Source organism: Bdellovibrio svalbardensis, from assembly GCF_029531655.1.
In the GTDB taxonomy this organism is placed as follows: Bacteria; Bdellovibrionota; Bdellovibrionia; order Bdellovibrionales; family Bdellovibrionaceae; genus Bdellovibrio; species Bdellovibrio svalbardensis.
Genome location: NZ_JANRMI010000002.1, coordinates 519,045 through 576,715 on the forward strand (window position 1 = coordinate 519,045; position 57,671 = coordinate 576,715).

Genomic DNA, 57,671 nt, shown 5'->3' on the forward strand with positions numbered 1-57,671 from the left:
CTTGTACCCACGGACAGTCAGGCGCAGGCCGTGCTGGTTTATTATATGGGGATTAATATCACCCGGGTTCTGGGGCCTACCGTTGGCGGAGGAATCCTGAGTGGATTCGGACCGGAAGTGGCTTTCTTTGTAAACAGTCTTTCCTTCTTGGGATTGATTCTGTTTTTCTGGCGTTGGCCGGTGAAGGAATCAATTGAAGAGAAAAAGGAAGTCGTGTGGACCCAGGAAGAATGGAAGTTTTTATTTTCATTTCACAACATGAAGTTGTGGGTTGAGATTTTCATTGTAACCTTCTTTGCAAGCTCACTCTGGGCTTTGTATCCCACACGCGGAAGAGTTGAGTTGGGATTAAGCAGTTTGCAATACGGATCTCTTTTAGGCTTCCTAGGATTGGGGGCCTGTTTCAGTGCAGTCTATTCGGATAAAATCATGCGGCCCAACAAAACCGATCTTTCCTTGGCTGGGGCTTACGTCGTTTATGCCGTGGGTTTGTTTTTGATGGCAGTGGCGCCGAGTTTTATTTTTATGTGTGAAGCGATGTTCTTTGCCGGAATTGGTTGGTTGATTCTTGCGACTCTAATGAACATGAGTTCAAGGCAACTCACTGGGAAGTCGCATCTCAAGGCGACGATGCTCGGAGTTTTTCTGGCAGTATTTTATGCGGGGATGGCCTTCGGTGCCGTCAGTTGGGGAACCTTCGCAAGATTCAGTTCAAGTTCGAAGGCTCTTCTGGTGGCAGCGGTTGGCTTGTCACTTGTCGGATTCTATAAGTTTATGCGGGCAAAAGCTTAGGCAAAGACCTAGTGAACACGGTGATGGGCAAGATCTCTTTCTTTTGCGCAAGCAGGGCACTTGGCTTCTTCCTGTAGGACAGAGCACTCAGTGTCTTGGCGATAGCTGAATTCAACCGGGGCGCAGCAGAGTTCACAATTGTTGACAGCATTTTTAAAGCTCTCTCTTTTGATGAATTCCTCTGTTGAAATGATATTGAATTTGAAGACTTCCATAGGATCCTCCCCGTTGATATCTTACTTATCGGTTAGATTTGTCCCAGCTTGAGACAAATCTGAGGTCATTCAGTCGATTTCGCCAAGCGCCAAAGTTGACGGTTTTGATAGTCTAAGGTCTGGGGCGGGAGTAAACTTCCCGGCATGAAGGACTATATTCAGTATCTGGAAGAGGTTTTAGGCCTGCAAAAGGTCATGATCGCGAAGGATCCGTCAACATCATCAGCCGTTAAAGCTCAGTTTTTTACTGAGCAAGGTTCATTTGCTCCCGCAGGGGCAACTTTACAGACACCCACTGATATTCAGCACTATGAATTGATCTTTCTCAATATTCTGACTCAAGCTAAAGAAAGCATCTTTCTTCCAGAGACCAAAGAGTTGTTTGGCAAGATGAAGGCCGCAATGAAACTGGTGAATCTTCAAGTGCTAGAACTTGATTGCACCGTCGAAGATCGTTCACAGCTTCCTTCAGAACTTGCAAAAATCTGTGAAAGCAAAGTGGTTGTGGTCTTTAGCTCGTTTCCGAAAGATATTGGCGAGCTGATCTTTAAAGGCCCGGGAAAATGGATTGAAACATACAGTCCCGCTTATTTGATAGAAGATGCGGGGGCTAAAAAAGTTGTGTGGAATGATCTGCAAAAAGTCATGAAGGAGCTCAACGTATGAAGTTTTTAATCTCAGTACTTATTTTGCTACTGGGAGTAAAAGCTTCGGCAGCATGCACCTTGGCGGTGACAATCAATGAGGCGATATCCGCTTCGACCTTCGATTATCTTGAGCGCGCAGAGAAACACGCCCTTGATAGCAAATGTGATTCCATTTTAGTGCGAATGAACACTCCAGGTGGAAGCCTGCAGAGTACGCGCATGATTGTTGAAAAGATGCTTGCGTCCTCCGTGCCATATCTTTGCTTGATCACGCCAAGCGGAGGACATGCTGGCAGCGCCGGAGCAATCATTCTTCAAGCTTGCCACGTCAACGGTGGATTGAACGCCACCAATGTGGGCGCGGCCACTCCTATTTTGGGTACCGGTGAAAAGATGCCCGATGATCTTAGAAATAAGATGATCAACGACACCGTGAGCTGGTTGGAGGGCATTACCAAACTGCGCGGTCGTAGTCAGAAGTTTTCAAAAGAGATTGTGACAGAGGCAAAGGCTTTAAGCAGTGAAGAGGCTCAAAAAATTGGCGCCTTGGATATTTTGGCAACGAACGAAACCGAGTTCCTGGATAAATCCCAAGGCAAAAAAGTCTTGCTGGGGGAAGCCAAGGAAATCGAAGTTCAAGTCGGCGACCTTCAGGAGTTCACTCCGGATCTTCGTTACCGAGTTCTTAGTTTTGTTGCCGACCCTGAATTTGCCTACTTGCTGTTTATGGGAAGTTTGGGCTTGTTGTATGTCGAAATCACTCATCCTGGTTTGATTGCTCCGGGGGTGATTGGTGGATTGGGATTGATTCTGTCGATGGTCGCTTTCCATAAGCTCGATGTGATGTGGGGCGGACTGGTGTTGATCATCTTGGGTATTGCCTTCTTGGTTGCTGAATTGTTCCTGCCAAGTTTTGGAATTCTGGGTGTAGGTGGTTTGGTGGCAGTCTTTATGGGAAGTTTGTTTTTGTTTGATCCGGCGGCAGGATATCAATTGCCGTTATCATTAATTATCACTGTAGTTTTAGTCTTAGGGGCCTTCTTCTTGGGAATTGGGTATTTGGCTTTGAGCACCGTGAGATTAAAGCGCAAAGATTGGGACGATGATCTTCAGAGAAATGAAGGCCGTGTTGTCTCTGTTGAGCAAAACGGTCATGGCGGCCAGATTCAAATCATGGGTGAGATCTGGAAGTTTGTCTCTGAAGACTCCCTTGAAGTGAATGATCTCGTCCATGTCACGGCCCGACAGGGGCTGACCTTGAATGTTAAGAAAAAAAATAAAAGGAGTACGTAAATGGAGTTCTTAATAGCATTAGTTGTAGTTGGTGGGATCATCATCTCATCCATGGTGAAGATTCTGAATGATTGGGAACGTGGTGTGGTTTTAAGACTGGGCAGAGCCGTGGGTGTACGTGGGCCGGGCTTGATTCTTTTAATTCCTTTCATCGAACGAATGATCAAAATCGACACACGTACTTTGGCGATGGACGTTCCTCCACAAGACGTCATCACAAAAGACAATGTCAGCATGCAAGTGAATGCCGTGGTTTATTTTAAAGTGGTTTCGCCTCTTGAGGCGATCACGAAAATTGAAGACTATTACTTTGCAACAAGCCAGCTTTCGCAGACCACTTTGCGTTCCGTGATGGGGCAATATCCTTTGGATGATATCCTCGTTCACCGCGATATGATCAATGGGGCTCTTCAAGAGATTCTTGATAAGCACACGGAAGCTTGGGGCGTAAAAGTCTCAATGGTGGAAGTAAAACAGATCGACTTACCAAAAGAGATGCAAAGAGCGATGGCTCGTGAAGCGGAAGCAGAGCGTGAGCGTCGTGCGAAAGTCATCAGTGCGGAGGGTGAGGTGCAGCGTGCTGAAAGATTGGCCAAGGCGTCAAACACATTGGCGGGGTCGCCATCAGCATTACAATTGGCCTATATGCAAACCCTGACTGAAATCGCAGGAGATAAGTCGAATACGATCTTGTTCCCGTTGCCAATGGATTTGCTAAAACCGTTCATGCAGTTGGAAAACAAAAACTAGACTTTCATCAACCTCAAATTCTTAGTCTAATGAGAGAGCGCAGCGCTCTCTCAAAGAGAGCCGGGCAAAGCAAGAAGCTTTGCCCTTTTGTTTTTTTGTGCAATGCAAACTCTACGGACGGAGTCGTTGGTGCGAATCATTTGGGCCTTCATTGGTTTTTTGAGCGTTTTGTTTCTATCCATCCCAGACGCCCAATCTGCGGCATCCCCGCAAAATCAGGAACTTGTCCGTGTTCGCCTGATGACCATCAATAAAAAGATTCAACTCACCGGGATGAGTCTTAAGTTTCAAAACTTGGCCCAACCCTTCCGACCTGTTGCCATTCCTCAAAACGGCCAAGCTGAAGTTCGCCTTTTGGAAAAAAACGGAAAGTATTTTTGGGCCTTAAGATTGAACAATCAAGAGCGTGAGCATCTGTTTACTGAAAAGTATTTGATGGTGCAAGGTGAAGACCTTCGCGTGGGAGCGCAAAGCCTGCCGGCTAGAGTTCTGCTAACACCCAATGGAAATCAAAAAGTCGATGTGATTGGTGTAGTCCCTTTGGATGAATATATCGTGGGAGTACTATCCAGCGAAATGCCCACGTCGTGGCCGATGGAAACCTTAAAGGCCCAAGCCGTGGCGATTCGCTCCTACACATTGGCAGTTATCGAGGAACGCAAAGATCGTCCTTACCATGTTGAAAGCAGTGTGATGGATCAGGTTTTCCGCCATGTTATGGGTGAGGATGAAAACGATGCTAAGGTAAAAAGAGCGATTCAAGCCGTGGCGGATACGCAAGGTATTCGTCTTTATGGGCCGAACGAGAAAGTACTCAAAGCCTTCTATCATGCTGACTGCGGCGGTAAAACCACCACCGCAAAAAATGTTTGGAAGGGGGGCGTGGATGCCGGTGTTGCCGTCGACAGCTCTTGTCCGACGGGGCCCCACGCTCAATGGAATTTGAAAATGACCAAAGAAGATTTGAAAAAGCGTCTTCACCTTGTCGACTTCACTTCGTTGGCGTTGGTAAAAGCAAAAGGGGATTCGCGAGTTCAATCAGTGCAAGTGGCTATGACAGATGGAACTCGCAAGATGATCTCTGCCAATGATTTTCGCCAAGCCATGGGCTATCAAGATTTGCGCAGCACTTCTTTTGATATCAAGGAAGAAGGGGATCAAGTGGTCTTTTCAGGACGTGGCTTTGGTCACGGTGTTGGGCTTTGTCAGTGGGGAAGCCGTGTTCTCGGGCAGCGCGGAGCAAAATTTCAAGAGATTCTAAAACATTACTATCCGCTCGCTAGACTTAAGTAAATTTAGTTTAGTTAAATAAAGCCGATAAGTTTTCATATGAAAAACATGAAAACTACAGTACTTGTCGGCATCATTGTTTTATTATCAACTGCATCACTTCAAGTTCAAGCGACGGAAGCGGATGCTCCCTGCTTGGACTGCGCAGCGACTGATGGAAAGGTTCTTTCAAAGTCCGCCATTGCCATTCAAGAGGCCGTCAAACCGTCAGAGAAAAAATCAGACCAACAATCAGAAATGCATTGGATTGATGCCGCCTTCTTTGTAGATACAAAGCCCGTAGGTAAAGAGCTGGATGTCATTTTCAAAAATCCCAGCGATCTCAATATTAATATTTATAAAATGAAAAACGTAAATTCGATTTTTACGAGTTTCCTAAATCACAAGAGTTTGAAAGAAGCGTTGCAAGACGTCAATAAAAGCGGTGCGAGCTTAGGTCACGAAGAAAAATTATTACTTTTGAGTATGGTGGGTAGTCGCCTCTCAAGTGGATACAGCGCGACCGGAAAAGAAAATCGAGATATCAACTCTGTCTACCTTAATGCTGTGAAGGCAAAAAAAGAAGGTGGGATTTGTGGCGATATTCATCAGCTACTGGGAGATGTGGCAAAAAGCCTGGGCTTCGAAGCAGTGGGACGTCATACCGGACAATGGCAGCAGGATCTGACCAAAGACAATGCTGGTGGCCACGCGATCATGCATTTCCGCGATCCCAAAACCGGTGAGTACTACGTGCAGAACTATTCGCAAATTTACAACACTCGCCAAAAAACTCTGCAATCTGCTGTCGATGTCTCGACAAAAATTTTAGGAGTGATCACGGGGCAATCATACGTTGAATCACGTCCGGGGAAAACCCATGAGTATGTTCCAGCGACGGCGCAATGGGTGCAAGAACAGATTAAGAATGCGGCAACAATTAAAAAAGACTCTTCGGTCATGACGATCAAAGCAGGTCAAAATGAGCAGACTTTTGCAGTGCAATTGGGCAACGAAAATATCAAAGGCTTCTTAATGAGCAGCCGGATCAATACGAACGAGGGTAACTATCAAGTGGATGTTGCCGGATTGTCAACTCGAGGTGAATATTCTCGAGAATTCAAAGATCGTATGGTTGATGAAGTGAAAGTCACAACCGAGGCCTACGGTGGCGCGATGAGAATTTCAGCTCCGGGCTTTGATGCCATTACTGACACCTATAAACAGGGGGAGCGCAATACGTTGTTCTTTGGCGCTAACATGAAAGGCTCCGCTCGTATTAATGATACGACGGGGAAGATTGAAATCAATTCGATCAATCTAGATTTGAAGCCTAAAGGCAGTGAGCAAACCAAGACGACCACCGCAGGAACTCGAACAGAGTTTAAAGTGGGGGCCGAGCAGGAATGGAAAGATTTGAATCTGAAAGCTTCCGCTGATCGCACTTGGGCCTTTATTCCAATGATTGAGCAGCATCAAAAGTCGAAGCCGACGACTGCCTATGATCGGGTGGGTGTTATGTACGATACCAGTAAGCCTGATAAGAAAGAAGCCTACTTGGTTGTGGGTTCTGATGTTTATTTCCTGGAAGGTGTGAATGTCAGTTCAGCAGTGGCCTTGAAGAATTCGATTAAAGCGGTCATTCCAACGGAACAACTGGGAACCTTTACGCTCAGTGCAGATCTGGCTAAGGTTGTTCAGAACAAAAGCAAAGATCCTTTTTATGACACCGTTCCAACTACTTCAGTGGGGATTGATTGGAACAAGCAGCTGAATAAGTTGGTCGATGTGGGTTTCAATGTGAATTACACCAAAGGAAATCAGATACAGCCATTTGCGGTTATCGGACCTGTGACTCCAGTGATGGGGGGAACAGAAAAGAAAGTGCAAGGAATGGTGTATCTGCATGGTCGCTTCTAGTTGGCACTCCGACTTCGTCGGAGTAGAGAAGTCTATTTTAGTTAAAATTCTTTGGACTTGAGGTAGGTAAAATAAAAAAAGGGACTGTGAAAGTCCCTTTTTTAGTTCCAGAGTGTGATTCTATTTTTTAGAATCCCATAAAGACTCGGGCCGCAAACATAAAAACTGCTCCCAAGATCAAGGCATTTGTTGCTGTGACTGTCATATGTCGTTCCTTTAAGTGAAATGGCTAAAATTTGATACAATTCCCATTTCGGTAAAATCCTAGAAATTCTTGAATTTTTCTTTTTTTGACGAAGTATTAGACAGGGTTTTGGTCTGGTGGGTGCCCTTTTTGCGCTCCATCCCCAAGGATTAGACGATGAACAGCCTTTTGTTTCAGGCTGAGAAAGTGCATTTTTTACCAATGGTATCAATATCTTAAGTGGGTTGTGGAGGGTTGGCACAAGCATCGCAATAGCATCCCTATGAGAGGTGGCCACTAAAGGCACACCCCTTAAAAGAGAGAGGCTGTTATGAAAAATCTCAACACTAAGCTTTTGATCCTTCTTGCTGGGTTCTCACTTATGGGAGTCGGCTGCGGAAAGAATCAACTACAAGCAAACTCAACTAATGTAGTGAGTGATGGGACTATTCTTCCAGGCGGAGAAATCCCTGGTGCTCCAGACTCTACAACAACTTCATCGGGTTCATACACGAACACGGCGACATTTGTTCCGGTTTCATTGGCTGAGTTCAACTCTTACGTAGCATCTCATCCATTGAACAACCCATCGAACTTTAAAATCACAGTGGAATTGCAAAAAACAGCATCCAGCCGTTACGGTGGAACGGTTAAGTTGTCTTATACCGACACTGGTTACCAATACGCAGGAACTTTCACGGCGGGCACAGGAACAAACGTATCTATGTCTGGTTTGAAAGATAATGGAACTGAAGAGTCTCAGTTTAACTACTGGTATGCATCTGGCGGTAAAGCGGTGTTCTCTGGCATGTTCCAGGATTCTCAAGGTGCCATCGTGGTTGTTGTCGACAGCATGATCAACCAAGGTGATGCTCAAGGTGGTTCGGTTGTGTCTGGTTCAGTTTACTACAAGAACTTCGCACAGTCTTATGCAACTCAATCACCATATAGAAAGTGCTGGTTCATCTACAACGGACCATATAACTGCCGTGACTCTGCAATCATTAACAAGTCTTCTTTGATCCCTTCTGATGGTGGTTACAGAAAACTTGGAACTTTCACTGGATTGAGCAAGTCACAAGCGTTCGCACAGTAAGTTTGAGATAGATTTTAAAATAAATAGCTAGAATTAATAAGAAGGAAAAAGAGGAGAGAATTATGGAAAACCTTAACAAAAAGACTTTAAGTTTTTCTGCAAGACTTTTCACCCATGCAGTCGCAGCTTTGGCCCTGGTCACTTCGGTGGCCGCTTGCGGAAATAATGGTGGCGATGGCAATGGCGGTGGCGTGGTGGGACCTCAATTGGGAATCACCGGATGTTCAAGTTGCGTAACTTCCATGGCGAATCCCCTTTCTATCGACATTTTTAATGCAAAAAACCCATCAGGCATTGCAAGTCTTCAAGGCATGCAGTTGATCGTGAATGGTGCGAACTTTGTTCCGGGCACAAGTTCGAGTTATAACTTGTACAGTGGGCCGGTTGCGATTCAAGGAAACTTCATTCTTTCGCAAACTGTCGCAGACCCGGCAACGGGGCAATGTGTGATCCCAGCGGGAACTTATGGGATTCAAACAGCGGATGTTGGTCAAATGTCGTTGGGCACATTGCGAGTTCCAAGATTGGTTTCAACGACCGGCAATATCGTTTTGGAATTGTCTGAAGGTGTTCTTTATAAAGATGTTGCCACACAAGCGACTCGTTTGTTCGGAACTTTGATGATTAAAAGCGTGAACGGACAAGTTTGTACAAATGCTTTCTCTGCTGTTTTGAACTAAGTCTTTACTTAACAGTTTGGAACCACCAAACCCCGAGTCACTTCGGGGTTTTTTCTTTTGAAAATAGTGACATAATAATTCTTGCGCTTAGAGGAAAGTCTAGGTCTAATGAGTGTATGGAATTACCTCTTTGGATCGACTTCTTTGATGAGCTTCAGAATGTACGAGGGCGTTCTCAAAACACGGTGATGGCATATCGTCGTGATTTGGAACTCTATATCGAGTACTCAAAAACCAACAAATCCGTGCCGGGCTTTTACGAGTTTATGAAAAAGCATAAACTTTCAACTCGTTCACAAGCACGTGTTGTTTCCTCCCTGCGCACTTATTTTAAGTACTGTGAAACTCGTGGGCAAACTTGTCCTGAGCTTCGCGAATTAAAGCCGCCGAAGGTGAAGGTAGGCCTTCCTAAAGTTCTGACTCCTCAAGAGTTCCAGCAACTTTTTGATGCAGCAGAAACCAATGATCCAGTGAAGACAGCGCGCAATCAACTGACCTTGCTCTTCTTGTATGGTTTGGGTTGTCGTGTGTCTGAGTTGATTTCTTTGAATGTCGCTGACTTTAATGCCACGGATCGTTGGATCAAAGTTTTAGGGAAGGGAAGCAAAGAGCGTTTGGTTCCTTTGACTGAAAAACTGGCAGAAGAATTGACAAAGTATCTTCGTGACTCGCGCCCAGCTTTGATGAAAGAGAATTCTCCGTCAATCTTGATCAATGATCGCGGACATCGCCCTTCACGTGTTGACGTGTGGAGATGGTTGGCGGCTTGGTCATTGCGAGCGGGCTTTGCAGAACCTGTGAATCCACATAGATTCCGCCATGGTTGTGCGACGGCTTTGCTGGAAAGCGGTGCGGATCTTCGTTCGATCCAGATGTTGCTGGGACATGCTAGTATCCAAACCACACAGATCTATACGAATGTAACAACGAATACGATGACTCGCACAATTGAAGAGCATCATCCGTTATCGCAGTTGCAGGAAGTTGATAAATAGTTTTTGAAATAAAAGTCTTATAGTTTGCGGTCCTCATAGCTTACGGCCCTAATAGCATACGGATAGAGGAGTTCTCATGAAATCTGGGATCTATTGTCTTTTCTATGGTCTTTTGACGTTGCTCATGTTCTTCACTGCGGCGTGCACCTCGAAGAAAGACACGTCGCAACCACGTACCATGTTGGTGGGAACGGACGCCGCTTATGCGCCCTTTGAAAGCGAAGGGCCAAACAAAGAGTTAAAAGGTTTCGATATTGAAATCTTGACTGCCATCGCCGCCAAGGAAGGCATCCCTATCAAGTTTATCAATACTCCGTGGGAGGGGCTGTTCACTCAGCTTGTTAACGGGGATCGTGATATTTTGATCTCTGCAATCACAATTAATGAAGCCCGCAAACAGCAGATGGATTTCTCCAGTCCTTATTTTGAAGCTGTTCAGCTTATAGTTGTGCCAATGAAATCCAAAGTTCAGAAAATGGAAGACCTAAAGGGCTTGAAGGTCGGGGTCCAAACAGGGACCACCGGAGACGATGTGGTTAGCGCTCTTTTAGGAAAAACCAATGCCAATATCAAAAGATTTGAAGGCACTCCTCTGGCGATCAAAGAGCTTGAAAACGGCGGAGTTGATGCGGTGGTTGCAGACAATGGCGTGATCAATAACTTCATTGCCAACAACAAAGTCTCTTTCAAAATTGTTTCCGACAAGAGTTTCTCAAAGGAGAATTACGGAATTGCCGTAAAGAAAGGCAATGTCGAACTTCTTGGAAAAATAAATAAGGGTCTTGAAGCGATCAAAGCCGATGGCACTTACCAGCGCATCTACAACGGGTATTTCGAAGGAAAGAAGTAGAACATGTTCAGTTGGTTCCGCACGGATATCATCGTCGAATACTGGCCGCTCTTTATGCAGGGTTTGGTATCTACTTTGGAGCTGACATTGATCGGAGTCACGGGGGGCACCATTCTGGGGTTGCTGCTTGGCTTGGGTAAAATTGCTTTTGTAGAACATGGATTTTGGAAGTGGCCGGTTCGCTGTTTGATTCGTTGGCCTTCGCAGCTTTATGTCACTTTCTTTCGTGGGACGCCGTTATTTGTTCAGATTCTTTTGATCCACTTCGCCTTGGTGCCTTTATTGATTCATCCCGATCAGGGGATTTTGATTCGAGGGGATCTGGCAATTTTTTTGAAGCAGGAATATGGGGCTTTCATTTCAGGGGCCTTGGCTTTGACTCTCAATTCCGCAGCCTATATTGCGGAGATCTTCCGCGCGGGAATTCAGTCCATAGACAATGGGCAGTTCGAAGCCGCGAGGTCTTTGGGACTTAGCTACTATCACATGATGAAAACTATTATTATTCCTCAGGCTGTGCGCAGAATGCTGCCGCCCTTGGGGAATGAAGCGATCACCTTGTTGAAAGATTCCTCATTGGTTTCGGCGATCGGTCTTGCAGAGCTCGCTTATGCAGCCAGAACAGCCGCAGGAGCTTACGCCAGATACTGGGAGCCTTATTTGTTCATTTCGTTCTTGTACCTTGTGATCACGATGATTCTTTCCTACGGAGTCAGCGTCCTTGAGAGAAAGTACAAAACAATATGATTCGCGTAGAAAAACTCAATAAGTACTTTGGCAAGAAGCAAGTTTTGAAAGATGTCTCTTGTGAGATCAAAGACAATGAGGTGATTTGCATCATTGGTCCTTCGGGATCTGGGAAAAGTACTTTCTTGCGTTGTCTCAACGCGCTTGAAAAAGCGCAAGAAGGTGTGATTGAGGTGGATACCTTTCAAGTTCACGATCCGAAGGCGAATCTGAACGAGCTTCGCTCGCATGTGGGCATGGTCTTTCAAAGATTCAATTTATTTCCTCATATGACGGCGCTCGAAAACATCTGCCTTGCTCCTGAAATCGTGAAAGGTCAAAGTAAGGCAGAGGTTGAGGTGAAAGCCAAAGAGCTGTTGAAGCGCGTAGGTCTTGAAGATAAAGCCGGTTCCTATCCCAATGAACTTTCCGGGGGGCAACAACAAAGAGTGGCAATTGCCAGAGCTTTGGCGATGGATCCCCACGTGATTCTTTTTGATGAACCAACATCGGCCTTGGATCCAGAAATGGTCGGCGAAGTGTTGGAAGTGATCAAGTCCCTGGCTCATAGTGGGCGCACCATGGTGGTGGTGACGCATGAGATGGGTTTTGCCCGACAGGTGAGCGATCGGGTGTTCTTTATGGATCAAGGGCAGATCGTTGAGGTAGGATCTCCATCACAAATATTTGATCATCCCAAAACAGACAGAACGAAGTCTTTCTTGAGTAAAATTCTTTAGAGTATTGGTTTCGTTAAGATATCCGGTGTTCGAAAGAGTAAGCTCCTGCTTTTCAAATTAAGCCCGCGGCAAGGCGGGCTTTTTATTGCTCTATGGTCAGAGCATGAAAATTCAATCCCTCATTCGTGAACAAGATCGTTTGGTCCCCGTGGAAGTTGAAATCAATTTCACTGCGGGCCTGCCACAAATTCAATTCCTAGGCCTTCCAGATCAAGGCATTAAAGAAAGTATTCACAGAATTAAAAGTGCAATTCGCTCGCAAGGTTTTGAGTTTCCCAAAGCTCAACAAGTCCTGGTGAATTTGCGCCCGAATCATCTCAAGAAAAGTTCTCGCGGTTTGGAGTTGGCTGTGGCCATGGGGATTTTGTGGGAATCAGCACAAGTTGAAAAACCTTCTGTAGAGTCTGTGTGCATCTATGGGGAGTTGGGATTACTCGGAGAAGTCTTTGAACCCGAAGATCTCACCGCAGATTTTGATCCGGAAGAAGAAACCATGATTTGGACTGGGCAAAGCCGGGGCGGTCCCGCCGTGTTTGCTCGTGCAGTCATGCACACCTTACAAGATATTCAAGAGCCCACTTATATTTCAGCTTTACCAAGAGAGTATGAAGTCGAAAGACCTCAGACGGGGTTGAGCTTGGATTTTCCGGAACGGCAGGCGGAACTTCTAAGTTTGACCGCTCTTGGGGAGCACTCACTGTTGCTGGCAGGACCTGCGGGGTCAGGTAAGAGCACTATTGCGAAAACTCTGTCCTCACTTTTGCGTGCACCCACTCAAGATGAAATGCATGTGATTGCTCGTAATAACCGGGACAGCAAAGAGGCACAACTTCGCTGGCGTCCCGTGGTGCACCCTCATCATTCGACCTCCCCCCTGGGGTTGATTGGTGGGGGTGTTCCCCCTTTTAAAGGGGAGGTCACTCGTGCCCATAAAGGTGTTTTGATTTTAGATGAACTTTTGGAATTCCATCCTCGCGCGCAGGAATCTTTGCGTGAGCCGATGGAGGAATCCTGTATCCGCATTCGCCGAGGCCGATTCATGGAAGAGTATCCCGCGGAAACTTTGGTGATCGCGACCACGAATCTGTGCCCCTGCGGAGATTGGGTGCCCGGTGCCCGCATTGTCTGTGGGCGCTCCCTGAAGAAGTGTCAGTCCTATTCAGAGCGCCTTTCCGGGCCCCTGGTGGATCGGTTCCAGATGACTTTCTTTACGCATAAGAAGGAAGGGGGAAAGAAAATGAAGGGAAGTGAAATTCTGCAAAGGATTGAGGACGCGAGAAACTTTCGCAAACAGTTGGCGGAAAAAGATCTGCGCTTCAAAAAGGTCGCTGGTTTCTGGCGTTTTGAGGAATTGACGACAGATTTGCCAAGTTTCTACATGCGCGAACTCTTTCCCCAAGAGCTGTCATCAAGGCGCCGTGAACTCGCAACGCTTCGTGTCGCAAGAAGCATTGCGGACTTAGATGGCTCTGAAAAGCTTCAGCCTCAACATATAGAGAGCGCTTTAAAGCTCAGCTATCATCCCTTTGAGGCGCTGAAAAGGCTGGGATGCTAAGGGAAGTCTGTTAAATATTGACTTAAAGGCCCCTTGCCCTTAATTTAGACCTTCACTCTGGGGTGATGTGGCCGAGTGGCTAGGCTCAGCTCTGCAAAAGCTGCTACAGCGGTTCAAATCCGCTCGTCACCTCCAACTTAAAACCCGCTCAACGCGGGTTTTTTAGTTTTCAGACCCTTCTTTTTTATTTCTTGCCGACGTGTGATCTACCCAGAGGCGATCTAGTTGAGACTTAGCAGTATTCCAATAGTATACAGATGCCACGGATCCGCATTTCGTGTACCAGAATCCATCATGCTTCAGTGTTACTTTCTTTGGGGCATCTTCAGTGCAATCGAAGTATCCCTTGGCGCAGGCGTTTTCGACAGTCTCATTCGCCTTTGCCAAAGAGATGATTTTGCTTCCGGGAGTAGAGATATGATCAAGCTCTAACGGTTTGTAGCCCTTGGAAGAGAGCCAAACTACCAGAACATCGTGATCTGAGTCTTTCTTGGCGATTCGAGCACGATCGAGTTTGCCGTCGCCATCAAAATCACTCGCAACAGTAGAGTCAGGATATAATCCATATCTGTCTTGGCAGTCAGGATTGTGGGGGTAGGTGATAGCAACGTATTTGTCGCTATCGATGAATGAGGAATCATGGCGCGGTTTGGTTCCTTTGAAGCTCCAAACTGCCATTCCAAGGACGCCTACAAGAATAAGTGCGATGACTGATCTCATGGAAACTAAAGACCGGCTTCTTCGTCTTTACTTTCTTCTTGGGGGTTCCACTCAAGAAGAGACATCTCAGATGTCTTTGTCCAGTCGATATCCAATTTGCTAATTTTGCGAATGGAGACTTCATCGCCATTGATGGTCCAAAGAAGAGTATCGCCCTTGGCGACCCTCAGGGCTCTGCGAACACGGGCGGGAATTGTTGTTTGATTCTTCTTTGAGGCTTTGGAAGTTGCAGCTTGTTTTGACATAGGTTTGTTGTGCTCCAATATCGCTACACATTGAAATCATGTTCCTTTAAGGATAAGGGGCAAACCGGAGGATGTCGACGGGTCTTAAAAGATCCGCTATAAACCGACCTTTGTACCAGCTTTCGGCAGGGGAGTTTAAAAATGAAAATGCCCTGAAAGACGTCAGGGCATTTTGGGTGTCATATCCTGCTATGAAAAACTGGCTGGGCCCTTGAATTCTTCAATGAGCGGATGGGCGAGTGCTGGCAGCTTTGTCTTTTCCTTTTAGCATAGCTGGTGCGCTTTCACTGTGCGCTTCAATCTTTCCCTCCGTGATTTCGGGAGTGCTGAGCTTGAGGCTGCCAAGATTGTTTTTCACAAAGTCAGCGGCAATGCGAGTGGACTCATCGGCGCCTGCTTTATCCACAAATACGCTCACGGAAGCACCTTCTCCGTGTCCGGTATCCAACCAATAATATGAGATAAAGCCAGGGGCCTTTTCTATGAGCGGTACAAAAATGTCGTGAATTTTTTTGTCGAGTTCTTGGGCGTTTTTCTTGTCAAACTTATATCTACGTATAGCGGCATACATAGGGCTCTCCTTATTGTTGTAGTTAGAAGCCTATGTTGTTCGAAGGGGGAATATATGGGAAGGCAGGAGTGATGGATTTTGGGGAAATACAGGGGTGAGTATTGTAGAGCAACATCGCTACCACCTGATGGTGTTGGCGTGAATTGCCCTCGCTAAGTTACGGCTGATTGAGGCACTGTTGAATGTATTGAACCCGGCGCGGGCCTGCTGGATGACTGGCGTCTTCCATCAAGCCTCCAATCATTTGATAAATTTGAGAAACGATCTGCTGGTTCAATAGGTTCTGATTGCGCATTTCTTTGATCGCCAGGCAGTCCGCATCGAATTCAAAAGTGGGTGGATAGTAGTTATTGAAAGTCAAAGACACGATATGTCCCAGGCGATGGTGCGCGCATTCGTGGGCCAAGATAAATTGATTCACTCCGGGAGAGTTGTTTTGCATCAATTGTGGGTTCACTAATATGACTGGGGCGCCATTGATGATTCTGCCTTCGCCAGCTTGCATGATTTGAAAGTTAGATTGGTAGATAACGTTGTATTGGTTGGAGTCGACACATTGGTCGATATTCATCAAAGCATGAGACTGACTGCTAAGTGCAAGAATCGCCAAAAAAAGAAAGTGCCGCATGTTTATCTCCTAAGGCTCGCAAAGGTAGTTTCTTGGGGGCCGGAGGTAAATAGCTTCGGCGGTTTCTTGAAAATGTTTCTTGTTTGGCTAAAGGCAGTGCAGTCGCAAATGGGGGCTTTGTCTTATCATTTTTCAGACCTGCCGGGCTTCTAGGATTGAACATGTTCGGCCTGTAATAAACAGGAAATCTTTACTAATGGGCAAAGGTCGCTCCCGGATTCTGGGGGAGTTCGCTACAACCTCCAAAAATAACTTTTAGTTTATACGGGACGTTTTAATGAAACAATTTAGTTTGTCGCTAGTAATTGCGTTTTTTTCGTCGTTCGCATTCGCACAAATGTCTGTTCCTCCGGTGAATGCACCCACGGCGCCAATAAACGCTGAGGCGGGAGTTTCCGGCACTAAAAGATTTGATATCCTTCATAATATTGATACGTCAGCGTTTCCGGATGTGGGGCCTGTTTCAATCGGCTATGTAAGTGTTAATTTGCCGCAGGGAGTGAAGGCAGATACCTCTGGATGCAGTAATGGTTCAAGTCCGGCTCCTGGCGCTAAGATTCCAGACTGTGTGATTATCTATAGTTGGAGTGGGTTAAAAGAAGGTACCTACACAATCGCCACCGATTTGGTTCTAAATTTGAGTGTTGCTGATATGACAATCCCATTAAAGATTATTATGTCCACACCTCTTATTGTGAGCGCCTCAAGTGAACATCAGCAGCCTTCGACGCCTCCTTCTACAAAGCTTCCGCCAACAAATACTCAGCTTCCGGGGAAATGTAATAAAGGAGTCGGAAATCCCAATATTCCGGGTAACTCTATTGTTAACGTAGACAATCTTTCCTTGGCTGAAACAATTCCTCTAGTTGGAGTACCATTCACATTGAACTATTCGAGTGATCGATTTAGAGAAGATTCCAAGGTAAATACGAAGTTGATTGGGTTCGGTGGGTGGACACCTTCTCTAGTTCATTCTTTTGATAGTAAAAACAACATTGTCTATGAGGGGGCGAATTCTATTCGTAAGCTTTCGGGCGTCAGTAAGACAGCGAATGGTTTCTCTTTAGCGAGCTCTAATGCTGGCGAAATCTATTTATTTAATAGTGATGGGCTTCATTTGCGGACTGTTGATGCGCTTTCCGGGGTCACTAGATGGTCTTTCGGATACGATCAGCTAAAGCGTCTGGTTAGTGTTACTGATCAGTTTGGAAATTTGACGGGGATTCAATATTCTAAGGGAGTAGTTGTTGTTACTTCTCCATATGGTTTGATTTCAACCTTGATTATTAACGACAACGGTTTCCTTTCTCATGTTACAAATCCAAATAATGAAAGCTATAACTTGGTAACAGACTCAAAGGGACTTTTGATTTCATTTCAAAAACCAGGAGGTCAAGCTACTAAGGTAACTTACGATAGTGACGGATTCATGCTTAGAGATGAGGGAGCTGGAGGAAGTTATATTGAACTTGCTAGAAGTTTCAACCAGGAGACCCAAACTCAAGTCGTTGTTGCTTCAAATGCGCTCAATCAAAAGACAACATATCAGACATCTTCTGTTCAAGGTGGATTTGAGCGTACTATAATTGAATCACATGGAGGATACTCTAAGATTTCAACAAGAGATCAAGATTCTGATGGCTATGTTGATATTTATGGATCAGTTTATCAGTCAAAATTGATGGGCGATCCACGTTTTTCATTTCATGCCCCTTATGAATCTCAATCAAATCTGAAATTTGCAAATTCAAATATTAACATTATCAAGACAGTTAGTAAGTCAGCTGAGTTACTTGATGCCAGAGATCCATTAAGTCTAAAGTCTCTTTCGACAGTTGTGATGCTGCAAAATGACCCCAAGCGAGTCTTTACGTCGATTTACGATAGTGCAAAACGTCTGATTACTGTGAAGTCTCCACTCAATCGAATTGTATACCAAGCTTTGAATAATGGCGGTCTTGTCGGCTCTGTTCAAATAGGAAACTTGGTTCCCACAACAATGACTTACGATTCGCGAGGAAGAATAAGCTCGGTTGTTAGGGGAGATCGTGCTCATAACCTATTTTACGATGAGTCTGGAAATTTAAAATCTAGTGTTGATTCCTTAGGTAGAGCAACAGCGTACCAGTACGATAAATCGGGTCGCATTATTGAAACTCATTTGGCGGATGGTGCTTCAGTCTTATTCAGTTACGATTCAAATGGAAATGTTTCAAGTATTACTCCTCCCAATAAACAAGCTCACTCTTTTGGATACAATGTATTTGAGTTAATGGGGAGCTATTTGCCTCCAGCTATAGGGTCTAGAATTTCTGGTTCTACGGTTTACTCGTATAATTTGGCAAAACAACTTTCTCAAATAACACGTCCGGACGGTGTTGTTGTATCTTTCGAGTATGATGCAAAATCTGGGGCTCTTAATAAGGTTTCTTCGCCAGCTGGCAGTTTTCAGTATGTTTACGCTGAAAAGAGCGATTTGCCTCTGAAAATTACTTCCCCTGATAATGTTCAACTATCTTATCAATATACAGGCAACTTGCCCTTGGTGGTGAGTACTGCAGGTTCAGTAAGTGGGACTATTAGCTACTCTTATAATGTCGATGGAACACTTGCGACAATTCGAGCTGCTGGGGTTGACGGAAAATCTGTACAAGTAGGATTGAGTTATGACCTAGATGGTCTTCTTACTGGTGTGGGGACTTTGACAATGACTCGCAATAATGTTGGAGCGGTGTCTGCAACGGCGATGGGGAAAGTTACTGAAGGAGTCGGATTCAACAACTATGGTGAATTAATCTCGTCGGGGTTTTTCTTTGATAAGAAGCCACTTTTCGGAATGAGCTATAACCGCGATAAAGTGGGCCGTATCACAGCTTCACAAGACGTTACGGGTGTCAGCAAAGTCGTTTCAACATATGAATACGACGATCAGGGAAGGCTCACAAAGGTCGCTAGGGGAACAGAGTTGAGAACTTATACCTACGATGCCAATGGCAACCGAGTTGGGTTTAAGAGTGGTTCTAAGTCATATACAGGTATTTATGACGAGCAGGATCGCTTGTTGTCATATGGGGACTCAAAGTTTGAGTATAATGACAATGGTGATCTTCAGACTCGTACGGATGTGAATCCGGAGACAAAAGAGACGAAGATGACTTCATATACATACGACGTTTTCGGAAATCTCCGTAAGGTCGTTCTGCCAGATGGAAGACTGATTGAGTACGTAATCGACGGACAGAATCGCCGCATTGGGAAAAAGATTAACGGGAAAGTCGTTCAAGCTTTCATCTATCAATCACAATATCAAATTGCGGCTGAGATGGACGGCTCAGGGAGGATCGTTAAATCGTTCGTTTATGCATCTAAGTTCAACGTTCCTGATTATGTAAACTACAATGGCAGACAATACCGCATCATCTCTGACCAAGTTGGGACGCCAAAGATGATCGTGGATAGTTCAAACGGTCAGGTAGTTGAAAGTTTCAATTGCGATGAATTTGGTGTTTCTCAAGACGGAAAAGTCAGTAACATAATTCCTTTTGGTTTTGCAGGAGGTCTTTATGATGCGGATACGGGATTGGTGCGTTTTGGTGCGAGAGACTATTCTCCAGTGGCTGGTAAATGGACGACAACAGATCCACTCCGGTTTAATGGGGGAGACACGAACTTGTATGGGTATGTCTTAAATGATCCGATAAATAAAATTGATCCAATGGGACTGCAGGCTCCGGGATTTAATCCTGTTCCTCCAGATCAAGGGCCAGTCGATCCATCGGATTGGTGTGATCTTCATCCAGACATTTGTTCGCCTTCAAAGTATTGTGCGCAACATCCTGATAAATGTAAATCTCCTTATGGAAATGATTCTTCCCCGCCGTTTGGTACTCCAGTGTCGCCGGTAGCACCAAGTGCTTATTGCTTAATACACCCAGGCGCTTTAGGATGTTCGGAAATGCCAGAACCAGAGCTTCCCAATCAATGTCCAGCAAACTAAATGAGGCGTAAGTGAGAAAAGTAGCTGTTCTAAGTTTCTTTATTGCAGTATGCATTTGCCTTGTAAGCCAAGCTGAAAATGCGAATTCACCTGGCTTTGTTCAAACCTTAAAATTGAGCGACTTTGTCTGCAGCGGAGATTTTGAGTCTCTTGTCCGGGAGGGCAAAAAGGTATCATCTGAAGACAATCTTTATGTCCTTACAAAATTAACTTTGTTATCGGCGCCAAGCGAATTGGCCAGCACACTTGAAAAAGGTAGTGTGGGTAAAGTCATTGTAAAGGAATTGTCAGATATTGATCGGTTGATTTTTGCGAGTGCTTTGATGAGGTCAAATTCAATAGACCATTTGCGGATGATGGAATTGTTGAGTTTTCACTCTTCAAATTCAATAATAGAGGCCTACCGAAAATATCATGTGGCTAAGCTGGAGTACAATATTTCTCCGACTCAATCATTTGACAAAGTAATACAGGCTTTTTACGATCTTCCTTATTTAGATGCTTCACTCTTGCATCAAATTTTCTTACTAGGTTTAAGGGATAAACATCCTGAGCTTGTTCTTAAACAATTTTTTCCCTACATTGATCAATTACCTGAAAAATCAGCTGCTCATTATTTGTTACAAGCAGATAAAGACTTTTTGCTGTCTAGGGTTAACCGTAATGAGATCGATATTTCTGCAATCCAAGCAGCTTATGGTCTATGCAAATATGACATGGACGTCGCGATTTTCTATGCGTCGTTGTTGGTTAATAAAAAAATGAACGACGAGGCCGAGCGGGTTCTTTTGGCGTTGGTGGAGAAGTATCCGAAGTACCCAGTTTATGTTGATCTCACTTTGGCAAAGATATTTTTCATTAAGAATGATTTGAAAAATGGAAAAAAATATTTTGATAGAGCAAATCAAAAGAAAGAATTGCTAGAAAAAGACAACCAAAAAGAGTTGGAAGGTCTTTCTGTGGCTACCCGTAATCGAGATTCATACCTTATATGGATTTTGGCTGGGGCGGCATTTTTGGTTGGATGCGCATTTTTGATATATAGAAAACTGAAAATTAAAAAATATATTTAGTCTTTCAAGAGAATATTCTGTATTCAAAATGGGCTCTGTCAATTTGGGTGTACTTAACCGTAAAGCGTGATTTTCGAAAGTCGGAATTTAAGTCACACAACTGTATGATCAGTCTCGCGGGTATTTGTGCATTGATTGTTGCTTTGTCTGGTGTAGCAAGAGTGGTTCAGTAAAGTGACTCGATCCGTGATTGCCGTCAGGGGTTGGTCGCAACTTTGGAATCTAATTCAGAGTTTTGAGGTCACCCAATGAAGTATTTCTTTAGCACACATAAAAAGAGACGATTTATGCTTTGGATTTGCGTCTTAAGCATAATGTTCTTTGGTGGTTTGTTGGGTAGTTTCTTTTGGGTGGCAGCGTCAGCAACAGATAAACCGCAAATCATCTTTTTGCTGATCATTTTGGTGTTGGCATTGATTGAGCTATATAGAGTAGTTGGTGACATTCAAACGGTGAAACTCACCGATGATTCCATCGAACTCAGTATTAAAAAATCTCAGGGTATTGAAGAGAGAAGGTGCTCTTATTGCGATATTCAAGCGCTCGAGAAGAGATCGCAGGGGCTGCATCTAGTTATTGTTTTTAAGGATGGATATAGATTTCCTCTAAGCAGTAGGTTAGAGCTTGATTTAGCGAGTGCGGGTGACCGTGAAAAAGAAGTCTTCTTGAAGATTCCTGGATCGGGAGAACAGAAGCATGCGCGCTTATTGAAAATGCTCATTCAGCAGAAAATTAATGATCCATCGTAAACAATCCTAAAGGTGTGATCGGGTGCCGCAGGCTGATCCGTTCATTCGCACCACGTAAGCTTTAACTCTAGGCATTTAGGCAAAGCTTACTAACCATTTTTCTAAGTTAAATATTTAACGATCCCCTCGATGTGTGTGAGGGCTGGAGTTATTATTCAGTGGCAAGCATCTCATTGAGCTTCATGACAGTTTTCCAGTTTCTCATTGTAACAGGGGATCCAGCGGCCTTGTTGATCCATGTTGGTGTCAGTTTTGATCTTGCAACGCCATCTGCAAAATCTATCCAAATGGCATCATTGATGATTTTGATACGTTCGTTTGCTGCTGCACGTTCGCTCAATATACTGTCGATATTCGCAGGTAGCGGTAGTTTAGAAAGGCCGATCATAAGTAAGTTCGGTCGACTTTTGGCAGCATCAGTAAATGGTTCCTTTGAGGCATAGGTTTTCCATTGCTTTTCCGTTCGGACGACGACGTCAACCGCGAAACCAAAATGCTTCTGAATCGCCTTTTCTAATAAAACCGTTGTATCTGCAGCACTTAACTTGTCGACCTCAAATATGAGATTGCCGCTATTGATATAGGTTTTGACTTGTTGAAGTCCGGCTTTGACAGCAATTGAATGCAGTTCCTTCATCGGAACCTTGCGGTTCCCACCAACGTTAATTCCCCGTAAAAGTGCTACCATCTTCATTCAGTGTCTCAATTTTCAAATGCTACGAATTCAAAGGCATAGTTGTTGTTTAATTCTCAAAGAACTTGACAGGCATGCAGCTGAACCCTTTTGACTCATCCTGTATCAAGCTCCTAAGTAATGCAAATTCAAATCTATCGTAAAACCGCGGACGCGGGGAGTGCCGTAGAGCACTGCTCGTAAACTGAACCAGCGTTCTTGTTAAAAAGTCTGAGCCGATGGGGTTGAGTGTCGGTGATCTGCATAGAGCGATGCTATGCCGACGCGTCGCTCGAACTACACCGGCATAGCATGGATGCTATCTCCGGCGCGCAAGTCCGCAGGGTTGAGGACAGGAGTCCGAGACATCTAAAGCACGGTAGCTGGTTCAACTGTCATTCTCCTCAGCTACCGCTGCCATCGCCAACCATTTTCCTTGCATGTCTTTGGCTGTTAACTACAATTAGTTTATGAGTGAAAATAACAGACCATTCAGTGATAAATGGATGCTTTTGATTCCAATTGGTCTTAGCTTTCCGCTTTACGACTATTTCACGAAGGGGTGTTTTAGGATACCTCGAACGACTGAAATTTGTGGAGATCAGGCGACTTTGGCAATTGTTGTAGTATGCGTTTTTTGGCTTTCATTTCCAGCTTTGTATTTATACCGACGATTTAAAGGTAAATCTAATGCATGAAAAAAATGATCGAGACTCCCTTAGATCTGATTGTTGAAAAGAATCCATCTTCTTCGTTATCGCTGAATTGACTGTGTTGATGGTTCCTGCCTTCATCCCTTCGGGCTTCGCTTAGAAGTAGCATCCTGCTACTTCTATCCTCGAGTATTCTTAAATACGCCTGTGGGAATCAATCCAGGTTCGCCTCAAATCTGAATGCTTTTGATTAATCCCTGGATTCACACCGAGAGACAAAGAAACTTATCCATCGTAAATAATCCGGAAGGTCTGAACGGGTGCTAAAAGCTCATCCGTGAACCTGCTCTACAGATATTCATTCTCAAGTCCTAAAAGCGAATTGAAAACCTACCAGGGAGACTGACGCTATATAATTCTAGTTAAATATTTAATCGGAGGGGGTTAATAACTACTTTCGTTGTTTTGTGGTAGGTTTCTTTCCATTTCCCCTTACTGACGGAAGCTTAAAAGGTGGAACATCAATCCAGCGTTTTGAGATTGCTCGCACTGGTATAGGATTTGTTTTAATTGGAAATTTCTTTATTAAATAGCGATCCATCTGACTCACAATGTTGACGTGTTTTTCTAGCTCTTCTTTGGCGTCATTGAAAGTAAAGTTGATGTATTCGAGGTCTTTATATTTTTCCGGAGCTGATATTCTTTTTCTAAACAGGTCATTAATTTTTCCCGAATTGTGAACGATGATATTTCGTATCTGATTGCAGTCGCTGATATATTTTATTTTTTCCTCATCTAGAGGTTTAATCCCCCATTTGTCGCCTAGTTCTATAAAAATAGCGTTCGTATTTTTATAGAAAAGTGATTGAATCTTTTGGTGAACAATATGGTTATGTAATTTCTTTAAATCCGGAAAACTTAATACTGTCTCAAGAGAGATTTGGCTTTTGTCTTTCAACATTATTGGATTTGATTGAAATACTTCTGTCAGTATCGCGCTTAAGTAGTAATTGAGGCTATCAATTGATTTGACGTACATCGTTCCTGCAAAGTTCGGTTCGTGCTGCTGAAGGTGATCTTTATAAATGCTGGTGGAGTCGTCATACGCATATTTTTCAGGCTCTATCTTTGCCAAGGTTTTTGCAGCGCGATTTCGATCTCCATCAATTTTCGAAGCCATTATTTGAACAAAGTCTATAAGCATAAGGGATTTGATCGTTTCTTCTATGTTATAAATTGCTGCTTTTGATGCTTTCGCTGTTTTGGCCATTTTTAGTTCCATTTTTTCTTAATTAGAATCGCTCGTATTCTATCGGAAAATGATTTGCCGTTGCTCGTTCTAAATTGAGAAATGTAACATAAACCTTGAACAATTTATTTTGATTAAACTTAGGCCTGTATATGGCCGTTGAGTGATCTCAAAAGAGGGGATCATGACTTATCAAGATAAAGTGGCCGCCTGGAATGAGTTCGTTAAATCTAAAAAAATGCAACGAGGCTATGCGCAGTTTCCAACACTTACGTATGTTAAGTTCGGTCATGAACCAGCTCCACTATTATTTTGGGGCTTCTGGGAAATTACTGCACTTCTTGGAATTAACTATGGAGTAGGCTGGGGTATTGCAATGCATTTCCTATCCTGGAAACAAATGAATGCTCCTCTTTGGCTTCAAGTTGGAGCAGCCGTTTTTGCAGGCCTTTCTTTTGGAGCTGTAATGGCTTGGATGATGAAGCGACAACTCAAAAAGTATAATTTAAGTACCTGGGAAAAGTTCGTCGCTGAAATTCAAAACAAAATGAAGTCGGCCTAGTATGAAGTTATCATTTTTCTTTGCGCTTCTATTCGCGATCTTCTTATTGGATGACATTTCCTATGCGCGAGGTGGTGGACGATCTCATGGTGGATCTCACTCGTCCAGGTCTTATCACACTTCATCTTCTCGGTCCTATCATTCATCGCCTCGCTCAAGCAGTGTCCGAGTTCACGGATATACTAAGAGGAATGGCACTCATGTGCAGGCTCATCATCGTACCCATGCAAATGGGACTAAGAGGAATAATTGGAGTACTAGGGGGAATGTGAATCCGTATACGGGAAAAGTTGGTACGAAAGATCCCTAGAATTAGGATGCTTTGTACTGATTAGAATTATTGTGTCTGCTATTGGTGGGACAGTCTATTATGGAATTCTAACCATGAGGCCAACTACCGTTTGGAAATACTTTTTAAGTCTTGGTTTGTTGATATTAGCGCTATTAGTAATTGAGCTGATTGAATCTGCTTTCTGGAAACCCACGAATATTCATGATGAAAATAGTAAGCCTAAATAGATCTAGGAGTTCCATTTGCTGAATTTTGAAAGAGAAATTATCTTTTGTGCCTTGTCCACCAGGGTTGACATAATTGCATAACCTACGATCTGTTAGTTCTGTCTCCCACCTGTTTCGATTTTCAGTATATTCTGTCCGGGATAGTGTGGACCCCGCCGGGTGATTCTATGTCTTGCTTTCGGCGCTCGAGTCAGTATTCAAGGAAACCTTTCCAATAGAGACGATGTTTCCCGATTGATCGAAGATAGGGAAAATAGTTGAAAGATGTCTTACCTCTAAGCCTTGAATTGATAAAACTTCGTCAAAGGTCAATGGCTGCCGAGTTCTTATAACTTGCTGTTCTTTTTCAAGACTTGAGAATTTGAGTTCGGTTGACTGAAGGCGTTTTGCTTTCTGTCCCAATAGTGAATCTCGTGAGGTCCCGATGGAGCGGGCAAAGGCAGCATTGCAATTGGTGATTGTGCCATCACAGTCTGTCACCAATAGCAGAAAGGGGGCGGAATCCAATATCTGCTGATTGCGAATTTGGTAATTGCGTTCTTCGGTAATATCGCGGGCAGAGGCGAATCTTACACCGAGTTCGGCATCGGCGGCGGCGCTCCAGCTTAAGGTTCTATAGGTCTTATCGGCTGCGCGATATCGGTTCTCAAAACCGACGGAGCGTATACCCAGATTCAAGGCTTCGATGTTCTTTAATGTCGACTCTTGATCGTCGGGGTGAATGAAGTCAACAAACGGGGTGCTGAGCAATACTTTCTCGTTGTATCCCAAAGTGTTAATAAGTGACGCGCTGACTTTCTTTAAAAGACCATCATTTCCTGCGACGGCCATGAGGTCGGTGGAGATGGAGAAAAATCGATCTAAGGTGATTTGGGAGTGTTCGGCTTCGGACAGGCGCGATTGCAGCTTCTTATACTCATGCTGTGCTTTGGCGGATTCAAGGCTGGAGGAGTGGCAGGCCGCAATCCCAAAACATGCCAGAGTTGGGGTTAGTACGATAAAGGCGATAAACTGATTTGTGCTGATCGTTGGAAGCACAACGGCGCCAATCGCAAAGAGAGCGGATAGAAGTAAAATGGCAATCAAAGAAAACAAAGTGATCTTGTTTTGTAAATGCCAGAAGCTGAAATATTCAATTGTTTTTTTCTTCTCGCTTAGATTCAATCAGGGCCTCACAACCAGTCTAAACGAATCATATATAACGTGTGTCGATCATTCAAGTAAACTTAGGGTTGTTTGCGAAAAAGGCAAATTTACCCCTGACTTTGTTCAACCGGGCCACGAAGCCACGGATTGGCAAGATCATTTTGCAGGTGCGGTTTTGGTTTGATTCTCAAGATATTTTGAAACCCATTGTGTGAATTCCTTTTCGTCGACGACTTTATTGAATTCCTTTAACAAGGTTTGATTGAGACTATCAGATTTAAATCCAATTCCATATTGATTGAGGGCTATAATCTTGGGATTCACTTTGAGCTGATACGCCAAGGGTTTGATTTCGGGATTTGTTGTTGTGATGAAGTTAAAGACATTAAGATCGATAAATATAAAATCCACACGCTTATGAATCAACTTTAAGATATTGATGGAGTCGCTTGCTGCCGATTCCAGGTGTTGCATATTGTTTTTGTAGATGGCAGCAACCTGAGATCTTAGAACATATCCGGCAACATTGCCCCCTTTGTACTTCAAAAGGTCACGGGGCTCTTTCCAGATTATGGGCTTGTCTTTTCTTTCAACAATCACCCAGGGTGTCTTATAAAATAGTTTTGAGAGAATGAGCTTGTGATTAAAATTTTCATCGGTAAAGGAGGGGAAGAAGCCGTTGATTTTTTTATCACTGAGCCCAACATTCCGAATTCTTGGAACAGGTTCGAACCGAACCTCAAGGTCATATCCTGCTTTTTTGAATGTTTGCCGAAGCCCATAGATCGCGGCTCCTTGGTCTGGCAGATGGGGACTCATAAATGGTGGAATATCCATTGTGATTAAGGTGATCTTTTTGGATGATGCCGATGACAATGTGCTTGAAATTAGAATTACAAAAAAGACGAGTAAATTCATAAAGGCCTCGGGAAGTCTTAGCAGATGTCCGCATGGAATTCCAAATTACGAATAATTTAAAGAGGTGTTCTCATATGATGATATGTCGTTCGTGTGGCTCGAGAAGTTGGCGCAACGAAAAAAAGAGCCCAGTGGTTAATGGGGCTCTTTTTGCTGAAAATTAGTTCATGCCATCCAAGAATTGGTAAGACTGGCGTGGCGCGATTTCGTGAATCTGACCGTCGATGTCGGTTTTTACAGGTGATGCTTGGGAGCCATTAATTTGGTATAAGTATCCATCCTGAGTCAACGCCATCATAGTATTGCCGACCTTGTGGATGCGCTTATATTTTTGGTCCATTTTTACAGATGATGGGCGCAATAACGCGCGGCCATTCTGACAACCAAATTCATAAACAGTTCCCGTCGAAGTCATCACATAATTGATGTCGGCAGTTCTCGTGTAACCGTTGATATACAATATTCCCACGGGAGTTGCACCGTTAAAGCTCAAGTCGCTTGTAGACGGTGAGCGTGGGTCACAGGCAAGAGTGACTCTATCTGTGTAGATTTTTGCATTCCACTGAGCGGCAATATGCAAATCCACCAAGCGAGATCTTTCCTCTGGTGATTTTGAATTGTATTCAACAACGGCATCACCTGCAGCTTGTGAAATCTCTCCAGCATTCTTCGTGAAAAGATAGCGCGCCGTTTGTGACTTATCATCTGGGAACAGAATCATGTGCTGAGCTCGTGGAACAATGTGACCCAAAGCAGGTGTTTGACCTTGAGATTTCATACGGAAGGCATTGCCAATATCCATCAAATAAAGATCGCGAGACTCTGCCATCAGCAGAAGATTTTCCTGTCTGTTGACTCGTGTCGGAGTTTCAAAAGCTTCATCTGCGTAAGTCACCGCAGATGCCATCGCATAGGCTCTTAATGCTGGATGAAGATCTGTCGCATATTTTGCCAGCTGAGCGTAAGTTTCAACTGTGACTGCATAAGATCCGCCATCAGAAATTCTGCTGTCGCAGGCACCTTGAAGATTTTTTCTGGCTCCACGGGAGCAAGTGATATGAGGGTAACCATCAATATGACGTGCCTCATGCATAAATACACTAGCGCGATCTAAAGACGAAAAACTATCCGTCAACATCATAGGGCATACATACATTGTGTTGCCGAAGCCATAAACGTAAGCTCCGACACCCTTCGGACAGCTGCTTTGAACGTTAAGATCATTAATGCGACCGATAAAGTAGTTGTACCAGCTTTGAGCAAAGCGGCCAGAGAACAATTCATCTGAGCTTGGTTTCATATCCTGCGCGAATGCTGTTTTGCGCATGTACATGATTGTTGCGATAAGATTCGAAGTTTGTGAACCGTCATAGCAGTATTCTTTGCCAGACAATTTTTTGAACTGAGAAAAATTAGAAGCGATTTCAGCCATTTCTTTTTGCGAGACACAATCGCCAGCAAATGCAGATGAACCGATACTTCCCAGGAACAAGCCCAAGGCCACTAAAAGTATTTTCATAAAACCCCTCCGTTTTAAAAATACACCAAAAAGTCTAGTACAGAGGGACGGGATGGCACTAAAAAAGTGTGAATGCGGGGCGCATTAATGCAATTCTTTGAGTCTTTTCTGTGCGTAAGCACGCAGGGACGGTTCTTTGATTTGAGCGATTCTGGCTGTCAACTCACCTCGAAAATCAGGTGTCTGTCGAACTTTTTCAATCAAAGCATCAATGGTCATATGACGCAGAGAGCGCTCTTGGGCTGAAAGAGTTTCATCTGTAGAGTGCACGGTATGATCTCCCGCAAGCTGCAAAGGTGCCTCCATCACTGTGAGGAGGGCCTCTGCTGTTTTATTGGGTGCTAAGGTTAGCAAATAGGTGCCTAAAATTCGTTGTTTTGCTGGGCCCGACATATTCAGGCTTTGTTGAGTTAAATACTGAATTTCTTCGGGGCGCATGTTCTGAACACGCTCTCGCAGTTCCAGCTCCGTATTGCCGGGTTGAGCTGTGGATTTTTCAAGATCTTCGGCCTCTTTGGAAAACCACTGCTGAAATTCTGCTGAAACCGTGGAGCTTTCCGATGCCGCAGTTCCTTCAGAGCCTTGGGATGGCGGAGTCAGGGAGTGCGGCGGCGCGGAAGTTGCGGGAGAAGAGCTCAAGGTTGGCAGTGTCGCATTCAGGGACTCTGAATTTTGGGGGCGAAGAACAAAGATCAACAACCCCAAACAGACAATGATGACTGAGAACAGCGCCGCTTTCTTCATGGCTTAGAGTTCGCTGTATTTGCGGAATGCTGGGCGCGAATTCATTTTCTCCATCCAATGTTGGACATTCTTGTATGGAGATACGTCCATATGGAGATGAGTTAAAATGCTTACAACCGAAGCCATGTTGATATCTGCAACGCTGAATTTGCCACCGACCAAATAGTCTTTATTTGTAAGAGCCTGATTTAGGATGTTCATCAAACCAGGGATCTTCTCTTTGGCTTTCTCAATCACCGAATGATTGCGTTTGTCTTCCGTGACAAAGATCATTTGGATTAAGATATCGACAAGAGGTGGTTGAAGTTCAGTCATCGCCCAGACGCTCCACTGGGCCACGTGGCCTTTTTCCTCAGGAGTGGAGCCCAGCATCTCAGGCATGTATTTTTCCGCAAGATATTGATTGATCGCAATGGATTCCCAAATCACATAATCATTTTCTTTAAGGCAAGGCACTTTACCGTTGGGATTGAGCGCCAAGAACTCGGGTGACTTATGCTCTTTGTTTTTCATATCCATAGGCATAGTTTTATATTTGAGTCCAAGCTCTTCGAGCATCAGATAAACACGTCCTGCACTTGATCTTGGTGAGCCATAAACTTCAATCATCATATACCTCCGGTAGAACCTCACACTAAGACCTCGCCCTTAACCTGGCAAGGAGCGCCGTATCTTTAGGGGATTTGCACGTTTTTGGCTATTGAATCGGGCGAAATTAATCAGATTCTTCAAAGCGAAAATTGTCTGGGCTGTCTAATGTTCTCGAGGGCGCGAGTGTGGCGTCCAATAGGGCCACAGCATCACTCTGAGACACTAATTTGTGAGTTGGAATTTACCTTAGTTACACCGGTAGTTCTATCGCGCACAGTTCCTTGGCCTGCCTCTTGCTTTGAATCACTGCAAGTGAGGTGGAAGATGGCTCAAAACAAAATTTTGATGGCGACATCGGTTCTGTTGATGACGTTAAATAGCTACGCAGGTGAGTCCGGTATGTCATCGGCTTATTCCTTTGGTGGAGCTTGTGCCTCTCAAGGAGTGTGGACTCAAACAGCCCTGGCCAGCACTCAAGAGTTGCGCCGGATCACACTTCAGCTTCGTGATGACCCTAACTGTAAAGCCTTAGGTGCCTCTGTGCAAAATGCGGTGGCCAGTCTTGAAGATCAGGTAAAAATGATCTCGGACACACCTCAGCGTGCAAGTCGTCTGGCGCAGCTTCCAAATGAAATCAGCGCTTTAAGAAATTTTCTCGTGAGCTCTCCGGATATGAAAAGTCAGGTTCTGCAGTTGATGATGAACCGTTCTATTGAAAGTGCGACTTTAGGGGCTCAGGTTCAGCAGGACGCAACGTCCATGGCTTCGGGAATGACTGACTTCAACACGCGTTTGCAGCGTGGGGCGAATACGGGCTTGCAATTGACCAATCAAGTAATCGACAGCATTCCTCAGTTGGAGGAATGTTTGACGGATTCATCGTCCATGGCCTTTGGTAACTATATTGCGGCGGCGGTGAAAGTGGTTTCATCCTTTGCCTCTTCTGGTGAGGGTGGTTCAGGCAGCAATCTGGCGACAACAATTTCCAAGATCACAGGAGTGATGAGAAACGGGAAGTACGCGTCGGTTTTGAAGAAATTGAATCAGCAGGAGTTTACTGCTTCCATGGCTTGCTTGATGGAAGTAACGACGGACTCATACTGTTATAACCGTGACGGCATGGCGCTATTCCAAAAGGGAATGGAAGATGTTCGCGTTCGAACCGAAGCGGAAGACAAAGTGACGCCTACCAATCCTTTTGCCGGCTATTACGTTTTAAATACTCATGTCCCTAATGTGACTAAATGGTTGCAGAAGATTCAAATTGGTGTGGATCCAAAGCTTCCGACAGACGCGGAATTCCAGAACAAGATCCTGCAAGAGGTTACGGAATTCTATAAAGGCGTTAAGGTCTTGTTGGGTGATTATAATACAGCGGTTATTACCATTAAATCCATGCCGACATTGTTGGCAAAACAAAATGCCGTGCTGAAACTGATTGGTCAAATTGAGTCCAGCATGAACGGTGCTTCGCGCTTTGGCGAAAACAAGACAAGCTTCTTTACCATGAGCAGAACGCCGGTCACGATTCCGTTTGATTTGATTGGGATGCCAACTCCGGATCAGGTTCTGGGAAAAACGTTCCCGAAACTTTCTTATGATGAATGGCTGCAAGCCAATATGACGACTTTGCCGATGTTCCAGGATCCGGTGGTTTTGGCAGAAACCATTGGTAACAACATGAAGCAAATTGTTCAAGAAGCCAATATCTCGGCCATCGAGTATTTCAATAAGTGGTACATTGTTGATAAATCAGCTCTGGTAAATGAGTCCATGATCGACATCAACTACACGGTGAAAGACAGCTTGAATGCGATCAATCAATATCTGGAGAATTTTAAAGAGCGGTCTGCCAAGTACAACGGCGATGCCTCTATCATGCCTGCGGTCGTCGATACTCAAGTTCGTATTAAAAGAATTCTTGATGCCTATGAGCGAGTCGAACAGCAAGGTCGACTTCTGTCGCAAAAGCAGGATTTAACCAAAATGACTCCGGCGCAGATTGATGAAATGTCAGCGACTTATGAGACCTTGGTGAATACCGTCTATGCAGAATTTAACGTGATGTTGTCGCGTTCGGGATTCCTGGCCAATCGCATGGTGAACTTCGTTTATCAGGACTACATCCTTCTGGTGAAGAACAAAGTAAACTTCACTGAATATCAGCAAGAGCTCTTTGTCTCTTCCGGGATGGCGGCGTTTGATAAGATGCTTCAGACCTACAACGGAAATCCTGCACAGATTCAAAACGACTTGAACATGGGTTTGCGAATCAACTTGGGTAATATTGAAGCCCTTGAAGCCCTTCTTAAGAATAACGTGATCTCTGCAGTATCAGATCTTAAGCAGGTTGAAAACGGGCAGCCAGACGGTGTTTTCAGTCGCTATGGACGGATTTTACAGGACATGGTGGATGATAAAGAAGTCTCGCCAATGCACAATCTTTTCTCTGTGGTCCCGAAGTCCTTGTATTACTGGTTTAAGAACTCAGATCGTTATGCAGCACTCGGAACAGCGGCGGGTCCTCAGAGTGAGTTCAATGATGCTCGGTATGTGCGCTCGCAAATGTGTATCCAAGGATTGGCTTTCGTAAATCAGACAGGGCTGCAAAACCTTTGTCAGGATGCGGTTTTGAAAAGTCCAATCCCTGGTGCTGATGTAGAGAAATACAACGTCTCATACAGCAAGGAACTCGATCGCAATTTGAACACTCCGGACGTCAGCAAACAAATGCAGGTTTCTTTGAACCGCTCGAGTCGGATCTGTGCTTTCCGCGACTTCAATCGCAGAAACATGGTGCTATTCATGACTTTGGGTAAAACGAAGTAAAAAAAAGCGGTGGTGGAAGAACCCGCCAAAGTACAAAAAATAAAGGAGAGATGTTATGAAAAAAGCAGGAATCATTTTATCGATGGTGTTGGTGGCGAGCTCAGCTTTTGCAAAATCTGGAAATGTCGACAGATCCAATCTTTGTATAGATAAAGCAACGGAAGTTGCTCAGTCAATTGCCGATAAAAAATTTGGAAGTGAGATTGTCGATACGAGTTTGGCCGGTGGTCTTGAGAATATCCTGGTCGATATGTATCAGTATATTTCTTCAGACAATCAGGGAAACCGCGTTTCTATTCTTATAAAAATCGAAGGAAATACTTGCGCAGTTAAGGCCATTGATCTTGGTAACGAGTAGAGTTACTTAAAATGATAGTATCATTTGATACTATCATAGGTCGAGATGGCCTTGGCCTCCTGCGGATTCGGCGAAGACAAATAATTTAGATCGAACTTCTGTTGTAATTTGAGGTCTTCGCGCGTCCATGGAAAAGCGGCCACAAGCCAGTGCCAGACGAATCTGCATATTTTAATTGTTCTTTGACAGCAATTTCACCAGAATAGTCTTCATGAGAACTGTAGCAAATATTATGACAGCGAATCCAAAGATGATCGGCTCTGGCGATACTCTGACAGATGTTCTTCGTTTATTCCTGGAAAACGGAATCACCTCAAGCCCAGTCATCAATCCACTGGGTGAAATCTTGGGGATGCTCTCTGAGCTTACTTTGCTTAAAGCTTATATGCTTCATAAAACAAAATTTCTTAAGAGCGATAAAGTGGGACATCACATTGATCTATTGGAGCCCGTTTCTTTTGTTAAAGTAAGCGCGACCCTTGCGGAAGTTTTAAAGGATATGATCGCCACACCAACCCATCGCCTTCTGGTTAAAGATGATAAAGAAAAGATTGTCGGAATCATCAGTCCAAAGGACTTGATGAGGGCGATGTTAGGAGAGGCGAACCCCAATCAAAACATTAGGCAAAAGTTGCTAGAGACGCAGGCAGCTCTGGCGCAAAGTTCAAAAAAGATTGAAACCATTGAAAGAAGGTTGGAAGTTTATCAAAAGGCCTTCCAGGAAACTCCGTACATGATGCATGCGGTGAATGCTGACGGAAAGATATTAATGGCTAATCGTTGTGAACACGAGCTGCTCGGATACGAAGACGGTGAGCTCATTGGCAAGTCCATTTATGACATCTATCCTGAATCGGTTCACAGTGAGGCCGAGCGAGGGTTGAAAACAGTTATCGAGCAAGGCTTTCACCACATCACTTATACAACTCTGGTGAAAAAAGATGGCGGACGAATTCGCTGCGACATTGCGAGCTCTTCGTTGCTTGACGAAGGTGGAAAATTTCTTTCTACAATCACGGTTCTGCGTGCGATCGATTCAGAAGCTCTTTTACGAAGTCTTCACGGAATCGTCGATGACATTAATGGGCCCCTTGCCAAATATATTTCAATTTCTGAGCACGATAAAAAGGCAAAACCATCCAAAGTATGAGTGGGAAGTTGAAACTCGTCAAAATAGCGTATACCATGTTCGTTGGGTCTAATATTTAAGTGCTGATTGTCAGAAAGTAAGTTCATGAAAAAGAGTGTGTTGGTTTTATTCCTTTCCGTGCTGTCGATTGTGGGTTGTTCCGGAATTAAGGTCATTAATCCTAATGAAGAAAACAATGCAGGAACCTTGGCAGTTGATGCGAGCGGTGGGCAGCTTAAATTGGTAGCGACCTACACTTGCAAACTAGATTCAATGGGCAATCGCTTTTCGGCCGTCGGAAAAACTGAAGATGAAGCCCGCAAAGAGGTCGTCGCCAGATGCCACGACAGAACACTTTTTTCAGTATGCGAATCTGATAAAGTGAAATGCGTGAAAAACTAAATTTAGAATCTATTTACATCAAGCACGCCAAGATCCACGAATGGTTTTTTGTTCTCCATGAGATCTGCCACAAGCAAGCCTGTCCCTGCGCCACTCTGAAGACCCAGCATTTGATGACCTACAGCCAGCATGAGATTTGGAATGTCTTTGTGATATCCAATCAATGGAACGCCGTCAGGAGTGCAAGGTCTTAAACCAGCCCACAGTTCCTGCACTTCCAGCGTGTCGGGCAGGCGTAGGAATTCCCGGGCTCCGTTTTTAATATTATCGACACGACGTTGAGTGATGGAAAAATCCTGATCGACGAGTTCCAAGGTGCCGGCAATGCGCAGGGTATTTTCCCGTGGGGTCACGGCAATCTTCTTTTCCACAATCATAATCGGGTAGGTTGGTTGCTTTTCTAATTTGGGCAGTATCATCGCATAGCCCTTTCCACCCAAGATCGGAATGCGCAGACGCAAAAGTTTTGCCAGGGATTTTGACCAACTGCCTGTGGCAATAACAACTTGCTTGGCTTTTATTTCGCCTTGCGAGGTTAAAACCTTGTCCACCTTGTTGCCGGCCATCTCAAGATCCAGCAACTCACAGTTCTCTAGAATCTCACCACCATTTTTGCGAATTTCAGAAGCCATGGCTTGCACGACTTGGAAGGGTTCCCCCATTCCCTCTTGAGAGAAATAAACTCCTCCTAACAAAGGTCCCTTCAAGGCCGGTTCCATTGCCAGAATTTCTTCTCCAGTAAGTTTCTTTCCAGGAACTCCGACATCTTTAACATACTCGAGTTCTTCAACCGCTGCCGCAACACCGGCTGGAGTGCGACTGGCCATTAAAAGACCTTTTTGTTCAAAACGAATTTCTGGGTATTTTTGCCCGAGCTTTTCATACTCGATCAAACTTTTTTGAGAAAGTACCACCAGGGCATCCACGGCGCGACGAGCTTGGGTCGCATTCATAGCCTTCATAAAGTGAAAAAGCCAGGATGCTAAGTCTAAAGAGAAAGAAGGCTTAATATAGAGGGGACCCGCCGGATCGAGCATCCACTTCATGGATTTCATCAACATTCCAGGCATAGGCAGCGGCATGGAGAAGCATGGAGTCATCCAGCCAGCATTGCCGTAAGAACAGCCTCGACCCACATTGCCTTTATCAATAACACAAACACTGGCTCCACGGCGCGAAAGTTCTGCACCAATAGACGTTCCAATGATTCCGGCACCCACAATCAAAATATCAACTTCTTTTCTTTGCATATCCCTATTTGATGAACTTTTCTGTGGAAATGCAAGCATCCCGAATGGAGTTTGATCGCCAAAGTAGGGGGGGGAATATCAGTTCGGATTTTGCGAAAATTTAAATTATTATGGCTAACTTTTGTATGGGCTGGCTAGATTATAAGAATATTGTAATTCACATCTCAGGATCTATTGGAAATTGAAGGCCTTTTAGGTCTGTCTTCGTCCAATATGACATAAATTCAAGGAAATATTTATTGGAGTCTTCCGATAAGAGATCATGCAATTAAATAAGTTTTTTCTTATAATTTTCATTGGTGTTTTCTTCACTTGGTCAGCTTCTGCCGCGACTCATGCAAAGCAGAGCAGTAAGCGCACATCGAAGAAAGTCACTGTTAATAAAAGCCATTCTCGCAAGTCTGTCACAGTTCGAACGAAAAGTAACAGCAAAGCCAATTATAGCCCGGGCAGACTCAAAGCACAAAGTTACTTCCAGGCAAATCCTCGATCAGTTGCTAGCACGTCCCAGCATTCGAAGCACTCTCAAGGAAAGACGCGAGATAAAAAGGGGAAAGTTGCTGGTAACAGTAAGGCCAAAAGTAACTTCAAGAAGACTCATCGCTGATCCCCATAGTTTCACGGGTTAAAGCACTTTCAAAGTTGGATCAAGTCCCATATAATTGCTTCATGTGTGCAAGTTTTGGAGCTGCTAGTGAGTTTAATTTACTTCAGAAGACCTACCATGTAGAGCTTCCACCCATTATTGCGCTGCCTCAGCAAATCATCTTTCCACATACCGAAGCTCCAGTCATTGTCCGGAAGGAAGAGAAGTCACAAGTTCAATTGATGAACTATTCGCTCATCCCCTCATGGTCCAAGGAGCGAAAGCCGAAATTTGCAACCTACAATGCCCGCATTGAGGAAGTTTTGGCCAAGCCCTCATGGAAAGATCCTTTTAAAACCAGACATTGTCTTGTCCCGATTAAGGAGTTTTACGAGTCGGCTTACAAGGGCCGTTTTGCGGGTCATAAGATTTCCATCTTTAATGCTCATCAAGCTTTGCTTACCGCCGCAGGTATCTATGATGAGTGGTATGACCAGAAAACCGGAGAAATTGTGCAGAGCTTTGCAATTCTTACGACTGAACCCACTCAAGAGATACTGGACGCCGGTCACGACAGATCACCTATTTTCCTTCAAGAAACTGCTTGCAAAGAATGGTTGGACGGAAAAATGAGTGGGGAACGTTGGATTGAATTTTTAAAAAATCAAAGATGGGTCGGTGAGCTGGGGTTTAGTCAGTTGGAAAAACTGAAGGGCTATACGGGCCAGCTCTCCCTTTTTGGCGAAGATTGATCTTTCACGTCGAATCTAGTCTTCAAGAAACTTCACATTTCCAGAGGAAATATCGTACATGGCTCCGACCAGGCGAACCTTGTTTTGAGATTCCAGATCTCTAATGATCTGGCTGTTCTTTCTAATTCTGCCAACGGTGAGCCTTACGTTTTCTTCAGACACATGATCGACATGCTCATAAGATTCTGGATTGAAATTGGGTGTAGTGCTCTTGACGTTTTTCACAGCAGGCTCAATTTTCTTGAGAAGCTCGGTAAGGTGACCCAGTTTAACGTTGTCGCAGGCTCCTTTGACTGCACCGCACTTGGTGTGTCCCATGACCACAATCAATTTTGCTCCAACGACCGCTGTACCGTATTCCATGCTGCCTAAAATATCATTGTTTTCGATATTTCCAGCGACGCGAGCTACGAAGACTTCACCAATTCCTTGATCAAACACAACTTCAACTGGGACTCTTGAGTCCAGGCAACTTAACACCACAGCATACGGTTTTTGACCGTCTTTCGTCTTGTTAATTTGATAGTGAAAGTCATGGCCGAGTTGTTGATTGTTGAGGAAGCGCCTGTTTCCGTCCTTTAAGGCGGCGAGTTCGTCTTGAGGGGTTGCTGGTTCCTTACTGATATAGGCTTGAGGCGTTACCTCCGCAGAGGTGTTTTCCGCTTTCGGTTTCGTAGTTGAACAAGAACATAGCAAAGAAGCTAAAACTAAGGAGGCGAGCAATGTTTTCATGGCGATTTCCTTTGTTGGGGTATCACCGTCATCGCAGCACAATTTGGAATGCAAAGTTAGTTAAGTTGGGGATTTGCGGTATGATACAAAACAGTGCTCGTTGGCAAAGCAATGCGCATTTAGATTTCCTCGAAATTCCCTTTGGGTTCTGTTTTGCCATCCGTTTTATTTGATTCGTGATCGTCAGTCTTTGGCATTTCGGTAGGGACTTTAATGGTTGACGGAGACGCGGCCGGAGATGTTGTTGGCGCTGGGGTGGGAGTAGGCGATGCTAATCCCCATTCAGAGCGGCAGGCTTTCACCGACTCATTGATCCCGCCAGAATGAGGCCCTTGCAACTTCGTCACGGCACAATTAACGACCTCATTGGAGTCTTCGGCGCAAAGCTTTTCAGCATCCGCCGTTGATATTGACATCGATCGCACCCGAACCGTCGTCATGCATTGGATTTTGGTCTGAGTTTGAGCAAATGACTGAAGCGAACCCAGAAAAATTAATATTGTGCAGATGGTCCTCACGATGGCCTCCAAGTATGTTATCTAATCGGCCTAAGACTTGAACCGCAATAGGTATAGCAGCTAGCAGATTTTTAATTGGTATTTCTGTAACCTTGTTGGATCAAAATGAGACTGACAATTGAGAAGATCGACAGGTTGTGTGTTATTTTCCTGGGTGCTCGAAAAGAGTCGGAGTGCTGTGTTTGGAAAGGCTTACTGCGCGTTGAGGTTTGATATCAACATGGCGGCTTAAATATATTCCAGCTGAAACAGCGATGAAGATGACGATAAATGGAATCGATTCGATGAGGTTCATAATAGTATTTCCGTTGTTTCTTTTTTTCATAAATCCACCTAGTTAACTTTTAATCTAAGCGGGGTAAAAAAATCCTATTAACTGAAGTGGGTAGGATAAAGAAAAAGTAAAAGATGAGCAGTTTAAAGGCAGGAAGTGCCGCAAGTTGGTTGGCTGCTCCCAGTTTGTTCTGGCAGGTCCCGTAGTAGGCCAAAAATCCAGTATTGTCCTCAGACTTTGCTTTGAGTCACCGAATTGTCGAGAATCATTGCTTGGAGGATCCATTCCTATGAAGTTCGCATTTATTCTTTTCGCCTCATTAATTTCACTTCAAGCTCATGCTGGAATTCTATTCGAACCGATGGTTTCTTATGAATCAGGCTCCAACAACATCGAATTCACCACGGCCGGTGCCACCATGAGAGGAATGAGCAGTGATAAAAGTACCAATTCGGCTGTGAACTATGGAGCGAGATTGGGTTACCTTTTTTCTTCAGGTTTTTGGTTCGCGGGTGACTATTCTGCGGCAACCTCAGGTAAATCTAAGTTTGACTTGCACGAAGACAGCTTCGATCGCACGGCGATGGGGGTAGATCTGGGTATGTGGAATGGCCGATGGAATTTTTGGCTGGGATATAACATCAGTGACAAATTAGAATTCACTCAAGCTACCAATACTGAGAAGGAATATGTTTCTGGGACGTCAATGAAGGTTGGTATCGGCTATCTTCTTTTCAATCATATTGCGTTTAACATTGAGTACACTTACAGAAATTATACTACCGGGGACGAAAAATCGTCAGACATTGCGTTTTCTGATTTCTCAACTTACACAAAAAGCTTTACTCAGCAAAGTTACTCTGCTGGTTTGTCATTTCCGTTTTAAATTTGTCTGATGGTCTTATGAAAAAAGCCGCTTAAAAGTGCGGCTTTTTTTTTTGGTCTGACATCATTCGCGCGGGCGCACTTCAAGTAACTCCACATAAAATATTAGATTTGAATTCGGCTTGATGAATTTTCCGATTTGTCTTTCGCCGTAAGCTAGATGGGCGGGAACGTGCAGTGTGCGTTTGCCGCCTTCTTTCATTCCCATCAGTCCTTGATCCCACCCCTTAATCACACGACCGGACCCAATCACAAATTGAAAAGGGCGGCCATGATCAAAGGAAGAGTCAAACTTAGTCCCATCTTCCAAGAATCCTTCGTATTGGCAGATTACCAAAGCTCCCTTCACGGTTTCTTTGCCTGCGCCAACCAGGGTGTCGGTAATGACTAATTCAGTGATGCTCATTTTGATCTTTTCCTATAGAGATATTGAGTTCGCTCCAAGTCCACGGCCTTATTATTGGGAATTTCCAGAAAAAAATCCAGCTGCCATTGCTGAGTTTTTTTGGCTTGCTTGCTAGTGACTTGATCCCAGGGCGGGTAGACTCGAAGGGCCCGTTTGCCTTCCTTCGATGGGGTGGACAGGATCCCATGTTCGATCAAAGCCGACTTGGGAAACACAAATTGCCCGAAGCGGGATCCATTTCGAGTACTAATTACAAAAATGTCTACGGGGTCTGAGGAGTCATGAGGCTGGATGGGGCCTGAACCATAGCGTTTCCACAAGGTCACAAACTGTCCCACTTTTGTGGGGGTAATTTTGGCGACGCGAAATTTTATTGAGAGCTTATTAAGTTCAAAAACATAGGCTCCGTATTCGGCACTTTCCAATTCAGCGGTAGGTGCTGTTGCGAGATAGCCACAAGGATCGAAAATGAGCTCCTTGGCGGCTAGAAGGTCCTTATGGATAGCTGTGGTTTGAGACCAGGAACGTTTATTTGTCAATTTAAGGAACCTCAAGCTACTGGTGCGCTTCATGAGTTTATGGGAGCTCAGCAACTTAGAATGTTTCAGGCTTTCACACCATGAAATGTCGGAGTTTGGAAAATATTTAAGAAGCGTCTAGAAGCTCGACACTTCTTGGAAAGGCGTCGAACGTGGCTTGAGCCACAGTGGCGATTTCAGTCGGGAAAATGAGTTTTTAGACCCTTTCGAATCTTGATATTTAATTCAATCCCCGATGGACTTCTTGTCTAAAAAGGACCTCTCTTTTATAAAACCGAGTGTTTAAAACAAGGGGAGTCCGTGAATTTTCTAAGCCTCGCGCAAAAAATTAAAGATCGCCAAGCTGTTATTGGAATCATTGGATTGGGCTATGTTGGCTTGCCCTTATCTTTGCGATACGCAGATGAGAAATTTCAAGTTCTAGGTTTTGATATCGATGCTTCCAAAATCGACAAGATCTCCAAAGGTCAAACCTACATCGAACATATCGAGAATGCTTCCATCGCCAAGGCCGTGGCAAGCGGCTTTAGAGCCACAACGGACTTTACAGAAATTTCCAAAGTCGATGCAATCATCATTTGCGTTCCAACTCCACTGAACAAGTATCGCGAACCCGATTTGAGTTTTGTGATCGATACGGTCGAAAAGTTCATTCCCTATATGCGACCGGGGCAGATCGTCAGCCTAGAGAGTACTACTTATCCTGGAACTACCGATGAAGAGCTTTTGCCGCGTATTCAGTCTCGCGGTTTCAAAGTGGGCGAAGACAGCTTCCTTGTGTTTTCCCCAGAGCGCGAAGATCCGGGTCGTAAGGACTATTCAACGAAGACCATTCCTAAAGTTGTCGGCGGCTATACCTCAAACTGCCTGGAAATCGGTAAGCTTCTTTATGGAGCCGTTATTGATACGGTGGTTCCAGTGAGTTCTACCAAAGCGGCAGAGATGACCAAATTGCTTGAGAATATTCACCGTGCCGTGAACATCGGTCTTGTAAATGAGATGAAGATTGTTTGCGACAAGATGGGCCTAGATATCCATGAGGTGATTGATGCCGCCAGCACGAAGCCGTTTGGCTTTGTGGCTTATAAGCCTGGCCCCGGCCTGGGTGGCCACTGTATTCCTATTGATCCCTTCTATTTGACGTGGAAAGCCCGTGAGTATGGTTTGAATACACGATTCATTGAGCTTGCCGGGGAAGTAAACTCCAACATGCCTCAGTACGTGATGGATAAAATTTCTTATGCACTTAACGAAAGAGAGAAATCTCTTAAAGGGGCCAAGGTATTGGTTCTGGGGATTGCTTATAAAAAGAATGTCGATGATATGCGCGAAAGCCCGAGTGTGATGATCATGGAGCACCTTCGCGATAAGGGTGCGGTCATTGATTACTTGGATCCCCATGTCCCTGTTTTCCCTAAAATGCGTGAGCATAAATTCGACTTGAAAAGCATTGAAATGACGTCTGCCAAAATTGCCTCTTATGACTGCGTCTTGGTGGCGACGGATCACGACAAATTTGATTACGATATGATTTTGAATTCCGCTCAAGTGATTGTCGATGCTCGCGGTCGTTACCGTGGCAACCACGCTAAGGTGATTAAGGCGTAGATGAGAAAAGTACTCGTCACCGGCGTGGCCGGTTTTATAGCAAGCAAAGTCGCTGAGTTTCTACTCGCTGACGGAGTTGAGGTTGTCGGAATTGACAATCTCAACAGCTATTATGACGTTCGCCTTAAGAATTGGCGTCTTGAACAGCTTCAAGGTCAAAAGATCTTTCATTTTGAAAAAATCGATATTGAAGATCAAAGCGCCCTCAAGCAGCTTTTTGACCAGCATCAGTTTGATGTTGTATTTAACTTGGCAGCCCGTGCCGGGGTCCGCTACAGCATGGAAAATCCCCATGTCTATATGAGCACCAATGCTCAAGGATCTTTGAATCTTCTGGAAGAGATGCGCCGAACGGGTGTTAAAAAGTTCATTCTTGCTTCGACTTCTTCGCTGTATGCCGGCTTGGCGATGCCATTTAGTGAAGAGCTTCCTGTGAATGCGCCGATCTCACCTTATGCAGCCTCTAAAAAGGCGGCCGAGGTCATGGCCTATACCTACCACTATTTATACGGGATTGATGTTTCGATTGTTCGCTATTTCACTGTCTTTGGACCCGCCAGCCGCCCGGATATGGCGATCTTCAGATTTATTGAATGGATTGATCGCGGCGAAAAAATTCAGCTCTTTGGCGATGGAGCCCAATCCCGCGATTTTACCTATGTGGACGATATTGCCCGTGGAACTATTTTGGCAGCGAAACCCCTGGGATATGAGGTGATCAATCTCGGTGGCGGACGCAATCCGATCAGCGTGAGCCGTGTGATTGAGGGGATGGAAAAAGGTCTTTCTAAAAAAGCCGTGGTTGATGTTTTGGACTCGAATAAGTCCGATATGAAACAAACATGGGCTGATATTGCAAAGGCACAACGACTCCTTGGGTGGAAGCCTGAGGTGGATTTTGAGATGGGTTTGGAGCGAACGATCGAATGGCATCGTAAGAATACGGCCTGGTTGCAGGAAGTAAGTCTTTAAATCGTTAGCTGTGATTTTTATTTGAATATTTGTTTTGTTTTTTGATGTGAGGGGTTTTTATGCGTATTTCGGTAATTGGTACTGGCTATGTGGGTTTGGTCACTGGAACCTGCTTTGCTGAAAAAGGGAACCAAGTTTTGTGCGCAGACATTGATGCAACAAGAATTGAAAAGTTAAATCAAGGCATTGCTCCATTTTATGAGCCAGGTCTTGAAGAGTTGATCAAGAAAAATGCATCTAAAAAGCGTCTTCACTTTACTGCCAATATTCAAGAGGCCATGGAATCCGCGGAAATGTTAATGATTGCCGTAGGAACTCCGTCTGACTTGGATGGTTCTACCGATTTAAGTTATGTGATGAGCGTTGCAGAAAGCATCGGTCAACACATGAATGCTGATAAATATGTTGTTGTTAAATCCACTGTTCCAGTGGGAACTTGCGAGGCTGTTCGCAACGTTATCGAAAGAGTTCTCCGTGCCCGTGGTGTGAACTATAAAGTTCAAATCGTCTCAAATCCTGAGTTCCTGCGCGAAGGTGCCGCTCTCGAGGACTGTCTCTATCCACCTCGCGTGATCGTTGGTGTCGAAAATGATGAGACTCAACAGGTTATGCTTAATTTGTACCGTCCCTTTGTAGAGGACACATCGAAAATCCTTTTTGTCGATATCTTCTCGTCCGAAATGACGAAATATGCAGCCAATGCGATGTTGGCAACTCGTATTTCATTCATGAATGAGCTTTCGCGCATTTGTGAGGTGACCGGCGCCAATATTGATTTGGTTAAAAAAGGCATGGGTATGGATCCGCGCATTGGTCCGCACTTCTTGAACGCTGGAGTGGGATATGGCGGTTCTTGCTTCCCTAAAGACGTCAAGGCCCTGATAAAAACAGCACGTAATATCGGCAGCGAACTCAGTATCTTGCAAGCTGTTGAAGAAGTGAATCAGCAACAACACGATCATTTCTTTAAAAAAGTTCAAGACTACTTCAAAGGTCAGCTTGAAGGAAAAACAATCGCAATGTGGGGGCTCGCATTTAAACCGGGTACGGATGACCTTCGTGAGGCTCCGGCACTTCGTTTGATTGAGAAGTTTCTCTATTACGGGGCTCGCGTCAAAGCGGCAGACCCGATCGCTCTTGAAGGAGCTCGTAAACTACTGAGCTTCGAAAGTCGGGTTGAACTCTTTGATTCCTTCTATGAGGCCCTTAACGGCGCGGACGCTTTGGTGATCGTGACGGAATGGCCTGAATTTAAGGGCGCAGATCTGAATCAGGTAAAAGCTTCGTTGAAAAACTCTGTCATCTTCGACGGCCGAAATATCTTTTTGCCATCTGAAATGGAAGAGTTGGGCTTTGACTATATCAGCATCGGTAAAGAGATGGGGTTGGGATTGCAGAAACAAACGGCAATTTTGCAACCTCAGCAAATCACCAATCAGTGGATTAACTAGGTAAGGGAGAGAACGAGTGTCGAGATCTCAAACCCAAATCTTTGATGGAATAAGTGGCCTGGTTTTTAAGAAACAACCTTGCTTGGGAAGCTATGCCAAGGTTGGTTTTTTAAATCCACAAGTGGGCTCTTTGCACATCATCTATGACAGTCAGGCTCCTTGGCTTTTAGCTCTTATTGAAAAGCATTTCGGTAAGATCCCCGAGACTTTGACCTATGAGCAAATTCACCAGGTTTTGCGTAAAGTAAAACGTTTTCTATTAATTCAAAAAAGCCTTCAGCATCTGGGACTCAACAAAACTAGAGTCTTGGGTGGAGTGCGTGAACACTACTATTTTGATGAACCTTTTGCGCTGCTTTCGCAAATCAATATTCTATTGGTTCTTGCCGCAAAGGTGATGTTCGAGAAGTTTACACGGATTGAAACCAGAATTGTCGCGCTGGAGTCTCTAGAGACCAAAGCTCTTTGTTGGACTTTGGTGATGAAGGTTCATGATAACAGAGCCGTTAGCTGCATTTTTGATGCAGCCTTCACATTGCCTCGTCTTCATTTGGAAAAATTTGAGAATGGCTTGTTACTCGGGCACTTCCGTTTGTTGGAAGAAAGCGTTTTGGTGACGCCTGGCCAGAAGGAATGGACAACTCAGAAGAAGTCTTTGTCTATTTTCGGTGAGCGTGGGCAGGAGCTGCATTTCCATGTCATGGGGCGTACACCCGCGGAAAGACGTTTCGAGAATGAAGAGGCGCTTATTGCGGCGGCTCAGGGCTCACAATTGGTTCCAATTGAAATCAATTTCCATCCGTTCTGGCGTCCGTTGGGCCACACGACTTTACGTATTGGTCGTCATCTGTTTGAACTTTCGGCAACAGGCTGGAAGGCTCACAATCAGGGAGCCAATACGGCGCGTGCTTTTATCTTTAATAATCCATTCTTCCGTAAACAATTGGGTCTTTTCTCTGACCAAGGCATGCCACCGATTTCTATTGGTGTGACCTTGCTTGTTCCTAAGGACAAGGTTGAAGTCTTGCAGGTTATTCTTGAAAACCTGGCGGCCTCTCAAGGGGCTCAGAAGGAAAAGTTCAGTCTTTTGAAGAACAACTGTAATCAAGGTATTGTGAGAGTTTTGACTCAGGCGGGGATCGAGGGATTTGATCACAAAGGCTATCTCGAATTCAGTACGGTTTTGACCTATCGCCAGTTGCTATTGGATCCGCAGTATCCTGTTGAGGGCTTGCGTATTTATCCTTTGCCAAACACGAACTTTGACGAAGCAACCTTGCGCTCATGGATTCCCGCTTTGCTTTACCGAAATAATACTGTCTCTAGAGAAGTGCGCAGGGCTCTTCCTGTCTTTCCGAGGGACTTCTTTTTCATCAATTGGAAGCGTCTTATGGCGCAGGTTCAGCGTTTGGGGGGCAGTCATGCGGATCTCTAGTTTGTCAGTGATCTTCGTTTTGTTGTTGGGCTCTATAGGACAGGCCGCTCCGGTCTTTAAGTATTTTCTTAATGATAACGATCTGATTGCGGAAAAATGTACCGATGATGGCGAGACAATCAGCAGTAAAATCAGTATGTCTTTCGCCGTGCCAGCGGAAGATGTTGTGGAGACTCAACTTCGCGTGAAGGCCTGCACTCACAAGTACGGATTGAAGAAGTTAACATTCAGCTTTGCTTTGCCACTGGCCTTATTCGACGAAAGTTTGTTGCTGCAAATGCCGATCGAGAAAGCTCAGAAGATCGGCAAAGTGTGGGTCACTCGTGAAGCCAATTTAAAAGGCAAAGCCGTGTTCTCTCTGTCTCCAGAGTCCTTCGGATCCAAAGCTGACGGCGTGTCATCTATAAGATACTTCGTGGCGATGGATGAGAGTGAACGTCATGCTTTACTTGAGAAAACCCAAGGTCGCTTTGTTTGGTCCGGCTTAAGTATTGTTTATAAAAAAGGTTTCCTGATGCCCACCGTGAACTTGCGTGGTGATTTGACTGTGGTCGAGGAAGAGTAAAGATATTCATGGTTAGAGTTCTGTTTCCTTTGATATTACTAACGACAATGAACACCCAGGCGCAAACCGTCTTGGAGTGGAAGCCTTTGCTTCATAAAGTGTATGGTCAAAACTCAGAGATTCTTTCTTTGCAGAAGCAAAAAGATTCGGCTTACTATCAAAAGTCGGCAGTAAAATCTGACTTTGCTCCGTCTTTGTTCCTTTTTGCGGATCGCACTCGCCAAGAGGAAAAAACAAGCTTTCGCGATACTGATGTCACGACCGACACCTATGGACTGAAGGCTTCGTGGAACCTCTTCAATGGGTTCTCCACTTACAATACTGTTCGCAAATATTCTGCTGAAGAAAATCAGAGTGAATCCCAAATCCGTCTTAAGATGGCGGATATTCGTTATCAACTTCGTCGTGCCTATATTCAATGCCTTATTTCCCAGCGGGCTTTGACAACCTGGAAGCGACTGTTGCAGCTCCAAATCGATCAATTGTCGATTGTTCAAATTAAATACAACAAAGGTGTCGAGGCCCTGTGGTCTGTTGAGATCTCCAAAGCCAATGTTGAAGTCACAAAGGCGACCATTGAGCTGGAGCTCAATAACTTTTCTAAAGCACGTTCAAATATGGAAGTCCTGATCGGCGAGCCCCTTCCTGCAAATATTGAATTGGTTGATGACCTGGATGCACTTCTAAAAACCGAAGTGAAAGGGGAGTTGTCGCCAAATCACCCCGAGCTGACTTTGTTACAACAACAAGTGGAAGAAGCCGGGGCTGATACCTCGATTCAAAGAGCGGGATATTTGCCTTCACTCAAAGCCAATTTGCAATGGGCTGATGCGAAAATCGAAAGTCAAGATACGACACATGATAATCAACTCAGTCTGACGTTGACCTTCCCCTTGTTCGAAGGTTTCTCGACAACAAACCAAACTTCAAAAGCCCGGGCGATCGTATTAGCGCGTGAGTACACACTAACTGACAGTCGTCTGCGCTTGGAGGCCGATGTTATACAGGGACGCTCCTTGTATTCTGCGAATTTGAAGTTTCTTAAAGCAAAATCCAGCGAAGTAAAAGCCACGCAATTGTGGTCCCAAACCATCGAGAAACAATATCGATTGGGTGTCAGAAAGTACTCTGATTGGGATCAGGCACAGACAAAAATGATAACAAGTGAAAGAGATTATCTCTCAAGTTTGAGAGACACCTTGGAAAGCCGTATCCTTTTGGAAAAGACATTGGCTGTAACGGAGGAAATGTGAAAAAGCAGTGGATAGCCTTATTGGCGGCATCGCTATTATTGGTGGGGTTTGTCGGATATCGGTCGTTCAAAGCCTCGAATAAGAGCGATTGGAAGAGTATCAAACCTTCTCAAGCCGAATTGGTGATCAAGGTCACAGCCAACGGTTCAGTCACTCCTCGCAACAAACTGGTTGTGACGACTCCGATTTCGGGCCGAGTGGATCGCGTTTTGGTCGAAGAAGGCGCTAAAGTTCGCAAAGGGCAGCAAGTGGCTCTTCTGAGTTCTAGTGATCGCGTGGCTCTGATGGATTCTCTAAATCAAGGTCTTGATGCCGGGGAACAACAACGTCTTAAAGACATGTATCGACCAACTCCAATTCTGGCGCCAGCGGCGGGTACTATCGTCCTTCGGGCAGTGAATCAAGGTCAGTCGGTCAACACCGAAACTACACTCTTTGAGATTTCCGATATGCTTATCGTGATCTCCAAAGTGGATGAAACAGATATTGCAAAAGTTCGGGTTGGACAGGCTGTTGAAATCAGTATTGATGCTTACGCTGGCCATAAGTTTGCCGGAATTGTGGATCGTATTGGACAACAAAGCACGGTTACCAATAACGTCACGACTTATGATGTCTTTATTTCTCCGAAAGAGACTTTTCCGGACAATATCAAATCAGGAATGTCTTCAAGTGTAGACTATCTGATTTCCAAGAAAGACAATGCTCTTTTGATTCCAACCTGGCTTTCTGAGGGGCGTAAGAATGCTAAAATGGAATTAATGATCGCTGACGCTTCTGGAAAGCCTCAGAAAAAAGAAGTGCTTTTGGGGGAATCCAACGGTGACTCCGTGGAGGTTGTCGAAGGACTGACCAGTACGGATGAATTGTTATACAAACCATTGACCTATGAAACAGAAACTAAAGGCGCGCCCTTCAGCGTCGGCGGTAAAAAATCAAAATAATGAAGCCACTTATCAGTATTCGTAATTTGAAGAAACAATATGTCACCGATGTCGGGGACGGCGAACTTATTGAAGTCGCCGCTTTGGCGGGGGTGGATCTTGATATTCATCAGGGCGAATTTGTGGCGATCATGGGGCCGTCGGGATCCGGTAAATCCACTTTGATGCAGATCCTCGGTTTATTGGATCGCTCAACAAGTGGGGAGTTTCATTTAAACGGCCAAGACATTGGGAAAATGAACGATGACCAGTTGGCAGAACTGCGTTCACATCTCATTGGTTTCGTATTTCAATTTTTCAACCTATTGCCTCGTTCGACCTGCATCGACAATGTCGCTTTGCCAATCATCTATTCAGGCGGGCCCAATCCTCAGGAACGTGCCATTGAACTATTGAAGACCGTGGACCTTGGTCACCGTTTGACTCATCGTCCGCATCAGCTTTCAGGTGGTCAACAGCAGCGTGTGGCTATTGCCAGAGCTTTAGCTAACAATCCTAAAATTATTTTTGCTGACGAACCCACGGGGAATATCTCTTCACAACAAACTGAAGAAGTTCTGAACCTTTTGGATGACCTCAATAAAAAAGGTGTCACGATCATTCTAGTGACCCATGAACCGGAAGTAGCGCACCGTGCGCGTCGTTTAATCACCATTCGTGATGGAGTGGTTGAAGGGGATGAAACTCTTCAAGAGCCAAGAATTCGCTGTACCCAGCCGGAGCAGATCCCGGTGAAAGAGAAAGCTGATTCCTTCCATTGGAAACGTTCCCGTGAAAACCTTCGTATGGCCTGGGGTTCTTTGACGTTGAATTTGCTTCGCACCAGTCTGGCGACATTAGGGGTGATCATCGGTATTGCCTCCTTCGTTGCCATGGTGGCCATTGGTGAAGGTGCCAAAAAAGCTGTCGGCGATATGATTTCCTCATTGGGTACGAACATCCTTAATATTCGTGCGGTGAATCCCCGCGGAGCTAAGGGGACTAACGACAACTATCGCAAGTTTGAGATCAACGATTTCGAAGCATTGCAGCAGTTTGCCAAGACAGTTCCCGCCATCAAGAATGTCGACACTCAAGTTTATGGGGATGTGACGGTCTCGTATCAAAATAAAAACTCGGTTGTTGAACTTATGGGCGCAACTCCGACAATCGAGGGTATGCAGAATTTCAAGCCGATTATGGGTCGGTTTTTTACCGAAGATGAAAATCACATGCAGGCTCGCGTGGCCCTCATAGGTCAGACCGTTGCCCAGAATCTATTTGGCGATCAGAATCCGGTGGGTTCGATGATCAAACTTAATAAGGCCGAGTACCAAGTCATTGGCCTTTTGCCAAGAAAAGGGGCGACGGCCTATAAGGATCGCGATGAATTGATCATCGTTCCGTTGCGCACGGGTATGAACCGAATTCTAGGTCGGAAAAGTTTGGCCGTTATGACAGTTGAAGCCGTGGATTCTGCCTATATGAATCGCGCGCAGGCCAGTGTTGATGATTGGTTCTATGAATATCGCCAACTCAAAGACGGTGAAGCGAAAAACTATGAAATTCGCAACATGAATGACATTCAACAGCTCTATACCCAATCGACGGGAATTATTTCCTCAATGCTGAAGGCGATTTCCATTGTCGCGTTGTTGGTGGGTGGAATTGGAATTATGAACGTGATGTTTGTCTCAGTGAAAGAGAGAACACGCGAAGTGGGTTTAAGGAAAGCCATCGGCGCCAAGCGATTGGATATACTTTCTCAATTCCTGGTCGAGTCTGTGCTGATTGGTCTTTTCGGTGGGATTGTCGGAATGATATTAGGTTATCTTTTGTCGATTGCTGCCAGTGAGCTTTTGGATTGGGCGACACTGTTCTCAGTCGGGTCCGTCGTGATTGCTTTTGTATTTTCTTTTGTGGTGGGATTGGTGTTTGGTTTGTGGCCAGCAAAGCAGGCTTCAGAGCTGTCGCCGATTGAAGCCCTTCGTTACGAATAATAATCTCTAAAAAATTGATTGTGGCAGGAATGCCGGTGGTTGAAGTACTTCGGGGAGCCCGAAGTACTTTATTATTTACTCGCCTTTGAGTTGTTTTGCTGTGGGAGCACGTCGATAGTTGTCGTGGTAGGCTACCAAAGGGGATGTCGGAGTTTCTCGGCAGTAGACGCCAATTTTCAAATAAGGACCTTTGTCGTCGTTGTATCCAATCGGTCCGCGGTAGTCGACGATCTGCTGACCGTTTCTCCAAATTTGCACAAGGCCGGTGGCCTCATAAGACCAAAATACTCGAACAACGAAATCGTTCCATTCACCTTTCTTAAAGGCGCGGTCTTGGTAAAATGTCAGCTCTGGACCGGGAACTCCCTTTTGAATTTTCTCGGCGTTGTAACGGCCTGTAATGGCAAGCTCACCAGTTCCACGCAAGCGAATCGCGATGGGTGGATTGCGATCGCCATCGCCTGGGTCTTGCTGGTCATGCCATTGCGCAAAGACGCAAGAGTTGGATTCAGTGACAGGAAATTCTTCCGGGACATAGAAAGACAGTGAATACCAGGTTTCCTTAAAAAGCGGCGCAAAATAAGGATCACGCAATTCTGAACGGAATCCGCCAGAAACGTTTTCGTCTTTGCGAAGTTCGAAGCGAACCGCTTTTTTGCCTGAACGCACGACATCACTTTGAATAATTGCCGAATGATCTTGAGGTATGCGCTTGATGTCCCAGCCGGAAAAGTCACCCTTTTCAAAATCAGAGAAAAAAACTTCAGAAGCCTGCTCTGGAAGTTTTTTACCCATGCCATGGGCTTGCATGGAAGCCAGGATAACGAGAGCGATATAAAGGTGATTCATGATTGAATCCTTTCTTTGGTGTTTTTCAAGAGGTATTGAGACGTCTTTTCAGAACCATTCAACTCGACCTCAAAAGAGGGCCAAGGTTGTTGAAGACGGTCGTTCATAATTTTTGCCAAATTCGCTGTGCCAAGATCTTCATCGTAAATGACGGATAGAAGATTCTGGGAGGCCATGCGGGACGCCCGCAGATTCTGTTCAATATTTTCCATATAAGGATAGACCAGGGCCGGTGTCTTCGTGTTGAGGATGTTCATCACGGTATTATAACCGGCCAGGCTGATAGAAAGAGCCACCTGAGAAAGCTCTTCTTCAAAGTTATGCAAGAAAGTTTCGATCTTCAGCTGCGGATTGGCTTCAGATTTTTGTTTGAGGGCTGTCTTTAGTTCCACAGAGGCATAGGGGCCTGGGACCACTCTAAAGAGGTAGTCTGAAAAATGCGGAAGTGTTTCAAGGACTGCAAGAACCATTTTATCGCCGACAACTCCGCCGCCCATGCTGACGAGGATTTCCTTGCGGCGTAAAGAAGCTGTTTTGGTCTTTGGTGTTTCAGCGACAAAACCTGTGTAATATAATTTTTCTTGCAGACTGTTTGCCAGTGAGAATGTTTCTTCCAGTTTGAGAATACGTTCGTCCGAATGCACGAGGACGGCATCATAGTGCTCTTGCACCAAGCCCGCCATTTTTTTCTCGCGCTCGTGAGAGTTGGACTTTTCCACCAAAATATCACGAACTGAGGTTGTCACAAATATTTGAGGATTTGCAGATCGAGCTGCTTTAATAAGATTCACCACCTCGGTCTTAAATTTATTGCGGCCAAAGGGGAAAAGCTCTGTGACGATAACGTCAAAGGAATTGTTTTGCAGAAGTGACTCGATAGCAAGGTTGCGTTCGGAGAAGATCTGTTCGGGGCTTTTCAATCCTGCCGGATCATAAAGACTGGAATCTGATTCCTTCATCAAGAGAGGAGAGAGGAAATGATGATGGTAAGAGCTATTTGTAATGCTCTTACCAACATCGGGTCCTCCTTGAAGGAAGTGCACTTCAAAGTCCTTGATTAAGGATTCAGAAATCGCCAGGGAGCGAGTCAAATGACCGATGCCCAAAAGATGCTGGCAATAAAAAAGAAGACGCGGTTTGTTCAAACTCATTTGTAAGGCCCTAAAAGAGTTGCGCAATTTTTGATAAGGTTTGAACTGTCGAAAACTCGAGCTACTTTCAAGCGGGCCGCTTTACCTAAATTGCGGGCTTTGTCGGTATTGGAGATGAGATCTGTGAGGACCTGAGTCAAGGCCTGAGCATCCTTCTCTTCAATTAGAATCCCATCTTCATTGTGAGAGATAAGTTCCGGGATTCCTGACACATTGGTGGCGACAACTGGAAGTTCCATCGCCATGGCTTCGGCAACTGTGTTGGGAATGCCGTCGCGGTCACCACTTTCAGTCAACTTAGAGCCACAGATAAAGATCCCACCCTGATTCAGGCGCTCAATAATTTGTGGATGAGTGGCGGTGTAGTGAAATTTGATCTCGTTCTGCAGACCCAAAGTATCGCGCAACTGCAAAAGTTCTTTTTTGAGTTCGCCAGAACCAAAGATGTCATAAGAAAATTCATGACCCTGTTGTTTTAGTGTTTGCAGAGCCGTGAAGATCACGTCGTAGCCCTTTTTTTCGACCAGACGTCCAACGCTGACAAAACGGCAAAGTTCTGCGCGGGAGTAAGATTTTTCCACAGTAGGTTTAAAGGAATTCAAGTTGATGCCGTGATAGACCTTGTGAACTTTATGATGTTGAACGCCAGGAAGCTTTTGCATGAACTCATGATTGTAGCTGGTGCAAGTCATAATGAGTTCAGACCCATTGATGCGTTCAGTAAGATGTTTTGGAGAGATGGTGTAAATGTCTTTAGCGTGAGCTGAAATTGAATAACGCAATCCTGCGATATTTGCCATGTACCAGGTCATCTCGGTTGGCGTGTGTGCAAAATGAGAATGCAGGTGGTGAATCGGGGAATTTTGAGTACCCAGGTTTTTCTTAGAGACCAACCATCCAGCCTGCAAGAATCGTTTGATCGGGCTGTCATCCCATTGCAGTAAGGACCGGGAGGATGCAATGCTTAAATATTTTAGATAGCGCAAGGGGAAACGCAGAAAGCTTTTTAGGTTTTCTTGTGCGACAGTGCTGAATTCTTGCCAGATATATTCAGGCACATAGGTCACAGGAGCCTGAATCAAGGAAACAATGGGTTGACGTTCAGGTTCGCGTGCTTTGCGCATCGAAAGAATTTCGATTTTAAAGCCCTGTTGTTCCAGTAAATAAATTTCTTGCGCGATGAAAGTTTCGCTGACTCGAGGATAGCCTTTTAGAATAAAGCCTATGGCGGTATTTTTCATAAGATGCCTTTAACGAAGAGCTCGCGGAATTCTGAAAGTCCACGTGCTTTAAATGTCGGAGCCTGTTGTTTCTTCTCTAATCTGTTTACAATCAAGTTAAGTAAAGTGTCGATCGTGAGGGAATCTGGTGCGAGGTAGTCACAAAGACCCAGTTCACTAAAGACGGAGGCACGGATCAATTGCTCTTTGCGGGGCTGGACTCTGGGTAGAATAATGGGTTTCTGGCCCATAACAACCAATTCAGTCATTGTGTTATAGCCGCCCATAGAGACGACCAGGTCGCTTTGTTGGAAAACGGAGAAAGAGTCACTGACAAAGTCTTTAACCGATAGTTGCGGCATTTGAGTTTGCAGGTCCTGCAATTTTTTAACAGATTCAGGATTGGCAAAAGGTCCGGCTAAAATATAGGAATTAAAAGGCAATGAGGAAGCTTTTGACTCCAGCATTTGCGTGTAGAGTTTCAAGATGTCGTCGCCGTCACCGCCGCCGCCCAAAGTTAATGTCACAGTCGGAAGGGTGTTTTCGAACGGCATTTTAAAAGTGCTATGATTGAGGTTCTCTTCCGGATGCACATAGCCCACATACAAAAGCTTTGCAGCAAGTTCCGGGTCCAAATTGTACTCTTTGGCGAAATCATAAACATGCTTTTCGCCATAGATGAGGACGTAGTCGAAGAATCTCTGCAAGGATTCTTTGGTGTCACGCTTGTTCCATTCGTCTTGGACCGCCTCAGTTTCATCCAGGATATCTCGGAAGCCACAGACCACTTTGCAGTTCTTTTGCTGGGTTTTGAGATACTCCAAAGTGGGAAGAAGTTCTCGTTTTACCCCGAGGGGCTCTTTGTCGATGATCAGAACGTCAGGTTGGAATGCACGGGCGGCACTTAGAATCAAAGAAGATCTGAGATTTACAAAGCCGTCGATAGGAATATTCAGACTGCGTGGCACGTACTGGCCGGTGACTTGTTTAGTGAAACCAGGGAGATTGAGATACTCAATGCCTTGAGACGACGAATAAGCGCTGGCTTTCGGAGACGCACAGATAATTAAAATGGACTTGTCACTGCCAGCGATTTCATTGGCTAACTTTTGGGTTCTGCGGATATGCCCCAGGCCAAAAGTGTCATGTGAGTAAAAGATAATGCGCTTATGCTTAGACAAGGGTGGCCTCCTGGGCAGACCAAATATCTTTGTAGCTGAGAACAGGAATTCCTTTGGATTTTACTTCCATCAGAAATAGATCGAGAGTTTCGAAATCAGTGTCTTCCATGTGTTTATGGTGCAACATGACTCCGCAAAGAGCGCTGTTTTGCCATTGGCTTTCAACCTGTTGCCAAATTCCCTGTGGCGAAGTGATTTTGCCTTTTTTGGAAGTGTGAACGTCGACATGAATGTTGATCTCAAGAAGGCCAGGAACCTGGGCTGCTTTGTCTCCATCGCGGGAAAGAACTTTGAATCCCGATTCTTTTAGAACGGGAATGAAGTCGTCATCGATACGATTCCATGGCGGTGTGAAGGCCTCAAAATAGAGATCAGGAAAAAGATCACGTGTGATCTGCAAAGACTTCTGCAGGTCATGTGAGACACCTTCGAGGGTTCTCTGGCTGCCGAACTCGGCTTTCTTGCCCTGGGTTTGGTGATCCAAGTGCGAGTAGCCATGGGAGTGAATCTCCAAAAGTCCCTTATCTTGAGAGAAGGCGCCTTTCTTGTAGCTGTCATGACAGTACAAAGGAATTGCGGCCGTACAGAGAACGATTTCATGCTTTCGGAAAAGATTCATCAATCTTTCGAATTGTTGGGGCATCCATCCGAGGTCATCGTTACGGAAGAATAGAGACTTTTGATTCATCGTATACCCTCAATATATTTTTTCTTAAGGTGCTTGGTGATATTTCCCAGATCGTGGCGCAGGAGTATTCCCGAGAGCCCTCGAAAGCGGACATTCTTCTTCTTTTCAATAATTCGCGTATAGGCGCCCATCAGTTGGGGGCGGGATAGAAAACCTGTCCATTGGCCAGGGACGCCTCTGTTGGTGTTAATCTCTAAGATGCGAATTGTTCCATTATCAAAAACCAAGAGATCCAGGCCCCAAGCCTGACCCGCTAGAAATTCCTTGGGAAGTTGGTTTAAAAAATCCTGAACGAAATCCTGCGCCCAATAGAACTTTTGAGAGTTCTTGATTTCATTCATAGACCAGCGAGAGAAGGAAGCTCCCTTGATCACATCGTCCTCGTAGGTATGGATACGAATTTCTTCGTAGTGCTTGGCCTTTTCAATCAAGGGATAGCCCGCCAGAGTGCCGATGTTTTCCTGAAGAAGGAATTCCTCGCCGCTGGCAACCTTGTCGATGAGCTCTGCATAATGGGGTTTTGTCGCAAAAAGGGTCTGCATCAGTTCAGGTTGTTTTGAATGCAGAGCTTTTAAAATCGCGTTCGTTGAGAAAAGATAGAGACCTTTTTCTCCACCCGTATTGATCACGGTAGTTGGTTTCAATACGGCCTCAGTGGGAAACTCTGATCTTAAGGCGATTTCAATTTTTTCGAGAGGTGCTAACTCTTGCTCAGCAGTGAGCAGTGCATGTTTGTTGAAAAACTCACGCAGGCCCATGGTGTGAGGATGGTACAAGTGCAGCCCTGATTTGATATTGGCAGACAAAGCTTTATACAAATAAAGCTTGTCGGTGAAAAGTCCCGTGCGCTCTGAAACTTCAACCAGGTTATGTGTATACAATGCCTTGAGCCAGTCATTGCGAACCGGGCGGCAAGAGATGGGTTTTAGATTTTTCACGCTTGCACCTCTGCCTGTAGGAGTTGTCGGTAGTAGAGGTTTGTTTCCAGTAGCAGACTGTGGGATTCGAGCAGAGGTTCCTGCTGCTTATGGAAGAACAGCACTTCATTTGCAAAATCGAACTCCTGAACCCGGTGGGTTGAGAACAAAACAAGTTCTTTGCAATCTGCAAGCTGACGTAAGGACTTCATCACGTGAGTGGCTGAAACCGGATCCAAGCCTGAAGTAGGCTCGTCGAAAACAAAGATAGACGCGGAGGCTGCACGTAAGAAACCCCGAGCCAGACTCAGACGTTTGCTTTGACCGCCGGAAAGTTGAACACCGGCTTCGCCAATCATTGTTTCCAGGCCTTGCGGAAGTTGGCGGACAAATTCCGCAGCATTGACTTGCTCCAAAGCCTGCCAGATTTGGGCTTCCGTGACGGATTCTTTCAGAGCCAAAGTAAGATTGTCCCTGACGCTGATCGAGAGGAAGAAGGGATCTTGTGAGATCAAGCAAACGTGGCGGC

The 57,671-nt window shown here is 44.9% G+C and carries 56 protein-coding genes and 1 tRNA gene (2 of these 57 cut by a window edge); 32 read left to right on the top strand and 25 right to left on the bottom strand.

The window, feature by feature from the left end; translation table 11 throughout:
- Positions 1–792, top strand: partial view of an MFS transporter gene (locus NWE73_RS07625; RefSeq protein WP_277577707.1) — the 3' portion only. 462 nt of this gene lie to the left of the window's left edge; only the last 792 of its 1,254 coding nucleotides appear in the window; the start codon falls outside the window, past its left edge; its stop codon occupies positions 790–792.
- A gap of 8 nt (positions 793–800) precedes the next feature.
- Here the strand turns inward: NWE73_RS07625 and NWE73_RS07630 are convergent, their stop codons facing one another.
- Positions 801–1,007: a hypothetical protein gene (locus NWE73_RS07630; protein ID WP_277577708.1), complete on the bottom strand. Its 207-nt coding sequence runs from the start codon at positions 1,005–1,007 to the stop codon at positions 801–803.
- A 144-nt stretch (positions 1,008–1,151) separates the two neighbouring features.
- Here NWE73_RS07630 and NWE73_RS07635 point away from each other — a divergent pair, with 144 nt between their 5' ends.
- The 13 genes from NWE73_RS07635 (at position 1,152) to NWE73_RS07695 (ending at position 13,847) form a co-directional block, all read left to right on the top strand.
- Complete coding sequence (locus NWE73_RS07635; RefSeq protein WP_277577709.1) at positions 1,152–1,673, top strand: hypothetical protein; 522 nt, start codon at positions 1,152–1,154, stop codon at positions 1,671–1,673.
- Complete coding sequence (locus NWE73_RS07640) at positions 1,670–2,947, top strand: NfeD family protein (protein WP_277577710.1); 1,278 nt, start codon at positions 1,670–1,672, stop codon at positions 2,945–2,947. Before NWE73_RS07635 ends, NWE73_RS07640 begins: the two co-directional genes overlap by 4 nt.
- A complete protein-coding gene (locus tag NWE73_RS07645; protein ID WP_277577711.1) occupies positions 2,948–3,697 on the top strand; it encodes a slipin family protein in 750 nt (249 codons plus the stop codon).
- 129 nt (positions 3,698–3,826) lie between these two features.
- Positions 3,827–4,990 (top strand): SpoIID/LytB domain-containing protein, encoded by a 1,164-nt coding sequence (locus NWE73_RS07650; RefSeq protein ID WP_277577712.1) that lies wholly within the window; start codon positions 3,827–3,829, stop codon positions 4,988–4,990.
- Between the two features lie 36 nt (positions 4,991–5,026).
- A complete protein-coding gene (locus NWE73_RS07655; protein WP_277577713.1) occupies positions 5,027–6,886 on the top strand; it encodes a hypothetical protein in 1,860 nt (619 codons plus the stop codon).
- Between the two features lie 515 nt (positions 6,887–7,401).
- Entirely contained in the window at positions 7,402–8,166 is a 765-nt protein-coding gene (locus NWE73_RS07660; RefSeq protein WP_277577714.1) for a hypothetical protein, read from the top strand.
- Between the two features lie 62 nt (positions 8,167–8,228).
- Positions 8,229–8,846, top strand: coding sequence for a hypothetical protein (locus tag NWE73_RS07665; protein WP_277577715.1), 618 nt, complete (start codon positions 8,229–8,231; stop codon positions 8,844–8,846).
- A 116-nt stretch (positions 8,847–8,962) separates the two neighbouring features.
- Positions 8,963–9,841: a site-specific tyrosine recombinase gene (locus tag NWE73_RS07670; protein ID WP_277577716.1), complete on the top strand. Its 879-nt coding sequence runs from the start codon at positions 8,963–8,965 to the stop codon at positions 9,839–9,841.
- Positions 9,842–9,917: 76 nt separating this feature from the next.
- Complete coding sequence (locus NWE73_RS07675) at positions 9,918–10,691, top strand: basic amino acid ABC transporter substrate-binding protein (protein WP_277577717.1); 774 nt, start codon at positions 9,918–9,920, stop codon at positions 10,689–10,691.
- 3 nt (positions 10,692–10,694) lie between these two features.
- Entirely contained in the window at positions 10,695–11,438 is a 744-nt protein-coding gene (locus NWE73_RS07680; protein WP_277577718.1) for an amino acid ABC transporter permease, read from the top strand.
- On the top strand, positions 11,435–12,157 hold the full coding sequence (locus tag NWE73_RS07685; protein ID WP_277577719.1) for an amino acid ABC transporter ATP-binding protein: 723 nt from the start codon (positions 11,435–11,437) through the stop codon (positions 12,155–12,157). Before NWE73_RS07680 ends, NWE73_RS07685 begins: the two co-directional genes overlap by 4 nt.
- Before the next feature lie 103 nt (positions 12,158–12,260).
- Entirely contained in the window at positions 12,261–13,712 is a 1,452-nt protein-coding gene (locus tag NWE73_RS07690) for an ATP-binding protein (RefSeq protein ID WP_277577720.1), read from the top strand.
- A gap of 61 nt (positions 13,713–13,773) precedes the next feature.
- Positions 13,774–13,847, top strand: a tRNA-Cys gene (locus NWE73_RS07695).
- 27 nt (positions 13,848–13,874) lie between these two features.
- Here NWE73_RS07695 and NWE73_RS07700 read toward each other — a convergent pair.
- From NWE73_RS07700 to NWE73_RS07715, 4 genes are all read right to left on the bottom strand, one after another.
- Positions 13,875–14,432, bottom strand: a complete 558-nt coding sequence (locus NWE73_RS07700) for a hypothetical protein (protein WP_277577721.1) — start codon at positions 14,430–14,432, stop codon at positions 13,875–13,877.
- Positions 14,433–14,437: 5 nt separating this feature from the next.
- Positions 14,438–14,677 carry an AbrB/MazE/SpoVT family DNA-binding domain-containing protein gene (locus NWE73_RS07705; protein ID WP_277577722.1) on the bottom strand — a complete coding sequence of 80 codons (240 nt, stop codon included), beginning with the start codon at positions 14,675–14,677 and terminating at the stop codon, positions 14,438–14,440.
- 220 nt (positions 14,678–14,897) lie between these two features.
- Positions 14,898–15,248 carry a hypothetical protein gene (locus tag NWE73_RS07710; RefSeq protein WP_277577723.1) on the bottom strand — a complete coding sequence of 117 codons (351 nt, stop codon included), beginning with the start codon at positions 15,246–15,248 and terminating at the stop codon, positions 14,898–14,900.
- Between the two features lie 157 nt (positions 15,249–15,405).
- On the bottom strand, positions 15,406–15,876 hold the full coding sequence (locus tag NWE73_RS07715) for a M48 family metalloprotease (RefSeq protein ID WP_277577724.1): 471 nt from the start codon (positions 15,874–15,876) through the stop codon (positions 15,406–15,408).
- A 277-nt stretch (positions 15,877–16,153) separates the two neighbouring features.
- Between NWE73_RS07715 and NWE73_RS07720 the strand changes: the two genes are divergently transcribed.
- The 3 genes from NWE73_RS07720 (at position 16,154) to NWE73_RS07730 (ending at position 21,695) form a co-directional block, all read left to right on the top strand.
- Complete coding sequence (locus NWE73_RS07720) at positions 16,154–19,873, top strand: RHS repeat protein (RefSeq protein WP_277577725.1); 3,720 nt, start codon at positions 16,154–16,156, stop codon at positions 19,871–19,873.
- Positions 19,874–19,884: 11 nt separating this feature from the next.
- Complete coding sequence (locus tag NWE73_RS07725; protein WP_277577726.1) at positions 19,885–20,946, top strand: hypothetical protein; 1,062 nt, start codon at positions 19,885–19,887, stop codon at positions 20,944–20,946.
- 248 nt (positions 20,947–21,194) lie between these two features.
- On the top strand, positions 21,195–21,695 hold the full coding sequence (locus tag NWE73_RS07730) for a hypothetical protein (RefSeq protein WP_277577727.1): 501 nt from the start codon (positions 21,195–21,197) through the stop codon (positions 21,693–21,695).
- 151 nt (positions 21,696–21,846) lie between these two features.
- Here NWE73_RS07730 and NWE73_RS07735 read toward each other — a convergent pair whose 3' ends face one another.
- Both NWE73_RS07735 and NWE73_RS07740 read right to left on the bottom strand, forming a co-directional pair.
- On the bottom strand, positions 21,847–22,389 hold the full coding sequence (locus NWE73_RS07735) for a DUF1697 domain-containing protein (RefSeq protein WP_277577728.1): 543 nt from the start codon (positions 22,387–22,389) through the stop codon (positions 21,847–21,849).
- A gap of 1,083 nt (positions 22,390–23,472) precedes the next feature.
- Positions 23,473–24,303, bottom strand: a complete 831-nt coding sequence (locus tag NWE73_RS07740; RefSeq protein WP_277577729.1) for a hypothetical protein — start codon at positions 24,301–24,303, stop codon at positions 23,473–23,475.
- 151 nt (positions 24,304–24,454) lie between these two features.
- On the opposite strand from NWE73_RS07740, the gene NWE73_RS07745 reads away from it, so the two are divergent.
- A complete protein-coding gene (locus NWE73_RS07745; protein WP_277577730.1) occupies positions 24,455–24,832 on the top strand; it encodes a DUF6404 family protein in 378 nt (125 codons plus the stop codon).
- A 684-nt stretch (positions 24,833–25,516) separates the two neighbouring features.
- Here NWE73_RS07745 and NWE73_RS07750 read toward each other — a convergent pair.
- The 5 genes from NWE73_RS07750 to NWE73_RS07770 form a co-directional block, all read right to left on the bottom strand.
- Positions 25,517–26,515, bottom strand: coding sequence for a PAS domain-containing protein (locus NWE73_RS07750; RefSeq protein WP_277577731.1), 999 nt, complete (start codon positions 26,513–26,515; stop codon positions 25,517–25,519).
- 138 nt (positions 26,516–26,653) lie between these two features.
- On the bottom strand, positions 26,654–27,415 hold the full coding sequence (locus tag NWE73_RS07755; protein WP_277577732.1) for a type 2 periplasmic-binding domain-containing protein: 762 nt from the start codon (positions 27,413–27,415) through the stop codon (positions 26,654–26,656).
- Between the two features lie 160 nt (positions 27,416–27,575).
- Positions 27,576–28,934 carry a hypothetical protein gene (locus tag NWE73_RS07760; protein WP_277577733.1) on the bottom strand — a complete coding sequence of 453 codons (1,359 nt, stop codon included), beginning with the start codon at positions 28,932–28,934 and terminating at the stop codon, positions 27,576–27,578.
- Between the two features lie 84 nt (positions 28,935–29,018).
- Complete coding sequence (locus tag NWE73_RS07765; RefSeq protein ID WP_277577734.1) at positions 29,019–29,678, bottom strand: hypothetical protein; 660 nt, start codon at positions 29,676–29,678, stop codon at positions 29,019–29,021.
- 3 nt (positions 29,679–29,681) lie between these two features.
- Positions 29,682–30,290, bottom strand: a complete 609-nt coding sequence (locus tag NWE73_RS07770) for a glutathione S-transferase family protein (protein WP_277577735.1) — start codon at positions 30,288–30,290, stop codon at positions 29,682–29,684.
- 303 nt (positions 30,291–30,593) lie between these two features.
- Between NWE73_RS07770 and NWE73_RS07775 the strand changes: the two genes are divergently transcribed.
- The 4 genes from NWE73_RS07775 to NWE73_RS07790 all read left to right on the top strand — a co-directional run bounded on the left by NWE73_RS07775 (position 30,594) and on the right by NWE73_RS07790 (position 34,987).
- Entirely contained in the window at positions 30,594–33,098 is a 2,505-nt protein-coding gene (locus NWE73_RS07775) for a hypothetical protein (protein ID WP_277577736.1), read from the top strand.
- A gap of 55 nt (positions 33,099–33,153) precedes the next feature.
- Complete coding sequence (locus tag NWE73_RS07780; protein WP_277577737.1) at positions 33,154–33,456, top strand: hypothetical protein; 303 nt, start codon at positions 33,154–33,156, stop codon at positions 33,454–33,456.
- 211 nt (positions 33,457–33,667) lie between these two features.
- A complete protein-coding gene (locus tag NWE73_RS07785) occupies positions 33,668–34,606 on the top strand; it encodes a CBS domain-containing protein (RefSeq protein ID WP_277577738.1) in 939 nt (312 codons plus the stop codon).
- Between the two features lie 84 nt (positions 34,607–34,690).
- Complete coding sequence (locus NWE73_RS07790) at positions 34,691–34,987, top strand: hypothetical protein (RefSeq protein WP_277577739.1); 297 nt, start codon at positions 34,691–34,693, stop codon at positions 34,985–34,987.
- Between the two features lie 2 nt (positions 34,988–34,989).
- On the opposite strand, the gene NWE73_RS07795 is transcribed toward NWE73_RS07790, so the two are convergent.
- Positions 34,990–36,237 (bottom strand): NAD(P)/FAD-dependent oxidoreductase, encoded by a 1,248-nt coding sequence (locus NWE73_RS07795; RefSeq protein WP_277577740.1) that lies wholly within the window; start codon positions 36,235–36,237, stop codon positions 34,990–34,992.
- A gap of 669 nt (positions 36,238–36,906) precedes the next feature.
- Here NWE73_RS07795 and NWE73_RS07800 point away from each other — a divergent pair.
- Positions 36,907–37,575 carry an SOS response-associated peptidase gene (locus NWE73_RS07800; RefSeq protein ID WP_277577741.1) on the top strand — a complete coding sequence of 223 codons (669 nt, stop codon included), beginning with the start codon at positions 36,907–36,909 and terminating at the stop codon, positions 37,573–37,575.
- A 15-nt stretch (positions 37,576–37,590) separates the two neighbouring features.
- Here the strand turns inward: NWE73_RS07800 and NWE73_RS07805 are convergent, their stop codons facing one another.
- The 3 genes from NWE73_RS07805 to NWE73_RS07815 all read right to left on the bottom strand — a co-directional run bounded on the left by NWE73_RS07805 (position 37,591) and on the right by NWE73_RS07815 (position 39,150).
- Entirely contained in the window at positions 37,591–38,307 is a 717-nt protein-coding gene (locus NWE73_RS07805) for a carbonic anhydrase family protein (protein WP_277577742.1), read from the bottom strand.
- Between the two features lie 119 nt (positions 38,308–38,426).
- Positions 38,427–38,747: a hypothetical protein gene (locus NWE73_RS07810; RefSeq protein ID WP_277577743.1), complete on the bottom strand. Its 321-nt coding sequence runs from the start codon at positions 38,745–38,747 to the stop codon at positions 38,427–38,429.
- Positions 38,748–38,967: 220 nt separating this feature from the next.
- A complete protein-coding gene (locus tag NWE73_RS07815) occupies positions 38,968–39,150 on the bottom strand; it encodes a hypothetical protein (protein ID WP_277577744.1) in 183 nt (60 codons plus the stop codon).
- Positions 39,151–39,388: 238 nt separating this feature from the next.
- On the opposite strand from NWE73_RS07815, the gene NWE73_RS07820 reads away from it, so the two are divergent.
- Complete coding sequence (locus tag NWE73_RS07820) at positions 39,389–39,985, top strand: outer membrane beta-barrel protein (RefSeq protein ID WP_277577745.1); 597 nt, start codon at positions 39,389–39,391, stop codon at positions 39,983–39,985.
- A 63-nt stretch (positions 39,986–40,048) separates the two neighbouring features.
- On the opposite strand, the gene NWE73_RS07825 is transcribed toward NWE73_RS07820, so the two are convergent.
- Both NWE73_RS07825 and NWE73_RS07830 read right to left on the bottom strand, forming a co-directional pair.
- On the bottom strand, positions 40,049–40,390 hold the full coding sequence (locus NWE73_RS07825; protein ID WP_277577746.1) for an FKBP-type peptidyl-prolyl cis-trans isomerase: 342 nt from the start codon (positions 40,388–40,390) through the stop codon (positions 40,049–40,051).
- Positions 40,387–40,962 (bottom strand): MepB family protein, encoded by a 576-nt coding sequence (locus NWE73_RS07830; protein ID WP_277577747.1) that lies wholly within the window; start codon positions 40,960–40,962, stop codon positions 40,387–40,389. Before NWE73_RS07830 ends, NWE73_RS07825 begins: the two co-directional genes overlap by 4 nt.
- 267 nt (positions 40,963–41,229) lie before the next feature.
- On the opposite strand from NWE73_RS07830, the gene NWE73_RS07835 reads away from it, so the two are divergent.
- From NWE73_RS07835 to NWE73_RS07870, 8 genes are read left to right on the top strand one after another with little or no spacing between them, the layout of a single operon-like run.
- A complete protein-coding gene (locus tag NWE73_RS07835) occupies positions 41,230–42,537 on the top strand; it encodes a nucleotide sugar dehydrogenase (RefSeq protein WP_277577748.1) in 1,308 nt (435 codons plus the stop codon).
- Positions 42,538–43,509 (top strand): GDP-mannose 4,6-dehydratase, encoded by a 972-nt coding sequence (locus tag NWE73_RS07840; protein ID WP_277577749.1) that lies wholly within the window; start codon positions 42,538–42,540, stop codon positions 43,507–43,509. It begins immediately after the preceding gene.
- Between the two features lie 59 nt (positions 43,510–43,568).
- Positions 43,569–44,960, top strand: a complete 1,392-nt coding sequence (locus NWE73_RS07845; protein ID WP_277577750.1) for a UDP-glucose dehydrogenase family protein — start codon at positions 43,569–43,571, stop codon at positions 44,958–44,960.
- Between the two features lie 16 nt (positions 44,961–44,976).
- Complete coding sequence (locus tag NWE73_RS07850) at positions 44,977–46,395, top strand: hypothetical protein (RefSeq protein WP_277577751.1); 1,419 nt, start codon at positions 44,977–44,979, stop codon at positions 46,393–46,395.
- Positions 46,382–46,960 carry a hypothetical protein gene (locus NWE73_RS07855; protein WP_277577752.1) on the top strand — a complete coding sequence of 193 codons (579 nt, stop codon included), beginning with the start codon at positions 46,382–46,384 and terminating at the stop codon, positions 46,958–46,960. The genes NWE73_RS07850 and NWE73_RS07855 overlap by 14 nt, the downstream gene beginning before the upstream one ends.
- A gap of 8 nt (positions 46,961–46,968) precedes the next feature.
- Positions 46,969–48,213: a TolC family protein gene (locus tag NWE73_RS07860; protein ID WP_277577753.1), complete on the top strand. Its 1,245-nt coding sequence runs from the start codon at positions 46,969–46,971 to the stop codon at positions 48,211–48,213.
- Positions 48,210–49,157, top strand: coding sequence for an efflux RND transporter periplasmic adaptor subunit (locus tag NWE73_RS07865; protein ID WP_277577754.1), 948 nt, complete (start codon positions 48,210–48,212; stop codon positions 49,155–49,157). The genes NWE73_RS07860 and NWE73_RS07865 overlap by 4 nt, the downstream gene beginning before the upstream one ends.
- Positions 49,157–51,136 carry an ABC transporter permease gene (locus NWE73_RS07870; RefSeq protein ID WP_277577755.1) on the top strand — a complete coding sequence of 660 codons (1,980 nt, stop codon included), beginning with the start codon at positions 49,157–49,159 and terminating at the stop codon, positions 51,134–51,136. Before NWE73_RS07865 ends, NWE73_RS07870 begins: the two co-directional genes overlap by 1 nt.
- A gap of 75 nt (positions 51,137–51,211) precedes the next feature.
- On the opposite strand, the gene NWE73_RS07875 is transcribed toward NWE73_RS07870, so the two are convergent.
- The 7 genes in view from NWE73_RS07875 to NWE73_RS07905 are tightly spaced (each overlapping or abutting the next) and all read right to left on the bottom strand, a layout consistent with a single transcriptional unit that may run on beyond the window.
- Positions 51,212–51,985, bottom strand: coding sequence for a polysaccharide lyase (locus NWE73_RS07875; RefSeq protein ID WP_277577756.1), 774 nt, complete (start codon positions 51,983–51,985; stop codon positions 51,212–51,214).
- Positions 51,982–53,136 (bottom strand): glycosyltransferase family protein, encoded by a 1,155-nt coding sequence (locus NWE73_RS07880; protein WP_277577757.1) that lies wholly within the window; start codon positions 53,134–53,136, stop codon positions 51,982–51,984. Before NWE73_RS07880 ends, NWE73_RS07875 begins: the two co-directional genes overlap by 4 nt.
- Positions 53,133–54,377, bottom strand: coding sequence for a glycosyltransferase (locus NWE73_RS07885; protein ID WP_277577758.1), 1,245 nt, complete (start codon positions 54,375–54,377; stop codon positions 53,133–53,135). The genes NWE73_RS07880 and NWE73_RS07885 overlap by 4 nt, the downstream gene beginning before the upstream one ends.
- A complete protein-coding gene (locus NWE73_RS07890; RefSeq protein ID WP_277577759.1) occupies positions 54,374–55,537 on the bottom strand; it encodes a glycosyltransferase family protein in 1,164 nt (387 codons plus the stop codon). Before NWE73_RS07890 ends, NWE73_RS07885 begins: the two co-directional genes overlap by 4 nt.
- A complete protein-coding gene (locus NWE73_RS07895; protein ID WP_277577760.1) occupies positions 55,530–56,225 on the bottom strand; it encodes a DUF2334 domain-containing protein in 696 nt (231 codons plus the stop codon). Before NWE73_RS07895 ends, NWE73_RS07890 begins: the two co-directional genes overlap by 8 nt.
- Positions 56,222–57,163 carry a hypothetical protein gene (locus NWE73_RS07900; RefSeq protein WP_277577761.1) on the bottom strand — a complete coding sequence of 314 codons (942 nt, stop codon included), beginning with the start codon at positions 57,161–57,163 and terminating at the stop codon, positions 56,222–56,224. Before NWE73_RS07900 ends, NWE73_RS07895 begins: the two co-directional genes overlap by 4 nt.
- A protein-coding gene (locus NWE73_RS07905) for an ABC transporter ATP-binding protein (RefSeq protein ID WP_277577762.1) crosses the window boundary here: on the bottom strand, positions 57,160–57,671 show its end. Its footprint extends 1,291 nt past the window's final position; only the last 512 of its 1,803 coding nucleotides appear in the window; its start codon lies beyond the right edge, outside the window — the gene reads right to left on this strand; the stop codon is at positions 57,160–57,162. Before NWE73_RS07905 ends, NWE73_RS07900 begins: the two co-directional genes overlap by 4 nt.

Coding starts and splice junctions, on each gene's coding strand:
- NWE73_RS07645 (WP_277577711.1), top strand. CDS start 2,948: ATGGAGTTCTTAATAGCATTAGTTGTAGTTGGTGGGATCATCATCTCA.
- NWE73_RS07740 (WP_277577729.1), bottom strand. CDS start 24,303: ATGGAACTAAAAATGGCCAAAACAGCGAAAGCATCAAAAGCAGCAATT.
- NWE73_RS07730 (WP_277577727.1), top strand. CDS start 21,195: ATGAAGTATTTCTTTAGCACACATAAAAAGAGACGATTTATGCTTTGG.
- NWE73_RS07805 (WP_277577742.1), bottom strand. CDS start 38,307: ATGAAAACATTGCTCGCCTCCTTAGTTTTAGCTTCTTTGCTATGTTCT.
- NWE73_RS07845 (WP_277577750.1), top strand. CDS start 43,569: ATGCGTATTTCGGTAATTGGTACTGGCTATGTGGGTTTGGTCACTGGA.
- NWE73_RS07775 (WP_277577736.1), top strand. CDS start 30,594: ATGGCTCAAAACAAAATTTTGATGGCGACATCGGTTCTGTTGATGACG.
- NWE73_RS07820 (WP_277577745.1), top strand. CDS start 39,389: ATGAAGTTCGCATTTATTCTTTTCGCCTCATTAATTTCACTTCAAGCT.
- NWE73_RS07635 (WP_277577709.1), top strand. CDS start 1,152: ATGAAGGACTATATTCAGTATCTGGAAGAGGTTTTAGGCCTGCAAAAG.
- NWE73_RS07720 (WP_277577725.1), top strand. CDS start 16,154: ATGAAACAATTTAGTTTGTCGCTAGTAATTGCGTTTTTTTCGTCGTTC.
- NWE73_RS07690 (WP_277577720.1), top strand. CDS start 12,261: ATGAAAATTCAATCCCTCATTCGTGAACAAGATCGTTTGGTCCCCGTG.
- NWE73_RS07735 (WP_277577728.1), bottom strand. CDS start 22,389: ATGAAGATGGTAGCACTTTTACGGGGAATTAACGTTGGTGGGAACCGC.
- NWE73_RS07765 (WP_277577734.1), bottom strand. CDS start 29,678: ATGAAGAAAGCGGCGCTGTTCTCAGTCATCATTGTCTGTTTGGGGTTG.
- NWE73_RS07655 (WP_277577713.1), top strand. CDS start 5,027: ATGAAAAACATGAAAACTACAGTACTTGTCGGCATCATTGTTTTATTA.
- NWE73_RS07665 (WP_277577715.1), top strand. CDS start 8,229: ATGGAAAACCTTAACAAAAAGACTTTAAGTTTTTCTGCAAGACTTTTC.
- NWE73_RS07770 (WP_277577735.1), bottom strand. CDS start 30,290: ATGATGATTGAAGTTTATGGCTCACCAAGATCAAGTGCAGGACGTGTT.
- NWE73_RS07705 (WP_277577722.1), bottom strand. CDS start 14,677: ATGTCAAAACAAGCTGCAACTTCCAAAGCCTCAAAGAAGAATCAAACA.
- NWE73_RS07830 (WP_277577747.1), bottom strand. CDS start 40,962: ATGAAGCGCACCAGTAGCTTGAGGTTCCTTAAATTGACAAATAAACGT.
- NWE73_RS07685 (WP_277577719.1), top strand. CDS start 11,435: ATGATTCGCGTAGAAAAACTCAATAAGTACTTTGGCAAGAAGCAAGTT.
- NWE73_RS07860 (WP_277577753.1), top strand. CDS start 46,969: ATGGTTAGAGTTCTGTTTCCTTTGATATTACTAACGACAATGAACACC.
- NWE73_RS07675 (WP_277577717.1), top strand. CDS start 9,918: ATGAAATCTGGGATCTATTGTCTTTTCTATGGTCTTTTGACGTTGCTC.
- NWE73_RS07755 (WP_277577732.1), bottom strand. CDS start 27,415: ATGAATTTACTCGTCTTTTTTGTAATTCTAATTTCAAGCACATTGTCA.
- NWE73_RS07880 (WP_277577757.1), bottom strand. CDS start 53,136: ATGAGTTTGAACAAACCGCGTCTTCTTTTTTATTGCCAGCATCTTTTG.
- NWE73_RS07785 (WP_277577738.1), top strand. CDS start 33,668: ATGAGAACTGTAGCAAATATTATGACAGCGAATCCAAAGATGATCGGC.
- NWE73_RS07875 (WP_277577756.1), bottom strand. CDS start 51,985: ATGAATCACCTTTATATCGCTCTCGTTATCCTGGCTTCCATGCAAGCC.
- NWE73_RS07840 (WP_277577749.1), top strand. CDS start 42,538: ATGAGAAAAGTACTCGTCACCGGCGTGGCCGGTTTTATAGCAAGCAAA.
- NWE73_RS07815 (WP_277577744.1), bottom strand. CDS start 39,150: ATGAAAAAAAGAAACAACGGAAATACTATTATGAACCTCATCGAATCG.
- NWE73_RS07855 (WP_277577752.1), top strand. CDS start 46,382: ATGCGGATCTCTAGTTTGTCAGTGATCTTCGTTTTGTTGTTGGGCTCT.
- NWE73_RS07825 (WP_277577746.1), bottom strand. CDS start 40,390: ATGAGCATCACTGAATTAGTCATTACCGACACCCTGGTTGGCGCAGGC.
- NWE73_RS07800 (WP_277577741.1), top strand. CDS start 36,907: ATGTGTGCAAGTTTTGGAGCTGCTAGTGAGTTTAATTTACTTCAGAAG.
- NWE73_RS07780 (WP_277577737.1), top strand. CDS start 33,154: ATGAAAAAAGCAGGAATCATTTTATCGATGGTGTTGGTGGCGAGCTCA.
- NWE73_RS07795 (WP_277577740.1), bottom strand. CDS start 36,237: ATGCAAAGAAAAGAAGTTGATATTTTGATTGTGGGTGCCGGAATCATT.
- NWE73_RS07710 (WP_277577723.1), bottom strand. CDS start 15,248: ATGTATGCCGCTATACGTAGATATAAGTTTGACAAGAAAAACGCCCAA.
- NWE73_RS07885 (WP_277577758.1), bottom strand. CDS start 54,377: ATGAAAAATACCGCCATAGGCTTTATTCTAAAAGGCTATCCTCGAGTC.
- NWE73_RS07700 (WP_277577721.1), bottom strand. CDS start 14,432: ATGAGATCAGTCATCGCACTTATTCTTGTAGGCGTCCTTGGAATGGCA.
- NWE73_RS07895 (WP_277577760.1), bottom strand. CDS start 56,225: ATGAATCAAAAGTCTCTATTCTTCCGTAACGATGACCTCGGATGGATG.
- NWE73_RS07660 (WP_277577714.1), top strand. CDS start 7,402: ATGAAAAATCTCAACACTAAGCTTTTGATCCTTCTTGCTGGGTTCTCA.
- NWE73_RS07870 (WP_277577755.1), top strand. CDS start 49,157: ATGAAGCCACTTATCAGTATTCGTAATTTGAAGAAACAATATGTCACC.
- NWE73_RS07790 (WP_277577739.1), top strand. CDS start 34,691: ATGAAAAAGAGTGTGTTGGTTTTATTCCTTTCCGTGCTGTCGATTGTG.
- NWE73_RS07760 (WP_277577733.1), bottom strand. CDS start 28,934: ATGAAAATACTTTTAGTGGCCTTGGGCTTGTTCCTGGGAAGTATCGGT.
- NWE73_RS07670 (WP_277577716.1), top strand. CDS start 8,963: ATGGAATTACCTCTTTGGATCGACTTCTTTGATGAGCTTCAGAATGTA.
- NWE73_RS07640 (WP_277577710.1), top strand. CDS start 1,670: ATGAAGTTTTTAATCTCAGTACTTATTTTGCTACTGGGAGTAAAAGCT.
- NWE73_RS07745 (WP_277577730.1), top strand. CDS start 24,455: ATGACTTATCAAGATAAAGTGGCCGCCTGGAATGAGTTCGTTAAATCT.
- NWE73_RS07810 (WP_277577743.1), bottom strand. CDS start 38,747: ATGACGACGGTTCGGGTGCGATCGATGTCAATATCAACGGCGGATGCT.
- NWE73_RS07715 (WP_277577724.1), bottom strand. CDS start 15,876: ATGCGGCACTTTCTTTTTTTGGCGATTCTTGCACTTAGCAGTCAGTCT.
- NWE73_RS07680 (WP_277577718.1), top strand. CDS start 10,695: ATGTTCAGTTGGTTCCGCACGGATATCATCGTCGAATACTGGCCGCTC.
- NWE73_RS07630 (WP_277577708.1), bottom strand. CDS start 1,007: ATGGAAGTCTTCAAATTCAATATCATTTCAACAGAGGAATTCATCAAA.